Source organism: Streptomyces jeddahensis (assembly GCF_001642995.1).
In the GTDB taxonomy this organism is placed as follows: domain Bacteria; phylum Actinomycetota; class Actinomycetes; order Streptomycetales; family Streptomycetaceae; genus Streptomyces; species Streptomyces jeddahensis.
On the sequence record NZ_LOHS01000034.1, the window covers coordinates 1 to 55,902 of the forward strand.

54 protein-coding genes, 1 tRNA gene, 2 pseudogenes and 1 riboswitch (1 of these 58 only partly in view) are annotated in these 55,902 nt (G+C 71.1%); of the genes and pseudogenes, 34 read left to right on the forward strand and 23 right to left on the reverse strand.

What is annotated here, in order from left to right; genetic code table 11:
* Together mshA and STSP_RS04080 are read left to right on the forward strand one after the other, a co-directional pair.
* On the forward strand, window positions 1-1,114 hold a 1,114-nt coding region (gene mshA / locus STSP_RS04075; RefSeq protein ID WP_067272124.1), incomplete at its 5' end, for a D-inositol-3-phosphate glycosyltransferase.
* Entirely contained in the window at window positions 1,107-1,607 is a 501-nt protein-coding gene (locus tag STSP_RS04080; protein ID WP_067272126.1) for a type III secretion system chaperone family protein, read from the forward strand. The genes mshA and STSP_RS04080, both read left to right, overlap by 8 nt.
* Before the next feature lie 41 nt (window positions 1,608-1,648).
* Here the strand turns inward: STSP_RS04080 and STSP_RS04085 are convergent, their stop codons facing one another.
* Window positions 1,649-2,449, reverse strand: a complete 801-nt coding sequence (locus STSP_RS04085; RefSeq protein WP_067272128.1) for a helix-turn-helix transcriptional regulator — start codon at window positions 2,447-2,449, stop codon at window positions 1,649-1,651.
* Between the two features lie 49 nt (window positions 2,450-2,498).
* On the opposite strand from STSP_RS04085, the gene STSP_RS04090 reads away from it, so the two are divergent.
* The gene (locus STSP_RS04090) at window positions 2,499-2,966 is read left to right on the forward strand and encodes a DUF2000 domain-containing protein (RefSeq protein ID WP_067272131.1); all 468 of its coding nucleotides are present in this window, start codon (window positions 2,499-2,501) and stop codon (window positions 2,964-2,966) included.
* Here the strand turns inward: STSP_RS04090 and STSP_RS04095 are convergent.
* On the reverse strand, window positions 2,941-4,332 hold the full coding sequence (locus STSP_RS04095) for an MDR family MFS transporter (protein WP_078066873.1): 1,392 nt from the start codon (window positions 4,330-4,332) through the stop codon (window positions 2,941-2,943). The two genes, STSP_RS04090 and STSP_RS04095, sit on opposite strands and share 26 nt — an antisense overlap.
* 143 nt (window positions 4,333-4,475) lie before the next feature.
* Here STSP_RS04095 and STSP_RS04100 point away from each other — a divergent pair, with 143 nt between their 5' ends.
* Window positions 4,476-5,237 (forward strand): phosphoglyceromutase, encoded by a 762-nt coding sequence (locus STSP_RS04100; RefSeq protein ID WP_067272133.1) that lies wholly within the window; start codon window positions 4,476-4,478, stop codon window positions 5,235-5,237.
* A gap of 246 nt (window positions 5,238-5,483) precedes the next feature.
* On the forward strand, window positions 5,484-5,642 hold the full coding sequence (locus STSP_RS39500; RefSeq protein WP_198547258.1) for a hypothetical protein: 159 nt from the start codon (window positions 5,484-5,486) through the stop codon (window positions 5,640-5,642).
* A 96-nt stretch (window positions 5,643-5,738) separates the two neighbouring features.
* Here STSP_RS39500 and phoU read toward each other — a convergent pair whose 3' ends face one another.
* Window positions 5,739-6,434, reverse strand: coding sequence for a phosphate signaling complex protein PhoU (phoU, locus tag STSP_RS04110; RefSeq protein ID WP_067272137.1), 696 nt, complete (start codon window positions 6,432-6,434; stop codon window positions 5,739-5,741).
* 214 nt (window positions 6,435-6,648) lie between these two features.
* On the opposite strand from phoU, the gene STSP_RS04115 reads away from it, so the two are divergent.
* The 4 genes and pseudogenes from STSP_RS04115 to STSP_RS36610 all read left to right on the forward strand — a co-directional run.
* A complete protein-coding gene (locus STSP_RS04115; RefSeq protein ID WP_067272140.1) occupies window positions 6,649-7,923 on the forward strand; it encodes a sensor histidine kinase in 1,275 nt (424 codons plus the stop codon).
* On the forward strand, window positions 7,920-8,600 hold the full coding sequence (locus STSP_RS04120) for a response regulator transcription factor (protein ID WP_009340348.1): 681 nt from the start codon (window positions 7,920-7,922) through the stop codon (window positions 8,598-8,600). The genes STSP_RS04115 and STSP_RS04120 overlap by 4 nt, the downstream gene beginning before the upstream one ends.
* 89 nt (window positions 8,601-8,689) lie before the next feature.
* Window positions 8,690-8,797 (forward strand): annotated as a pseudogene (locus STSP_RS36605) (winged helix-turn-helix domain-containing protein); the annotation flags it as partial.
* Between the two features lie 89 nt (window positions 8,798-8,886).
* Window positions 8,887-8,993 (forward strand): annotated as a pseudogene (locus STSP_RS36610) (winged helix-turn-helix domain-containing protein); the annotation flags it as partial.
* A gap of 65 nt (window positions 8,994-9,058) precedes the next feature.
* On the opposite strand, the gene STSP_RS04125 reads toward STSP_RS36610, so the two are convergent.
* The gene (locus tag STSP_RS04125; protein WP_067272143.1) at window positions 9,059-9,745 is read right to left on the reverse strand and encodes a copper chaperone PCu(A)C; all 687 of its coding nucleotides are present in this window, start codon (window positions 9,743-9,745) and stop codon (window positions 9,059-9,061) included.
* A 655-nt stretch (window positions 9,746-10,400) separates the two neighbouring features.
* On the opposite strand from STSP_RS04125, the gene STSP_RS04130 reads away from it, so the two are divergent.
* From STSP_RS04130 to STSP_RS04160, 7 genes are all read left to right on the forward strand, one after another.
* Window positions 10,401-10,883: a CarD family transcriptional regulator gene (locus tag STSP_RS04130; protein ID WP_003953493.1), complete on the forward strand. Its 483-nt coding sequence runs from the start codon at window positions 10,401-10,403 to the stop codon at window positions 10,881-10,883.
* A 372-nt stretch (window positions 10,884-11,255) separates the two neighbouring features.
* A complete protein-coding gene (gene ispD, locus STSP_RS04135; RefSeq protein WP_067272145.1) occupies window positions 11,256-12,053 on the forward strand; it encodes a 2-C-methyl-D-erythritol 4-phosphate cytidylyltransferase in 798 nt (265 codons plus the stop codon).
* A complete protein-coding gene (gene ispF, locus STSP_RS04140; RefSeq protein ID WP_067272148.1) occupies window positions 12,043-12,594 on the forward strand; it encodes a 2-C-methyl-D-erythritol 2,4-cyclodiphosphate synthase in 552 nt (183 codons plus the stop codon). Before ispD ends, ispF begins: the two co-directional genes overlap by 11 nt.
* 150 nt (window positions 12,595-12,744) lie before the next feature.
* Window positions 12,745-13,149 (forward strand): PPOX class F420-dependent oxidoreductase, encoded by a 405-nt coding sequence (locus tag STSP_RS04145; protein WP_067272151.1) that lies wholly within the window; start codon window positions 12,745-12,747, stop codon window positions 13,147-13,149.
* 102 nt (window positions 13,150-13,251) lie between these two features.
* Window positions 13,252-14,652, forward strand: a complete 1,401-nt coding sequence (gene cysS / locus STSP_RS04150; RefSeq protein ID WP_067272154.1) for a cysteine--tRNA ligase — start codon at window positions 13,252-13,254, stop codon at window positions 14,650-14,652.
* A gap of 122 nt (window positions 14,653-14,774) precedes the next feature.
* Window positions 14,775-15,716, forward strand: a complete 942-nt coding sequence (gene rlmB, locus STSP_RS04155; RefSeq protein WP_067272157.1) for a 23S rRNA (guanosine(2251)-2'-O)-methyltransferase RlmB — start codon at window positions 14,775-14,777, stop codon at window positions 15,714-15,716.
* A 99-nt stretch (window positions 15,717-15,815) separates the two neighbouring features.
* The gene (locus tag STSP_RS04160; RefSeq protein WP_067272230.1) at window positions 15,816-17,585 is read left to right on the forward strand and encodes a DoxX family membrane protein; all 1,770 of its coding nucleotides are present in this window, start codon (window positions 15,816-15,818) and stop codon (window positions 17,583-17,585) included.
* 337 nt (window positions 17,586-17,922) lie between these two features.
* Here the strand turns inward: STSP_RS04160 and STSP_RS04165 are convergent, their stop codons facing one another.
* The 3 genes from STSP_RS04165 to STSP_RS04175 form a co-directional block, all read right to left on the reverse strand.
* Window positions 17,923-18,657, reverse strand: a complete 735-nt coding sequence (locus STSP_RS04165; protein WP_067272233.1) for a nucleotidyltransferase family protein — start codon at window positions 18,655-18,657, stop codon at window positions 17,923-17,925.
* Between the two features lie 74 nt (window positions 18,658-18,731).
* Window positions 18,732-19,175, reverse strand: a complete 444-nt coding sequence (locus tag STSP_RS04170) for a hypothetical protein (protein ID WP_067272160.1) — start codon at window positions 19,173-19,175, stop codon at window positions 18,732-18,734.
* Between the two features lie 257 nt (window positions 19,176-19,432).
* The gene (locus tag STSP_RS04175; RefSeq protein ID WP_067272162.1) at window positions 19,433-20,569 is read right to left on the reverse strand and encodes an ABC transporter ATP-binding protein; all 1,137 of its coding nucleotides are present in this window, start codon (window positions 20,567-20,569) and stop codon (window positions 19,433-19,435) included.
* A gap of 220 nt (window positions 20,570-20,789) precedes the next feature.
* Between STSP_RS04175 and STSP_RS04180 the strand changes: the two genes are divergently transcribed.
* Window positions 20,790-20,866 (forward strand) — tRNA-Thr (locus STSP_RS04180).
* Window positions 20,867-20,933: 67 nt separating this feature from the next.
* Here the strand turns inward: STSP_RS04180 and STSP_RS04185 are convergent.
* Window positions 20,934-22,325 carry an NAD(P)/FAD-dependent oxidoreductase gene (locus STSP_RS04185; RefSeq protein WP_067272165.1) on the reverse strand — a complete coding sequence of 464 codons (1,392 nt, stop codon included), beginning with the start codon at window positions 22,323-22,325 and terminating at the stop codon, window positions 20,934-20,936.
* 94 nt (window positions 22,326-22,419) lie between these two features.
* Here STSP_RS04185 and STSP_RS04190 point away from each other — a divergent pair, with 94 nt between their 5' ends.
* On the forward strand, window positions 22,420-23,310 hold the full coding sequence (locus tag STSP_RS04190; protein ID WP_067272173.1) for an aminoglycoside phosphotransferase family protein: 891 nt from the start codon (window positions 22,420-22,422) through the stop codon (window positions 23,308-23,310).
* Between the two features lie 9 nt (window positions 23,311-23,319).
* Entirely contained in the window at window positions 23,320-23,805 is a 486-nt protein-coding gene (locus tag STSP_RS04195) for a GNAT family N-acetyltransferase (RefSeq protein WP_067272175.1), read from the forward strand.
* 25 nt (window positions 23,806-23,830) lie between these two features.
* Here STSP_RS04195 and STSP_RS04200 read toward each other — a convergent pair whose 3' ends face one another.
* The 3 genes from STSP_RS04200 to STSP_RS04210 all read right to left on the reverse strand — a co-directional run bounded on the left by STSP_RS04200 (window position 23,831) and on the right by STSP_RS04210 (window position 27,793).
* A complete protein-coding gene (locus tag STSP_RS04200) occupies window positions 23,831-25,330 on the reverse strand; it encodes an MFS transporter (RefSeq protein ID WP_067272177.1) in 1,500 nt (499 codons plus the stop codon).
* A gap of 162 nt (window positions 25,331-25,492) precedes the next feature.
* Window positions 25,493-26,497, reverse strand: a complete 1,005-nt coding sequence (locus STSP_RS04205) for a zinc-binding dehydrogenase (RefSeq protein ID WP_067272178.1) — start codon at window positions 26,495-26,497, stop codon at window positions 25,493-25,495.
* A gap of 93 nt (window positions 26,498-26,590) precedes the next feature.
* A complete protein-coding gene (locus STSP_RS04210) occupies window positions 26,591-27,793 on the reverse strand; it encodes an NAD(P)-binding protein (RefSeq protein WP_067272180.1) in 1,203 nt (400 codons plus the stop codon).
* 151 nt (window positions 27,794-27,944) lie between these two features.
* Between STSP_RS04210 and STSP_RS04215 the strand changes: the two genes are divergently transcribed.
* Entirely contained in the window at window positions 27,945-28,667 is a 723-nt protein-coding gene (locus STSP_RS04215) for a pentapeptide repeat-containing protein (protein WP_078066875.1), read from the forward strand.
* Between the two features lie 203 nt (window positions 28,668-28,870).
* Here STSP_RS04215 and STSP_RS04220 read toward each other — a convergent pair whose 3' ends face one another.
* Window positions 28,871-29,368: a hypothetical protein gene (locus tag STSP_RS04220; protein WP_067272181.1), complete on the reverse strand. Its 498-nt coding sequence runs from the start codon at window positions 29,366-29,368 to the stop codon at window positions 28,871-28,873.
* 244 nt (window positions 29,369-29,612) lie between these two features.
* On the opposite strand from STSP_RS04220, the gene STSP_RS04225 reads away from it, so the two are divergent.
* Window positions 29,613-31,115 (forward strand): M1 family metallopeptidase, encoded by a 1,503-nt coding sequence (locus STSP_RS04225; RefSeq protein ID WP_067272183.1) that lies wholly within the window; start codon window positions 29,613-29,615, stop codon window positions 31,113-31,115.
* 30 nt (window positions 31,116-31,145) lie between these two features.
* Here STSP_RS04225 and STSP_RS04230 read toward each other — a convergent pair whose 3' ends face one another.
* Window positions 31,146-31,664: a GNAT family N-acetyltransferase gene (locus tag STSP_RS04230; protein WP_067272185.1), complete on the reverse strand. Its 519-nt coding sequence runs from the start codon at window positions 31,662-31,664 to the stop codon at window positions 31,146-31,148.
* Between the two features lie 130 nt (window positions 31,665-31,794).
* Complete coding sequence (locus STSP_RS04235) at window positions 31,795-32,370, reverse strand: TerD family protein (RefSeq protein ID WP_067272187.1); 576 nt, start codon at window positions 32,368-32,370, stop codon at window positions 31,795-31,797.
* Between the two features lie 195 nt (window positions 32,371-32,565).
* Here STSP_RS04235 and arfB point away from each other — a divergent pair, with 195 nt between their 5' ends.
* The gene (gene arfB / locus STSP_RS04240; RefSeq protein ID WP_078066876.1) at window positions 32,566-33,003 is read left to right on the forward strand and encodes an alternative ribosome rescue aminoacyl-tRNA hydrolase ArfB; all 438 of its coding nucleotides are present in this window, start codon (window positions 32,566-32,568) and stop codon (window positions 33,001-33,003) included.
* Window positions 33,004-33,052: 49 nt separating this feature from the next.
* Here arfB and STSP_RS04245 read toward each other — a convergent pair whose 3' ends face one another.
* Window positions 33,053-33,562, reverse strand: coding sequence for a flavin reductase family protein (locus tag STSP_RS04245; RefSeq protein WP_067272192.1), 510 nt, complete (start codon window positions 33,560-33,562; stop codon window positions 33,053-33,055).
* A gap of 545 nt (window positions 33,563-34,107) precedes the next feature.
* Here STSP_RS04245 and cdgB point away from each other — a divergent pair.
* Both cdgB and STSP_RS04255 read left to right on the forward strand, forming a co-directional pair.
* Window positions 34,108-35,808: a diguanylate cyclase CdgB gene (cdgB, locus tag STSP_RS04250; protein WP_067272201.1), complete on the forward strand. Its 1,701-nt coding sequence runs from the start codon at window positions 34,108-34,110 to the stop codon at window positions 35,806-35,808.
* Between the two features lie 106 nt (window positions 35,809-35,914).
* Window positions 35,915-36,874 (forward strand): carbohydrate-binding protein, encoded by a 960-nt coding sequence (locus tag STSP_RS04255; RefSeq protein ID WP_067272203.1) that lies wholly within the window; start codon window positions 35,915-35,917, stop codon window positions 36,872-36,874.
* Window positions 36,875-36,932: 58 nt separating this feature from the next.
* Here STSP_RS04255 and STSP_RS04260 read toward each other — a convergent pair whose 3' ends face one another.
* From STSP_RS04260 to STSP_RS04270, 3 genes are all read right to left on the reverse strand, one after another.
* Window positions 36,933-37,862 (reverse strand): 1-phosphofructokinase, encoded by a 930-nt coding sequence (locus STSP_RS04260; RefSeq protein WP_067272205.1) that lies wholly within the window; start codon window positions 37,860-37,862, stop codon window positions 36,933-36,935.
* A gap of 271 nt (window positions 37,863-38,133) precedes the next feature.
* Complete coding sequence (nagA, locus tag STSP_RS04265) at window positions 38,134-39,393, reverse strand: N-acetylglucosamine-6-phosphate deacetylase (protein WP_078066878.1); 1,260 nt, start codon at window positions 39,391-39,393, stop codon at window positions 38,134-38,136.
* Window positions 39,393-40,409, reverse strand: a complete 1,017-nt coding sequence (locus tag STSP_RS04270) for an ROK family protein (RefSeq protein ID WP_078066879.1) — start codon at window positions 40,407-40,409, stop codon at window positions 39,393-39,395. The genes nagA and STSP_RS04270 overlap by 1 nt, the downstream gene beginning before the upstream one ends.
* Window positions 40,410-40,661: 252 nt before the next feature.
* On the opposite strand from STSP_RS04270, the gene STSP_RS04275 reads away from it, so the two are divergent.
* The 3 genes from STSP_RS04275 to otsB all read left to right on the forward strand — a co-directional run bounded on the left by STSP_RS04275 (window position 40,662) and on the right by otsB (window position 43,229).
* Window positions 40,662-41,927, forward strand: coding sequence for an ABC transporter substrate-binding protein (locus STSP_RS04275; protein ID WP_456300502.1), 1,266 nt, complete (start codon window positions 40,662-40,664; stop codon window positions 41,925-41,927).
* A 148-nt stretch (window positions 41,928-42,075) separates the two neighbouring features.
* The gene (locus STSP_RS04280; protein ID WP_067272243.1) at window positions 42,076-42,336 is read left to right on the forward strand and encodes a DUF3263 domain-containing protein; all 261 of its coding nucleotides are present in this window, start codon (window positions 42,076-42,078) and stop codon (window positions 42,334-42,336) included.
* A gap of 41 nt (window positions 42,337-42,377) precedes the next feature.
* Window positions 42,378-43,229: a trehalose-phosphatase gene (gene otsB / locus STSP_RS04285; protein ID WP_067272210.1), complete on the forward strand. Its 852-nt coding sequence runs from the start codon at window positions 42,378-42,380 to the stop codon at window positions 43,227-43,229.
* A 131-nt stretch (window positions 43,230-43,360) separates the two neighbouring features.
* Here otsB and STSP_RS04290 read toward each other — a convergent pair whose 3' ends face one another.
* Both STSP_RS04290 and STSP_RS04295 read right to left on the reverse strand, forming a co-directional pair.
* Window positions 43,361-44,776 (reverse strand): alpha,alpha-trehalose-phosphate synthase (UDP-forming), encoded by a 1,416-nt coding sequence (locus tag STSP_RS04290; protein ID WP_198547259.1) that lies wholly within the window; start codon window positions 44,774-44,776, stop codon window positions 43,361-43,363.
* Window positions 44,777-44,994: 218 nt separating this feature from the next.
* A complete protein-coding gene (locus STSP_RS04295) occupies window positions 44,995-45,960 on the reverse strand; it encodes a glucosyl-3-phosphoglycerate synthase (RefSeq protein WP_067272251.1) in 966 nt (321 codons plus the stop codon).
* A 196-nt stretch (window positions 45,961-46,156) separates the two neighbouring features.
* Window positions 46,157-46,314, forward strand: a riboswitch (SAM riboswitch).
* An 18-nt stretch (window positions 46,315-46,332) separates the two neighbouring features.
* Here STSP_RS04295 and thrC point away from each other — a divergent pair.
* From thrC to STSP_RS04320, 5 genes are all read left to right on the forward strand, one after another.
* The gene (gene thrC / locus STSP_RS04300; protein WP_067272213.1) at window positions 46,333-47,646 is read left to right on the forward strand and encodes a threonine synthase; all 1,314 of its coding nucleotides are present in this window, start codon (window positions 46,333-46,335) and stop codon (window positions 47,644-47,646) included.
* A gap of 128 nt (window positions 47,647-47,774) precedes the next feature.
* Window positions 47,775-48,050 (forward strand): MoaD/ThiS family protein, encoded by a 276-nt coding sequence (locus STSP_RS04305; RefSeq protein WP_067272215.1) that lies wholly within the window; start codon window positions 47,775-47,777, stop codon window positions 48,048-48,050.
* Between the two features lie 445 nt (window positions 48,051-48,495).
* A complete protein-coding gene (locus STSP_RS04310; protein WP_003986833.1) occupies window positions 48,496-48,699 on the forward strand; it encodes a cold-shock protein in 204 nt (67 codons plus the stop codon).
* A 392-nt stretch (window positions 48,700-49,091) separates the two neighbouring features.
* Window positions 49,092-50,714 (forward strand): chaperonin GroEL, encoded by a 1,623-nt coding sequence (gene groL, locus STSP_RS04315; protein ID WP_067272218.1) that lies wholly within the window; start codon window positions 49,092-49,094, stop codon window positions 50,712-50,714.
* Window positions 50,715-50,957: 243 nt separating this feature from the next.
* Window positions 50,958-52,100, forward strand: a complete 1,143-nt coding sequence (locus STSP_RS04320; protein ID WP_067272220.1) for an NADH:flavin oxidoreductase — start codon at window positions 50,958-50,960, stop codon at window positions 52,098-52,100.
* Window positions 52,101-52,520: 420 nt separating this feature from the next.
* Here the strand turns inward: STSP_RS04320 and murQ are convergent, their stop codons facing one another.
* Both murQ and STSP_RS04330 read right to left on the reverse strand, forming a co-directional pair.
* A complete protein-coding gene (murQ, locus tag STSP_RS04325; RefSeq protein WP_078066880.1) occupies window positions 52,521-53,522 on the reverse strand; it encodes an N-acetylmuramic acid 6-phosphate etherase in 1,002 nt (333 codons plus the stop codon).
* A gap of 90 nt (window positions 53,523-53,612) precedes the next feature.
* Window positions 53,613-54,542: a MurR/RpiR family transcriptional regulator gene (locus tag STSP_RS04330; RefSeq protein ID WP_067272223.1), complete on the reverse strand. Its 930-nt coding sequence runs from the start codon at window positions 54,540-54,542 to the stop codon at window positions 53,613-53,615.
* Window positions 54,543-54,711: 169 nt separating this feature from the next.
* Between STSP_RS04330 and STSP_RS04335 the strand changes: the two genes are divergently transcribed.
* Entirely contained in the window at window positions 54,712-55,110 is a 399-nt protein-coding gene (locus tag STSP_RS04335; protein WP_067272224.1) for a hypothetical protein, read from the forward strand.
* Window positions 55,107-55,385 (forward strand): DUF4031 domain-containing protein, encoded by a 279-nt coding sequence (locus STSP_RS04340; protein WP_067272227.1) that lies wholly within the window; start codon window positions 55,107-55,109, stop codon window positions 55,383-55,385. The genes STSP_RS04335 and STSP_RS04340 overlap by 4 nt, the downstream gene beginning before the upstream one ends.
* Before the next feature lie 9 nt (window positions 55,386-55,394).
* On the opposite strand, the gene STSP_RS04345 is transcribed toward STSP_RS04340, so the two are convergent.
* Window positions 55,395-55,902, reverse strand: the 3' portion of a protein-coding gene (locus STSP_RS04345; RefSeq protein WP_067272256.1) for an HD domain-containing protein. The gene runs 158 nt beyond the window's last position; the window shows 508 of its 666 coding nt (coding positions 159-666); its start codon lies off the right edge, out of view — the gene reads right to left on this strand; its stop codon occupies window positions 55,395-55,397.

Genomic DNA, 55,902 nt, shown 5'->3' on the forward strand with positions numbered 1-55,902 from the left:
GGGCGGGCCCCCGCCCGCCGTCGAGCTCGCGCCCGGCGTCCTCGTGCGGCACGTGGACGCAGGCCCGTACGAGGGACTCGCCAAGGAGGACCTGCCGGCCCAGCTGTGCGCCTTCACGCACGGCGTGATGCAGGCCTGGGCCGGGCACCGCCCGGGCTACTACGACCTCGTGCACTCGCACTACTGGCTGAGCGGCCACGTGGGCTGGCTCGCCGCAGAGCGCTGGGGCGTCCCGCTGGTGCACGCCATGCACACCATGGCGAAGGTCAAGAACGCCTCGCTCGCCGAGGGCGACACCCCGGAACCGGCCGCCCGTGTGATCGGCGAGACCCAGGTCGTACGCGCGGCGGACCGCCTGATCGCCAACACGGCGGGGGAGGCCGAGGAGCTCGTACGCCACTACGAAGCGGACCTCGGCAAGGTCGCCGTCGTCCACCCGGGCGTGAACCTCGACCTGTTCCGGCCGGCCGACGGACGTGCCGCGGCCCGCGCCCGCCTCGGCCTCCCCCAGGACGCCCTGATCCCGCTCTTCGCAGGCCGCATACAGCCCCTCAAGGCGCCCGACGTGCTGCTGCGCGCCGTCGCCGTGCTGCTCGACGAGCGGCCGGAGCTGCGCTCGCGCATCGTCGTGCCCGTCGTCGGCGGGCCGTCCGGCAGCGGGCTCGCCAAACCCGAGCGGCTGCAGAAGCTCGCCGCGCGGCTCGGCATCGCGGACGTCGTGCGCTTCCGGCCGCCGGTCGCCCAGGACCAGCTCGCGGACTGGTTCCGGGCCGCCTCGCTGCTCGTCATGCCCTCCTACAGCGAATCGTTTGGCCTCGTCGCGATCGAGGCCGAGGCGACCGGCACGCCCGTGCTCGCGGCCGCGGTCGGCGGACTGCCCGTGGCCGTACGCGACGGCGTGACCGGATTCCTCGTGGACGGCCACGAACCGGCCGACTACGCGCGCGTGCTGCGCGATTTCGCCGACGACCCGGGTCTCTCGGCCCGGATGGGCGCGGCCGCGGCCCGGCACGCCGAGTCCTTCGGCTGGGACGCGGCGGCGTCGGCCACGGCGGACGTCTACACCGCTGCGATGTACGACCACCGCCGTCGCGTACGCTCGCTCCATGGCTGACGTACGGCAGGCGACGCAGGTCATCGAGTCCGCGCTCAAGGACGCAGAGCTGGAGTGGGAGAGCCCCGAGCCAGGCTCGTACGTGGTCAAACTCCCCGGAACGCGCAAGCTCTCGACGACCGTCTCGCTGCTCGTCGGCAGGCACTCGCTCTCACTGAACGCGTTCGTGATCCGGCATCCGGACGAGAACGAAGCCGGGGTGCACCGCTGGCTGCTCGAGCGCAACCTCAAGCTCTACGGCGTGAGTTACGCCGTCGACCCCCTCGGCGACATCTACCTGGTCGGCAAGCTGCCGCTGGCCGCCGTCACGCCCGAGGAGGTGGACCGCCTCCTCGGCTCGGTCCTCGAGGCCGCCGACGGCAGCTTCAACACGCTCCTCGAACTCGGCTTCGCCTCGGCGATCCGCAAGGAGTACGCGTGGCGGGTGTCGCGCGGCGAGTCGACACGGAACCTGGACGCGTTCGCGCATCTGACGCAGCGTCCGGAGAGCTGAGCTGTACACAGGCAGGAGGCTGCCGAGGCTCAGGCTCAGGCTCAGCGGGCGCTGGTGCGGTAGTGACCGGGCGGGACGCCCACCAACCGCTTGAAGTGGCGGGTCAGATGGGCCTGGTCGTAGAAGCCGGTCGCCGCGGCCACCTCGCCGGGCGTCCGGCCGTCGAGGAGGAGGCGGCGCGCCCGGTCGACGCGGCGTGACATGAGGTACTGGTGCGGCGCGATGCCGAAGGCGGCACTGAACGCTCGTACGAGATGAGTCGGATGGGCATGCACCAGCCGTGCCGCCTCCTCGAGGGGCACGCCCTCCACGAGACGTGCGTCGAGGAGTTCCCGCAGGCTGTGGGCTACGCCCGCGTCGCGCCGCGGCGGGCGGGCGGTGGCCAGACGGGGCCGCAGATGGCCGCGAAGCCGCTCGCCGATCAGCGCAAGACGGCTCTCCGCCTCCAGCTCGTCGCCCCGCTGGGCCAGGGCCGTGTGCAACTGCCCGACGCGGCGGCGCAGGACCGGGTCGGCCAGGTCGGGACCGTCCACCGCGGGCCCGATGAAGCTCTCGTCGAGCTGGGTCAGGTCCAGGTAGATGACCCGTTTGCGGAAGCCGTGCGGGGTCGCGGGCGAGCCGTTGTGCGGCACGTGCGGCGGGAGCAGGGAGACCGTGTCGTGCGGGGTGCCGTGCTCGTGGCGTTCAAGGTCGTACCGGACCGCGCCGTCGTCGACGATCAGCAGGGTCCACGCGTCGTGTACGTGCATCGGGTACGCGTACTCGGTGAAGTGGGCGTGGAAGACCTCGACGACGCCCGGGACCTGTGGGCGCCACGCGGAGATCTCTTGCCGGGCCGCCATGCAAAGAACGTACAAGACCGGGCGACGGGGCGGTCGGCAGTCTCGGAGTATGACCACTGAGAACGCCGGCGCCGCCACCGCGAGGTCCGGGAACGACCTGCCGCCCGTACGCTTCGACACCAAGATCGCCGTGCTGCTGCGCGAGGACCTGGAGCCCTGGCAGCGCCTGAACGTCACCGCCTTCCTGGTCAGCGGTATCGGCTCAGAGCTCCCCGAGGTGATCGGCGAGCCGTACGCCGATGCCGACGGCACTCCGTATCTGCCGATGTTCCGCCAGCCGGTCCTCGTCTTCGAGGGAACGAAGGAGACGCTGAAGGCCGCGCACACCCGCGCCCTGTCCCGTGCGCTCCCGCGGTCCGCCTTCACGTCCGACCTGTTCTCCACCGGCAACGACCGGGACAACCGCGCGGCGGTACGCGCGGTCCCCACGGATCAGTTGGACCTGGTGGGGCTGGCGGTGTACGGGCCGCGCAATGCGGTGGACAAGGTGCTCAAGGGGTCACGGATGCATCCTTGAGTGCTGCGGAGCGGGGGGAGCCGGACTCGGAGCCCTGCGTGCCGGAGTCGTTCGGGGCGGCCTCGGCCCCGTTGGCGGTGGCCTCGGCCTGGTTGGCGGTGGCCCCGGCCCCGTTGGCGGTGGCCTCGGCCTTGGACTCGTTCGCTGACTCGTCCTCCGCCGGCAGCCCCCGCATCAGCACCCAGTACCCGGCGGCCGCCACCGTGCCGATCACCGCGCAGCCGCCCCACAGCCACTCCGCACCGAGCCGGTCGATCATGAAGCCGGACATCAGCGGGGCCACCAGGCCTGCCACCGACCAGGACAGCGTGTACATGCCCTGGTAGCGGCCGCGGCCGTGCACCGGGGACAGCCGGACCACGAGCCCCGTCTGGGTGGGTGCGTTGACGATCTCGGCGAGCGTCCACACGCACACCGTCAGCGCGAAGACGCCGACCGACCCGGCGAACGCGGTGAGCCCGAAGCCGTATCCCGCGACGAGCGACGAGACGATCAACAGCTGCTGCGGGTCGCGGTGTTCGATGAAGCGGGTGACCGGGATCTGCAGGGCGACGATCAGTACGCCGTTGACCGCGATCGCCATGCCGTAGTCGGCCGGGGTGAAGCCCGCCTCGCCCATCGCCACCGGCAGCCCCACCGAACCCTGCTGGAAGATCAGCGCGATGAGGAAGGACAGCCCCACGACGCCCATGAAGCGGCCGTCGCGCAGCACCGTGCCGAGCCCGGTCTCCGGCTCGGCGGCCTTCTGCGCGGCCGTCCGCTCTGGCCGCGACTCCGGCAGCTTGACGAAGACGACCACCGCGCACACCAGCGTCATCGCGGCCTCGACCAGGAAGCCCGCGAGATAACTGACCTCCGCGACGAAGCCCGCGCCCATCGAGGAGACCGCGAACCCCAGGTTGATCGCCCAGTAGTTGAGCGAGAAGGCGCGCACCCGGTCCTCGGGGCGCACGATGTCCGCCATCATCGCCTGCACGGCGGGCCGTGAGGCGTTCGACGCCATGCCGACGAGGAAGGCGACGGCCGCGATCGCCACGGGATCGCGCATGAAGCCGAGCAGCGCGACGCTGAGGGCCGTCGACGTCTGGGCGATGAGCAGGGTGGGCCGCCGTCCCAGCCGGTCCGTCATCACGCCCGCACCCAGCGAGGAGATCACACCGCCGAGCCCGTGCAGCGCGGCGACGAGTCCGGCGTACGAGGCGGAGTATCCGCGGTCGAGCGTGAGGTACAGCGCCATGAAGGTCGCGACGAACGCCCCGAGCCGGTTGACGAGCGTGCTGGTCCACAGCCACCAGAAGGCGCGGGGAAGCCCCGCCACGCTGTCCCTCGCGGCCCGTCTGAGTGCGGCGAGTCCGGTGGCAGGCATGGGCGGTCCCCCTGATGATGTAAGTAGCAGCGGCTCGTCATGCAACTTACAAAGAGGGGGCTCGCGGTCGCCATCGAATTGACGGCGACCGTCAATCGAGACACCGATCGAACCGGACAGCACCGTCGATTACGCTCAGGGGCATGGCCGACGCACCGTACAAGCTGATCCTCCTCCGCCACGGCGAGAGCGAATGGAACGCGAAGAACCTGTTCACCGGCTGGGTGGACGTCAACCTCAACGAGAAGGGCGAGAAGGAGGCAGTCCGCGGCGGTGAGCTGCTGAAGGACGCCGGTCTGCTGCCCGACGTGGTCCACACCTCGCTCCAGAAGCGCGCGATCCGCACCGCGCAGCTGGCGCTTGAGGCCGCCGACCGCCACTGGATCCCCGTCCACCGCAGCTGGCGCCTGAACGAGCGCCACTACGGCGCCCTGCAGGGCAAGGACAAGGCGCAGACCCTCGCCGAGTTCGGCGAGGAGCAGTTCATGCTCTGGCGCCGCTCCTACGACACCCCGCCGCCGCCGCTCGAGGACGGCAGCGAGTTCTCGCAGAGCGACGACCCGCGCTACGCCACCATCCCGCCGGAGCTGCGCCCGCGCACCGAGTGCCTCAAGGACGTCGTCATCCGCATGCTGCCGTACTGGTACGACGGCATCGTCCCCGACCTCCTGGCCGGCCGCACGGTCCTGGTCGCCGCCCACGGCAACAGCCTGCGCGCCCTGGTCAAGCACCTCGACGGGATCTCGGATGCGGACATCGCGGGCCTGAACATCCCGACGGGCATCCCGCTCTCCTACGAGCTCGACGCCGACTTCAAGCCGGTCAACCCGGGCGGCACGTACCTCGACCCGGAGGCGGCGGCGGCCGCGATCGAGGCGGTCAAGAACCAGGGCAAGAAGAAGTAACCCTGACTGATCAAGCCCCCTACCTGCGAGTTCTCCGCGGGTAGGGGGCTTGTCGTTGCGCTGGGCAGCTCCAGCCATCCAGCCCAAAGCGTGAGCCCGTCGGGCGCGCCGTTGTGTGCACGGTTGTGGGCGGGCGCGCGTGTGCGCCGTTGATGCGCCTGCCCCGGTGGGCTTGCAATGGGCGAGGAGGCGACGTCCCGAGGCCGTACGCCCGTACGCACGTGCGCCTTCGAGGAGGGAGCCCTCATGGCCGAGTCCCCCGAGACCGACTACACCCCCGAGCCGCCCGCCGAGATGCCCTCGGTGCCCGATCTGCCGAAGCTCGTGCTCATCGGCGCCTGCGGCTGCGGCGCGGGCTGCGGTTGCGGCTGCCAGGCCGGCGCGCCGTGCCGGTGCGGCGGCTGATACGGCGGGTGCAGACACCGGCGCCCCACGGGACGTACTGATCGTGATCACGATCGTGTACGTGTCCCGTGGGGCGCCACCCGTTGTCCGAGGTGGTCAGGCGCCCTCCACCGCGCCGGTCTCCACCGGGCCCGTCGGGGGCTGGAGCTCGTCCGCGTACTCGCCCGTCACCAGGTACACGACCCGCTTCGCGACCGACACGGCGTGGTCCGCGAAGCGCTCGTAGTAGCGGCCGAGCAGCGTCACGTCGACTGCCGTCTCGATGCCATGCTTCCAGCGCTCGTCCATCAGGTGCTGGAAGAGCGTACGGTGCAGCAGGTCCATCTCGTCGTCGTCGGACTCCAGCTGCAGCGCCAGGTCGACGTCCTTGGTGATGACGACCTCGGCGGCCTTCGCCATCAGACGCTGCGCGAGCTGGCCCATCTCCAGGATGGTGGCGTGCAGGTCGTTCGGGACCGCGCGCTCCGGGAAGCGCAGCCGGGCCAGCTTGGCCACGTGCTGGGCCAGGTCGCCCGAGCGCTCCAGGTCGGCGCTCATACGGAGCGAGGTGACGACTATCCGCAGGTCCGTCGCCACCGGCTGCTGCCGGGCGAGCAGGGCGATGGCCCGGGCCTCCAGGTCGTGCTGCAGATCGTCGACCTTCTGGTCGGCCGCGATCACACTCTCCGCCAGCTTCAGGTCGGCGTCGAGAATGGCCGTGGTGGCGCGCCCGATCGCCGACCCGACCAGGCGGGCCATCTCGACCAGGTCCTCGCCGATCGAGTCAAGTTCCTCGTGGTACGCGTCCCGCATGTGGGTGTCCCTCTCTCCGTCTTCGTCGGGGGCTCCGGGGCTCCGGTGTCGGGGGCTGACGAACCCCACGCTGCCACGTTCCGGGCCGTACGCGTCCGTTTCCGGCAGACCAAATGAACCATCCCTGTCTCCTCGGTGAACTCTGGGCGACGAGTGTTCGAGCGGGCGCTCCGATGGCTGTGGGCAGCGGTCCTGGCACGCATAACCTGGACACATGGACGTGAACGCGGCGGTTGCCGCAGCGGCAGCGATCGCCGGTGTGTGCACCGGCGTGATCGCGATGCTGGCGTTCCGCTGGAGCGAGCGCGAGCAGAGGCGTCCCACCCGTACCTCTCTCCACACAGATCCCGTACTGCCCCCGGGCGTCGACACGGTGCTGTCCGTGCTGCGCTCATCCGCCGTCGTCCTCGACGAGGCGGACAGCGTGGTCAAGGCCAGCTCCGCCGCGTACGCGCTCGGTCTGGTACGCGGCGGGAAGCTGGCCGTCGAGCCGATGCTCCAGATGGCCCGCGACACCCGACGCGACGGCGAGATACGGCAGGTCGAGCTGGACCTGCCCCGGCGCGGCACCGGCCGCGGCGAGGCCCTCGCCGTCTCCGCCCGCGTGGCCCCGCTGGGCTCGCGCCTGGTGCTGCTGCTGGTCGAGGACCTCACCGAGGCCCGGCGCATCGAGGCGGTACGCCGCGATTTCGTCGCCAACGTCAGCCACGAGCTCAAGACCCCCACCGGCGCCCTCTCCCTCCTCTCCGAGGCCGTCATGGACGCGTCCGACGACCCGGAGGCGGTGGAACGGTTCGCCGGGCGCATGCAGGTGGAGGCCACCCGCCTGACCAACCTCGTCCAGGAACTCATCGACCTCTCCCGGGTGCAGAACGACGACCCGCTGGAGGACGCCGAGCCCGTACGCGTCGACGAGCTGGTCGCCGAGGCCATGGACCGCTGCCGCCACCAGGCGGGCACCAAGCAGATCACCATGGCCTCGGGAGGCACCGCCGACCTGCACGTCTGGGGCAACCGGGGCCAGCTCGCCGCCGCCCTCGGCAACCTCGTCGAGAACGCCGTGAACTACAGCCCGGCCCGTACCCGCGTGGGCATCGCCGCGCGCCGGGTGGCCGCGCCCGGCGGGGACCTCATCGAGCTCTCCGTCACCGACCAGGGAATCGGCATATCCGACAAGGACAAGGAGCGCATCTTCGAGCGCTTCTACCGCGTCGACCCGGCCCGCTCCCGTGCCACGGGCGGCACGGGCCTGGGTCTGGCCATCGTCAAGCACGTGGCCGCCTCGCACGGCGGGGAGGTCACGGTGTGGAGCTCCGAGGGACAGGGCTCCACGTTCACCCTGCGGCTTCCGGAGGCGGGCTCTGCCCGCGACCGCTCGAGCCACCGGCCCGGCCTCGACGACGAGGACGAGAACGGGCAGCCCGCCGAGACCGCCATCTCATCCCCGTACGCACACGAACCACTTTCTGCCCCGGAGGTCCTTCCGTGACCCGAGTGCTCGTCGTCGAGGACGAGGAGTCCTTCTCCGACGCTTTGTCCTACATGCTTCGTAAGGAGGGCTTCGAGGTCGCCATCGCGACCACCGGGCCCGACGGACTCGACGAGTTCGAGCGCAACGGCGCCGACCTCGTCCTGCTCGACCTCATGCTGCCGGGCCTGCCCGGCACGGAGGTCTGCCGCCAGCTGCGCGGTCGCTCCAACGTCCCGGTGATCATGGTGACCGCCAAGGACAGCGAGATCGACAAGGTGGTCGGCCTTGAGATAGGAGCCGACGACTACGTCACCAAGCCCTTCTCCTCGCGCGAACTGGTCGCCCGCATTCGCGCCGTCCTGCGCCGCCGCGGCGAGCCGGAGGAGGTCACCCCGGCCGCCCTGGAGGCGGGCCCGGTCCGCATGGACGTCGACCGCCACGTGGTCACCGTCTCCGGCTCCAAGGTCGACCTCCCCCTGAAGGAGTTCGACCTCCTGGAGATGCTCCTGCGCAACGCGGGCCGCGTCCTTACGCGCATGCAGCTCATCGACCGCGTCTGGGGCGCCGACTACGTCGGCGACACCAAGACCCTCGACGTCCACGTCAAGCGCCTGCGTGCCAAGATCGAGCCGGACCCGGGGGCGCCGCGGTATCTGGTGACGGTGCGGGGTCTGGGGTACAAGTTCGAGCCGTAGACCGCACGCGTGGCCCCGGGTCGGCGGACGGAGTCCGGCGCAGCGCTCCGATGCCCGCGGAGCGGTGTGAGGGGTGCATCAAGAAGGGGTCGCTCGACGTCCACGTCAAGCGCCTGCGTGCCAAGATCGAGCCGGACCCGGGGGCGCCGCGGTATCTGGTGACGGTGCGGGGTCTGGGGTACAAGTTCGAGCCGTAGACCGCACGCGTGGCCCCGGGTCGGCGGACGGAGTCCGGCGCAGCGCTCCGATGCCCGCGGAGCGGTGTGAGGGGTGCATCAAGAAGGGGTCGCTCGACGTCCACGTCAAGCGCCTGCGTGCCAAGATCGAGCCGGACCCGGGGGCGCCGCGGTACCTGGTGACGGTGCGGGTCTGGGGTACAAGTTCGAGCCCTGATCGGTCACGTGGGAACAGCGAGGGGGCGCCCCGGGAAAGCCCGGGGCGCCCCCTCGCGTCGTACGTCAGTGGCCGCTGGAGTGCGAGGCGCTCGACGACGCCTCGGCCGTGGCGCCCGCTTCCGCCTCCGCGCCCGAGCCGGACTCCGCCGCCTCCGAGGCGCTCGCACCGGCCGCGGGCGATGCCGTCTTCGTCGGAGAGGGCGTCGGCGCGTTGCTCGGGCCCCACTCGGTGAAGAAGCTCTCGGCGGGGACGACGAACGTCCGCAGCTTGATATCGCCGGTCTCGCTGAAGGTGAAGGTCACCTGCTGCGCGTTGCCGTCCTGGACGGCCTCACGGCTGCTCGGCAGTACGGCGGTCGCGTTGCCCTTGCCGCCGAGGATGACGGAGCCGCCGGCCGGGATGGTGAGCGGACCCGAGCCCTTGGCGGGCTTGATCTCGGCCTTCTTGTTGGTCCCGACGACCGTGATCGACTCGAGAGTCTGGGCTGTCGTGCCGTTGTTGAAGAGGGTGCCGGTGACCACGGCGGGGCCCGTCGACTTCAGATCCGGCTGCGTGATGATCGTGGCGTTCTGGATCTTGATGTCGCCGACGGCGGTCGCGGCGTTGTCCGGCTTGATCTCCAGCGTCTGGGCGTTGTGGCCGGCGCCGCATGCGGTCAGCGCACCGATCGAGATCGCGATGGCGGTGGCGGCGAGCGCACCGCGTCGAAGGCTGGGGGTACCCCCGGACGGAGTGAGGGGGAGGCTCACGGCGCGGCAACTCCTTGGACGTGGTTTGTACGACGGTGCGGGCGGCCGTAAAGCCGCCCTAAGGGTTGGTCAGCGGGCTCAGATTACCGAGCCGCTTCCGCGCCGCCGCACCCGACCCGCCCCTACGCCCCGGCAGGCTTGCCGTCCCCCAGAAGCTGCCTCTGGCCACGGCGCGCACAACTCCCTCCGGAGTCCCTCCTGACTCGCGACGCTGTTCTCGGTCTCCGAGGTCGCAGGCGTTCAGCACATTCACATTGATCGAGTGAGTGCCATCTGTACCGCGCCACCGCTTGCGGATTTCCCGTAAGGAATGCATGGCGGTCAGGAGAATTGATCACCTTGGCGTGTGATCAATTCCGGATTCATGTCGCACGTGGCCGCAGTCACCGAACGGAGTAGCGGAAGTCGGACGTCGAGAATCCGGCAAAACGGGACGTTCGGCCACTTGGGGAGGGCTCCGGATGCGTGTAACGTGCGCGTTTCACTTCGGCCGGAGAGCACCTCCGACCTGCGAATACCCGCTTCCGGTAGGCCTCCGCAGCACGTTCATGTTGTTGTTGTCAAGCCCCGAGATATGCCCTGACCTGCGAAAACGCCATTCAGAACCGGCGGTTCTCGTGTTACCCTGGATAGCCACGGAAGGGGTACCTGTCACATGACGTTCAAGGTTGGCGACACCGTGGTCTATCCCCATCACGGGGCCGCGCTGATCGAGGCCATCGAAACTCGCCAGATCAAAGGCGTGGACAAGACCTACTTGGTGCTGAAGGTCGCCCAGGGCGACCTGACGGTGCGTGTGCCAGCGGACAATGCGGAGTTCGTCGGCGTGCGTGATGTGGTCGGTCAGGACGGGCTGGACCGGGTCTTCGAGGTGCTGCGCGCGCCGTATGCCGAGGAGCCCACGAACTGGTCCCGTCGTTACAAGGCAAATCTCGAGAAGCTCGCCTCGGGCGATGTCATCAAGGTCGCCGAAGTGGTGCGTGACCTGTGGCGTCGCGAGCGCGAGCGTGGACTCTCCGCCGGTGAGAAGCGCATGCTCGCCAAGGCCCGGCAGATCCTGGTGAGTGAGCTCGCCCTCGCGGAGAACACGAACGAGGACAAGGCCGAGGCTCTGCTCGACGAGGTTCTCGCGTCCTGAGCGTCCTGGTGCACGGTGCTCCGACGCCCTGCCCGGCGCAGTGAAATGCCGCGGTGCCCGCTGACCCTAATGGTCGCCGGGCGCTGCGGCATGTCTTCTTCGCTTTTCCGGATCCCGATGCACAGCCGATCAGACCGACGCCGATCAGATCGACTTGATCGCCCTATCGATTCGGTCGCTTCCGTGGTCGAAGCGATGCCGGCTCGTACGGCTCGGGATGCGAAGCGCGTCTGGCCCGGGCGAGCGGCTCGACCAGAAGTCACGGAAGGGTCCGGTCGAGGCGTCGTACCCGGCACTTCCCCAGCCCTTCGGCCGGGGTACCCGCAGGGGCCATACCCAAGTCGGCCGAGCACACAAACCTGAACGGAACCGATGTCTGACGTTTCGCGCCCGCCCTCGGGCGGTGAGTCCCGCACCGCAGGCCAGTCCGGCAGCGCAGGCCAGTCCCGCACCGCCGCCGTGATCCCCGCCGCCGGCCGCGGAGTGCGCCTCGGGCCCGGCGCCCCCAAGGCGCTGCGCCCTCTCAACGGCACGCCCATGCTCATCCACGCCGTGCGCGCCATGGCCGCGTCGCGCGCCGTGTCGCTCGTCGTGGTCGTGGCCCCGCCCGACGGCGCCGCCGAGGTCAAGAGCCTGCTCGCCTCACATGCGCTGCCGGAGCGGACGGACTTCCTCGTCATCACCGGCGGCGACACCCGCCAGGAGTCCGTGAAGCTCGGCCTCGACGCGCTGCCGCCCGGCATCGACATCGTGCTCGTGCACGACGCGGCGCGCCCGCTCGTGCCCGTTGACACGGTCGACGCGGTCATCGAAGCCGTACGTGCCGGCGATCCCGCCGTCGTACCGGCGCTTCCGCTCGCCGACACCGTCAAGCAGGTCGAGCCGCGCGAGAAGGGCGAGCCCGAACCCGTCGTCGCCACGCCTGAGCGGGCCCGGCTGCGTGCCGTGCAGACCCCGCAGGGCTTCGACCGCGCCACCCTCGTACGCGCCCACGAGACCGTCGCGCTCAGCGGCGAGGGCGCGACAGACGACGCCGGCATGGTGGAGCAGCTCGGTGTGCCCGTGGTGGTCGTGCCCGGGCATGAGGAGGCCTTCAAGGTCACCCGTCCACTGGACCTCGTCCTCGCCGAGGCGGTCCTGGCGCGCAGGAGGGCCAACGATGGTTTCTGAGACCTCTGCTTCCGCAGCTTCGGGTGTTTCCGGCGCTTCCGGTGTTTCCGGGATTCCGCTGCCGCGGGTCGGTATCGGTACCGACGTGCACGCCTTCGAGCAGGGGCGTGAGCTGTGGTGCGCGGGGCTGCTCTGGGAGGGGCCGGACAGCGACGGGTACGGGCTCGCCGGGCACTCCGACGGCGACGTCGCCGCGCACGCCGCGTGCGACGCCTTGTTCTCCGCGGCGGGCATCGGCGACCTCGGCGCCCACTTCGGCACGTCGCGGCCCGAGTGGGCCGGGGCGTCCGGTGTCACTCTGCTCGCCGAGGCCGCGCGGATCGTACGGACCGAAGGGTTCGAGATCGGCAACATCGCCGTCCAGGTCATCGGCGTACGGCCGAAGATCGGCAAGCGGCGGGACGAGGCGCAGAAGGCGCTGAGCGAGGCGGCTGGGGCGCCCGTCGCCGTTTCCGGTACGACGACGGACGGGCTCGGGCTGACGGGGCGGGGGGAGGGGCTGGCGGCGATCGCTACGGCGGTGGTCTTTTCGCGGGGCTGAGGCACGCGGGCGGGCGCGCCGCTGACCGTTGTGGGCCCGCAGGGGCGACGCGTACGCCGGAGGGAGCAATGCCGGAGCGGAGCGGTGCCGTGGCGGAGTATCGGGTACCCGTACGAACCCGTACAGCCGTCAACCAATAGAGAGGCCCCCATGTCCGCCCAACTGCCCGACAAGCTCAAGGCGCTCCTCGACAGCCCCGTCTTCGTCGTCGTGGCCACTGCCCAGCCCGACGGCAGCCCGCACGCGTCGCCGGTCTGGATCAAGCGGGACGGCGACGACGTGCTGTTCTCCACGACCGTCGACCGCCGCAAGCCCAAGAACATCCAGCACGACCCGCGCGTCAGCGTCGTCGTCGTGCCCCCGGACTCCCCGTACACCTATGCGGAGATCCGCGGCACAGCGGAGATGACCACCGAGGGCGGACAGGAACTCATCGACGAGCTCTCGATGAAGTACACGGGCAAGAAGTACAGGGAATTCAACCCAGCCGCCGCGCAGGACGCCGAGCGTCTCGTCGTACGGATCACCCCTCGCAAGATCGTCGGAACCCTCTGACAGCCCAGGTGACGAACGCCTTCGGCGCGAGAGGTCACGAATCAGTGTCCCGTGTGCCCCGTGTGTCGCGGGGCACTGGCCCGGGCCCACTACTCTGGAGCGGTGACTATTCGCCTGTACGACACCAGCGCCCGGCAGATCCGTGACTTCACCCCGCTCGTGCCGGGTTGCGTCTCGATCTACCTGTGTGGCGCGACCGTGCAGGCCGCCCCGCACATCGGGCACATCCGGTCGGGCCTCAACTTCGACATCCTGCGCCGCTGGTTCGCCTACCGCGGCTACGAAGTGACGTTCATCCGGAATGTCACCGACATCGACGACAAGATCATCCAGAAGTCCGCCGAGCAGAACCGGCCCTGGTGGTCCATCGGATACGAGAACGAGCGCGCGTTCAACGACGGCTACACCGCGCTCGGCTGCCTGCCGCCCACGTACGAGCCCCGCGCCACCGGCCATGTCACGGAGATGGTCGAGATGATGCGCGGCCTCATCGAGCGCGGCCACGCCTACGATTCCGAGGGCAACGTCTACTTCGACGTGAAGTCCTTCCCGGGCTACCTGGAGCTGTCCAACCAGGAGCTCGAGAACCTCCAGCAGCCGGAGAGCGCGGGCGAGACCGGGAAGCGGGACGCGCGCGACTTCGCCCTGTGGAAGTCCGCCAAGCCCGGCGAGCCCTCCTGGGAGACCCCGTGGGGCCGCGGCCGCCCCGGCTGGCACCTCGAGTGCTCCGCCATGGCCCACAAGTACCTGGGCACCGCCTTCGACATCCACGGCGGCGGCATCGACCTGATCTTCCCGCACCACGAGAACGAGATCGCCCAGGCCAAGGCGTACGGCGACGAGTTCGCGAAGTACTGGGTGCACAACGCCTGGGTGACGATGAGCGGCGAGAAGATGTCGAAGTCGCTCGGCAACTCGGTGCTCGTCAGCGAGATGGTCAAGCGGTGGCGGCCGATCGTGCTCCGGTACTACCTGGGCACTCCGCACTACCGGTCCATGATCGAGTACAGCGAGGAGGCCCTGCGCGAGGCCGAGTCCGCCTTTGCGCGGATCGAGGGCTTCATGCAGCGCGTGGTGGAGAAGGCCGGAGGCGCGGTCGAGCCCGCCCCCGAGGTGCCGCCCGCCTTCGCCCAGGCCATGGACGACGACCTCGGCGTGCCGCAGGCACTCGCCGTCGTCCACACCACCGTCCGGCAGGGCAACAGCGCGCTGGCCGCCGACGACAAGGAAGGCGCCGTGGCCCGGCTCGCCGAGGTGCGCGCCATGCTCGGCGTCCTCGGCCTCGACCCGCTCGACCCGCACTGGGCCGGGGAGAACGACCGCGGCGAGGACCTCCACGGCGTCGTCGACACCCTCGTAAGCCTCGTGCTCCAGCAGCGCGAGGCCGCCCGGGCCCGCAAGGACTGGCCCACCGCGGACGCCATCCGCGACCAGCTCAACCAGTCGGGCCTCGTCATCGAGGACAGCCCGCAGGGGCCGCGCTGGTCGCTCGGCCCGCGCTGAGACCATGGAGTGTGCCGTCCGGCCGAACGGGCGGCACACTTCGTAGACGTACAGGGACGTACGCACTCACGGGCGTACGCACGCACGACATCCACCCGAATCACGAAGCAGACAGGTAGATCATGGCCGCTCACAACCGTCGCATGTCCGGCAAGAAGGGCGCGCAGGTCGGCAGCGGCGGCCAGCGACGCCGCGGGCTCGAGGGCAAGGGCCCCACGCCGCCCGCCGAGATGCGCAAGGGACACGCCAAGCAGCGCGCCGCGCAGGCCAAGGCCCGGCGCGCGGCCGGCCGCCAGGCGCCGCGCGGCCGGGGCGGCAAGTCCCCGTCCGAACTCGTCGTCGGCCGGAACCCCGTCGTCGAGGCGCTGCGCGGGGGCGTGCCCGCATCGACGCTCTACGTCCAGCAGTTCATCGACAACGACGAGCGGGTGCGCGAGGCGCTCCAGCTCGCGGCCGAGCGCGGCGGCATCAACCTCATGGAGGCCCCGCGCCCGGAGCTCGACCGCATGACGAACGGGCTCAACCACCAGGGCCTCGTCCTGCAGGTCCCGCCGTACGAGTACGCACACCCCGAGGACCTCGCCAACGCCGCCTACGACGAGGGCGAGGACCCGCTGATCGTCGCCCTCGACGGCGTGACCGACCCGCGCAACCTCGGGGCCGTCGTGCGGTCCGTCTCCGCGTTCGGCGGCCACGGCGTCGTCGTACCCGAGCGGCGGGCCGCCGGCATGACCGCCGGCGCCTGGAAGACGTCCGCGGGCACCGCGGCCCGTACGCCGGTCGCGCGCGCCACGAACCTGACGCGCGCCCTGGAGGCGTACAAGAAGGCGGGCATCGTGGTCGTGGGTCTGGCCGCGGACGGCGAGGTCGAGGTCGGCGAGCTCGAGGCCCTCGAGGGTCCGGTCGTCATCGTCGTGGGCAGCGAGGGCAAGGGTCTTTCCCGGCTCGTCGGGGAGACCTGCGACTTCCGGGTGCGGATCCCCATGCCGGGCGGCGCCGAGTCGCTCAACGCCGGTGTCGCGGCGGGCGTCGTGCTGTACGAGGCGGCGCGGCGGCGCGGCTGAGCGACGGCCCTCCGGGGGTGCACACGATCTTGACGCGGTCCGGACAGATCGGGGCAGTCAAGGCAGTGTCCTAAGGACACGTCACTCGGTTAGATGAGTGTGGACACCAGAACACCCCGCACTCCCACGGGGGGCCGCTCGTCAGGGTTCGACGACGCTCCCGCGCTGAGCATGGTGAAAGTGCCGTGCGACCCCGCGCAGGTCATCGTCAACCACGCGAGCTTCCGCGTGCATTTCCCCACCACGCGGCCAGCCCAGTCCCCACGCATCGGACGCCACCCGGGCGCACCCGCCGTCCCGGGCCGTGTCCCCGGCGCGCGCCGCGCCCCGCTCGTCTGGACCGGAAGGTCCGAGCCCGGCGACGCGGCCGCCACCGGACTCCGCCAGGCCGTACGCGACACCGGCGCGGCCACCCTGCCCGACACCGGCTACGGCACGGACGACGCCCGCTCCACGCAGGTCATCCCCCGCATCGACCTCGGTGAGGAAAGCCACCGTTACAGCCGCGGCGGCTACAACGACCAGGACGCCTACGGCGGTTACGCCGGATACGGCAGCTCCACGGGCTTCAGCGACGACACGCGCTACGACGACACCGTCGAGACCCCCCTGCCCACCGGGACCTCCCACCCCGGAACCGGCGCCGACCAGATCCCCCTGCTCGCGCAGCTCCGCGGCGCGGGCAGCGCCTACGAGGAACCCCTCTACACCGGTGCGGAGTTCGGTGCCGGGGGCGCTTACGGCGCCGGCGCATACAGCGCGTACGACTCCGAGGTGTACGGCCCCTACGGCTCCGGTGTCTACGGCGACGCGTACGACGAGGAGAGCGCGGGCGAGGGCGAGGGGCGCGCCGCACGGCGGCACGGCGCCGAGCCTGTGCGGCACGCGTACTACCCCGGCCGCCGGATGAACCTGGGCGTCGTCCTGCTCCCGCTGCGGATTCTCCTCGGATTCGTCTCCGTCTACGCGGGCATGGGCAAGCTCTGCGACCCCGTCTACTTCGACCGCAGCGGTCCCGGCTCCATGGCCGGGTGGCTCCACTCGCTGCACCCCTGGGGACTCGCCGAGCCGCTGCACGGCTTCGCGCTCCAGCATCCGGTGGGCGTCGGCCTCTGTGTGGCCTTTCTGCAGGTGATCGTGGGCGCGCTCACCGTCCTCGGCCTCTGGCAGCGGCTCGCCGCCGCCACGGGGGCCCTGCTGGCCGCCGGACTCCTCATGGCCGTCAGCTGGAAGACATCGCCGGTCTACGAGGCCGCCGACATCATCTACCTCGCCGCCTGGTCCCCGCTGGTCATCGCGGGCGCCCCCGTCTACTCGGTCGACGGGCGCCTCGCCTCGGAGGCCTGGCGCACGCTCGGACCGCGCGCCGAGCTCTGGGAGCTGCGACGCCGCGTACTGCGGCGCGGCGCCCTCATGGCGACCGTCGCGGCCGGACTCACGCTGCTCGTCGGCGCGCTGCTCGGCAGCGCGGTGCGGGACGCCGCGCGCGTCACCGTGCCTGGCCCCGGCGAACCCCCGCGCAACGAACTGCCCGGTTCGCCGCTCCCGCAGAGCCCGGACGCGCAGCGCGGCGACGACAGCAGGAGCCCGGCCGCCTCTGGGTCGCCGACACAGGGCCAGGAGACCGCGGCCGGCCCGTCGCAGTCCGCAGGCTCCGGGGCGCCCCGAGAGACGGCGGGCACCGGTGCCGGACAGCCCAGCCAGACCCAGGGCGCCGGACAGGCCCCGCCCGCGACGTCACCCCAGGCGCCCCCTGCCACCAGCGCCGGGCCCTCCTCGGGCGGCACCGGCTCCGGCGGCAGCGACAGCGGCGGCGGTGGAGCCGACGACGGAGGGTCGGACGGGTTCGTGGGCGGAATCCTCGGCTGACGCACCCACTCCGCGTCAGCCAACAGAACCGGGGCTCGGCACAGGTGATGTGCCGAGCCCCGGTGCGTCGTACAAGGCCGTTGCGTGACCGGCCGGGCGGCCTGCCGACTGGCCGGGCGACCCGCTGCGGAATGGGCGTACCGCTCACGGCAGACGGACACGCGACAGCTCCTGCGGCCACGCCCGCGGTGGTTCGCCGCTGACGGGGGCACGGCGACTGACCCGGCGCACGGCCGCGGCTGACCCGGCGCGTGGTCGGCGCGTGGGCCGACCCGAGGGGCCGAGGGGGCCGAGCGGCTTCGCCGACCCGAGAGGGCCGCCGATCGGCCTCGTCGGCTCAACGGCCCAGTGCCGCCAGCTCCTTCGCCGCTTCCGTCAGGTCCTTCGCCGTGTCGATGGCCCGCCAGTACGCGCCTTGGGGAATTGGGAAACCGGCCAGGCGCTTCTCGCGCGCAAGCTTCGGGAACGTGGTGCGCTCGTGGTCGCCGCGCGACGGCAGCAGCTCCGTGAACTCCGCCGAGAACACGTACACACCCGCGTTGATGAGAAACGGCGACGGAGGGGCCTCGACGAAGTCCGTGATGTGCCCGAAGGTGTCCGTCTCGACGGCACCCCAGGGGATGCGGGGGCGCGCCAGCGCGAGCGTCGCCGTGGCGTCGCGCTCGGCGTGGAAGGCCGCCATGTCCCGCAGCGAGAAACGAGTCCAGATGTCGCCGTTTGTGGCGTACCACGGCTGGTCGGCGTGGGGCAGATGGGCGGCGGCGTACTTGAGGCCGCCGCCACGGCCCAGCGGCTCCGTCTCCACCACCGTGGTGACCCGGAGCGGAAGATCCGCGGACTCCAGCCATTTCTGGAGCACTTCGGCCAGATGGCCACACGAGACGACGGCGTCGGTGACGCCTTCGTCGGCGAGCCAGGCCAGTTGGTGGCCGATGATGGGCGTCCCCGTGCCGGGGATCTCGACCATGGGCTTGGGCCGGTCGTCGGTGTAGGGACGCAGCCGAGAGCCCTGGCCACCGGCCAGAACGACGGCTTGAGTGGGGCGGATCAGCCCGTTCGAATCACCTGTCATGTCCGAACTGTACGTGCTGTCCGCCCACACCTCCGACGGGCCCCGCCATCACTCCGGGCGACGGGCGTCGCCGCTCAACCCTGCTGGGAGGCGACGCCCGATGCGAAGGACGTGTCGCAGACCGGGCGTGCGAACGACTGGGCGCGGGAGGCTCCGTAGTGCTGCACGGCGGCCCGGCCGAGGGCGCGGGCGATGGACACGCAGTGCCGCGCCAGGGACGGCCGGTCGTTGACCTCCTGCTGGAGGTGCGTGAGGGCAACGCCCGGGTCCTTCTCCTGGAGTTCAAGCAGGAGCCGGTCGCGCAGTACGTCCTGAGGGGCGCGGGACCTGGCCGGCGTGGAGACGTCCTCGGCGGAGGCGGTGAGCACGGAGTCCGAGGAGCCGCCGCCCGACCAGTTGACGCGGGTGACCGCGAGGGTTCCGGAGAGCACCAGGACGACGGGCAGAACGAGAGCGAGGGAACGGCCGATGCGGCGGGCTGCGCCGCGCCGTGCCGACGGCTTAGAGGAGTGCGTCACGCGAGTGAGAGTAGCGGCCTGTAGTGATTTGGCGACATTTGGTCACTCTGTCGAGCGATGGTGAACCGGGAATTGTGTGGCGGGTGTTGACGTACAGGCTCGAAATGCCCGTTGTGTGACCGACTTGTGTGACCGGTGAACGACGGCCGATGAAGGACGGCCGGTGGACGACGGCCGACGAAGGACGGCCGATGAACGACGGGAGTCCCGCACCGGACGGTGCGGGACTCCCGAAGGCGTGATGGCGCGGCTGCGCGTCAGTCGCTGAGGCGCTCGCCCGTCGAGGTCGAGAACACGTGGGTCTCGCCCGGACGCGGCACGACGTGCAGCTGGGAGCCCTTCTCCGGCACCTGGCGGCTGTTGACGCGGATCACCAGGTCCTTCGCCTCGCCGCTGACCTCGGCCGTGCCGTAGACGTAGGCGTCGGCGCCGGTCTCCTCGACGACGTTGACGGACACGGCCAGACCGGCCGGGGCGTCCGCGCTGTCCTTCGCCAGCGACTGGGCGGCGCCGCCGTTCAGCTCGACCACGTCGAAGTGCTCGGGGCGGACACCGACCGTCACGGTGCGGTCGCCCTTGTCGGACGCGGCGGACAGCGCCTCGCGGTTGACCGGCACGACCGAGTTGCCGAACTTCACACCACCGTCGGTGATCGGCACCTCGACGAGGTTCATGGCCGGGGAGCCGATGAAGCCCGCGACGAAGAGGTTGGCCGGCTTGTCGTACATGTGGCGCGGCGACGCGATCTGCTGCAGGACGCCGTCCTTCAGCACGGCCACGCGGTCGCCCATCGTCATGGCCTCGACCTGGTCGTGGGTGACGTAGACGGTGGTGATGCCGAGGCGGCGCTGCAGCGACGCGATCTGCGTACGGGTGGAGACGCGGAGCTTGGCGTCGAGGTTCGACAGCGGCTCGTCCATGAGGAACACCTGCGGCTCACGCACGATCGCGCGGCCCATCGCGACACGCTGCCGCTGACCACCGGAGAGGGCCTTCGGCTTGCGGCCGAGGTACTCGGTGAGGTCGAGGATCTTCGCGGCCTCCTCGACCTTCTGGCGGATCTCCGCCTTCGGCACACCGGCGATCTTGAGCGCGAAGCCCATGTTGTCGGCGACCGTCATGTGCGGGTAGAGCGCGTAGTTCTGGAACACCATGGCGATGTCCCGGTCCTTCGGCGGCAGGTGCGTGACGTCGCGGTCACCGATGCGGATGGCGCCGGCGTTGACGTCCTCGAGACCCGCGAGCATGCGCAGGGAGGTGGACTTGCCGCAACCGGACGGGCCGACGAGGACGAGGAACTCGCCGTCCTCGATCGAGATGTCGAGCGCGTCGACGGCGGGCTTCTCGGAACCCGGGTAGATCCGGGTCGCCTTGTCGAACGTGACAGTGGCCATGGTGATGGGCCCCCTTCTACCGGCAGGAACGTGCCGGACGATCCGTTGTAGGAAGGTGGTGTGCCACGACGGGTGGTCCCGTTGTGGTGTAGTCCACGCGGGTGAACTGGACCGAGACGGTACCTGGGGTTCACCTGGTCTGTCAGTAGTCCGGGGCATGTGAACTTCGACGAAATTTTCGACGAGGCCGGTCCGTGACCTGGGTACACTGCACGGGCACGCCTCCTTAGCTCAGCTGGCCAGAGCAACGCACTTGTAATGCGTAGGTCGTCGGTTCGAATCCGACAGGGGGCTCCACTGAGGCCCAGGTTACACAGCGTGTGACCTGGGCCTTTGTCGTCCGGCCGCGGGGGCGGCGCGGTGCTCAGTGGCGGCCCGAGAGGCGGTCTGCGAGGCGGGCCAGGCGGGCGGTTTCGGCGGAAGGTGCGGTGCGTTCGGTGCGGTCTGCTGCCCGGTATGTCGCGTACATCCCGTGGACGCCGAGCCACCGCAGGGGTTCCGGCTCCCATTTGCGGACCTTGTGGTTGACCCAGGGGAGGGTCGTCAGGTCGGTGGGGCCTGACTGGCCGGAGTCCTGCTGGACCAGGTCGCGGAGGGTGCGGGCGGCGAGGTTGGCGGTGGCGACGCCGGAGCCGACGTAGCCGCCTGCCCAGCCGAGTCCGGTCGTGCGGTCCAGGGTGACGGTCGCGCACCAGTCCCGGGGGACGCCGAGGACACCGGACCAGGCGTGGTCGATGCCCACCCCTGCCAGCTGCGGGAAGAAGCGGACGAGGATCTCGCGCAGGGCGTCGATCGTGGCGGGCTGCGTGCGGCCGTCGTTGTCCGTGCGGGAGCCGTAGCGGTACGGGACGCCGCGGCCGCCGAGCGCGATGCGGTCGTCGGCGGTGCGCTGGGCGTACATGTAGGCGTGGGCCATGTCGCCGAGGGTCTCGCGGCCCTCCCAGCCGAGCGACGACCAGACGTCGTCGGTCAGGGGCTCGGTCACGATCATGGAGGAGTTCATGGGGAGCCAGGTGCGGCGGTGGCCCTTGAGGGAGGCCGTGAAGCCCTCGGTGCAGCGCAGGACGTAGGGGGCGCGGACGGTGCCGTAGGGCGTGACCGCATGCTTGGGCTTGATCTCCGTGACGGGCGTGGATTCGTGGATCGTCACGCCCAGGGATTCCACGGCGGTGGCGAGGCCCTTGACGAGTTTGGCGGGGTGCAGGCGGGCGCCGTGCGGGGTCCAGGTGGAGGCGACGGCTCCGCTGACGCGGATGCGTTCGGCGGTGTCGCGGGCGCCGTAGAGCTCGCGGTCCTTCTCGCCGTACTCGAGTTCAGTGGCGTGGAAGGCCTTGAGGCGGGCCAGCTGGGCGGGGGTGTAGGCGACCTCGAGTACGCCGCCCTGGTGGATGTCGGCGTCGATGTTCTCCTCGGCCGCGACGCGGACGACCTCGGCGACCGTGTCGTTCATGGCCTGCTGGAGGCGTACGGCGGCGTCGTGGCCGTGGAGTTTCGCGTACCGGTCGCGGCCGGCGATGCCGTTGTAGAGCCAGCCGCCGTTGCGGCCGGAGGCGCCGTAGCCGCAGAACTTCTGTTCAAGGACGGTGATGCGTAGGAAGGGGGCCGCTTTTTTCAGGTAGTAGGCGGTCCACAGTCCGGTGTAGCCGCCGCCCACGATGACGACGTCGGCGGATGCGTCGCCGGGCAGGGGTTCGCGTGGGGTGGGGAGGCCTTCACTGGCGTACCAGAACGATATGCCGCCGTTGACGGTGTTCATGCGAGCGGACGGTAGCGCCTGCGGGGGCGCGCCGGGCAAGTGGGTGCGGGGATAAGCCGTGGCAGCGGATTGGGCGCGTCCCTAGGATCGCTGTGTGATCGAGGTACCGGACGAGCTCGTGGCCACGCAAACCAAGTTCAACGGTGTGGAGGGGCGGGCCTTCGTCGCGGCGCTGCCGACGCGGGCGGCGGAGTTCCTGGAGCGGTGGGCCCTGCGGATCGACGGCCCCGTGATGAACGGGATGTGCGCGCTGGTGCTGCCGGTGGTGCGCGAGGCGGACGGTTGCCAGGCGGTCCTCAAGCTGCAGTACCTGGACGAGGAGACCGTGGGGGAGCCGGTCGCGCTGCGGGTGTGGGGCGGCGACGGGGCCGTACGGCTGCTGGAGTGCGACGACGTCACGGGGACCCTGCTGCTCGAACGGCTCGACTCGGCGCGGATGTTGATGGCGGAGCCGGACTCCCGCAAGGCGGTGCTGGTCATCGCGGGGCTGCTGGCGCGGTTGACGGCGGTGCCTGCGCCCGAGGGGTTGCGGCGGCTCGGGGGCATCGCGGAACGGATGCTCGATCGGGTGTCGGGTGCGCTGCCGCGGGTGGCGGATCCGGCCGATCGGCGGCTGCTTGAGGACTGTGCGGCGGCGGTGCGCGAGGTGGCCGGTGAGCCTGGTGACCGGCTGCTGCACTGGGATCTGCACTACGAGAACGTGCTGGCCGCCGACCGGGAGCCCTGGCTCGCCATCGACCCGAAACCGCTCGCGGGCGATCCGGGGTTCGAGCTGTTCCCCGCGCTGGACAACCGTTTCGACGCCGACGAGGTGTGCTGGCGGTTCGACGCGATCACGGACGTGCTGGGGCTCGACCGGGAGCGGGCGCGGGCCTGGACGCTGGGACGGGTGCTGCAGAACTCGCTGTGGGAGATCGAGGAGGGACGCCCGCTCGTGCCGCATCACCTGGAAATCGGGCGGCGGCTGCGCGGCGGTCGCGGTTAGCCTGCGGCCATGATTCGTATCGCCGTACCCGCCGACGTTCCCGTCATCCACGCCATGATCCGCGAGCTCGCCGCCTACGAGAAGGCGTTGGACGAGGCCCGGGCCACCGAGGAGCAGCTGCACGAGGCGCTGTTCGGGGAGCGCCCGGCGGCTTTCGCGCACATCGCCGAGGACGACGCGACCGGGGAGCCGGTCGGTTTCGCGCTGTGGTTCCTGAACTTCTCGACGTGGCGCGGGGTGCACGGGATTTACCTGGAGGACCTGTACGTACGTCCGGACCGGCGCGGCGGCGGGCACGGCAAGGCGCTGCTGACGGAGCTGGCGCGGATCTGCGTGGAGCGCGGGTACGAGCGGCTGGAGTGGTCGGTGCTGGACTGGAACAAGCCGTCGATCGACTTCTACCGGGCGATGGGGGCGCTGCCGCAGGACGAGTGGACGGTGTACCGGCTGACGGACGAGGCGCTGGCGCGGTTGGGGGCGGCGGAGAAGCTTTGAGCAGCGGATGAGCCTGGCTCGCGGCTCAGGCGACTGACTCGGGCACGGGTGAGTCCGTGGGCGCCCGCCGTCCGGGTGCCTTCGCCGTGACCATCAGGGCCGCGGTCAGGCCCGCGAGCAGCATGAGACCCGCGGACCACCAGAGGGCGACCGTGTAGCCGTGAACGATGCCCTCACGGGCGATGTGCGCCTGCTGGGCGGGGTCGCGCAGGTGGTGGGCGGCGAGGTAGGCGGCGCTGCTCGTGGTGGCGATCGTGTTGAGCAGCGCGGTGCCGAGGGAGCCGCCGACCTGCTGCGCGGTGTTGACGGTCGCCGACGTGATCCCGGCGTCCTGCGGGGCGACCCCGGCCGTGGCGGTGGCGAACACCGGCGTGAAGGTGAGGCCCATACCGAGGCCCATCAGCACCATGGCGGGCAGGACGCGGGTGGCGTACTGCGCCTCGACGGTGAGCGTGGTGAGCAGGAGCGTGCCCGAGGCGGCGAGCAGCATGCCCGGGATCAGCAGCGCGCGTGGAGCCGTGCGCCGCAGCAGCCGGGCCGATATCTGGGTCGAGCCGGTGATGATCGCGGCGGTCAGGGGCAGGAAGGCCAGGCCTGTCCTGACGGGGGAGTACCCGAGGATGACCTGCAGGTAGTAAGACATGAAGAGGAAGATCCCGAAGAGGCCCGCGACGGCGAGGGCCATGGTGAGGAAGCAGCCGGCCCGGGTGCGGTCCTTGACGATGTGGGGCGGCAGAAGGGGGTGCGGTGCCCTGCTCTGCCACCACGCGAAGGCGGCGAGCAGCGCGGTTCCGCCGACGAGGAGGGCCAGGACGAGCGGGTCGGCCCAGCCGCGCGACTCGGCCTCGCCGACGCCGTAGACGAGGGAGACGAGGCCGCCGCAGCCCGTCACGACGCCGGGGACGTCGAGGCGTACGCCCCGGTGGCCCGGGCGGTCGCGGAGCAGCACGCAGGCGCCGACGACGGCGAGGGCCGCGATGGGGACGTTGACGTAGAGGCACCACCGCCAGTTCAGGTACTGGGTGAGCAGGCCGCCCGTGATCAGGCCGATCGCGGAGCCGCTGCCGGCGAGGGCGCCGTAGACCCCGAAGGCCTTGCCGCGCTCCTTCGGGGCGGTGAACGCCGTGGTGACCAGGGACAGCGCGGAGGGGGCGAGTACGGCGGCGAAGCAGCCCTGGAGGGCGCGGGCGCCGAAGAGCATGCCGGAGCTGACGGCGGCGCCGCCGAGCGCGGAGGCGCCCGCAAAGCCGATCAGGCCGATGACGAAGGTGCGTCTGCGACCGACCCGGTCGGCGATGCGGCCGCCGAGCAGCAGCAGTCCGCCGAAGGCGACGGTGTAGGCGGTGACGACCCACTGGCGGTTGCCGTCGGAGATGTGCAGGTCCCGCTGGGCGGAGGGGAGCGCGATGTTCACGATCGTCGCGTCGAGGACGACCATCAGCTGAGCGAGCGCGATGACGACCAGGCCCCACCAGCGGTGGGGGTCCGGTGGGGTGACAGGTTCACCTGTTCGGGCGCCGGTCACAGCAACAGAAGACCATGGATCGGGAGGGGGCGCATCCTTCGGGGGGCGGCGAGGCAGGGCTCCCGCGGCCGGGTGGCGGCAAGGCAGGGCTCCCCCGCGGCGCTGCCGCCTCACGGCTCCCCGGGACGCCGCCGCCTCACGGCGCCCCGCGGCGCCGCCGCTTCACGGCTCCAGGACGACCTTGCCGATCGTGGCGCGCGACTCCAGTGCCCGGTGTGCGGCCGCCGCTTCCGCGAGGGGGAAGCGGGTGACGGCCGGGGTGAGGCGGCCCGCCGCGGCCTCGGCGAGGGCGCGCAGCTCCAGAGTGCGTACGGGGTTGTCGCCGCCCGCCTTCTGCATCATCACCGGTCCCAGGACCTGCTCCGAGGTGATCCGGCGCTCGGCCAGCTCCTCATCGGTGAACGACAGGGCCGACCCGTCGCGCAGGCCCTGCCCCGACCAGCCGAAGACGACGTGCTTGCCGCCCGGGCCGAGCAGATCGACGGCCGCGCGGGCCGCGTCGCCGCCCACGCCGTCGAAGACGACCGTCGCGGTGCGGTCGCCGAGGTAGGCGCGGACATGCTCCGGCCACGCGGGATCCTTGTAGTCGACGGCGAGGTCGGCGCCGCCCGCGCGCACCCGGGCGACCTTCTCGGGGCCGCCCGCGAGTCCGATCACGGTGGCCCCGGCATGCCGCGCGTACTGCACGAGCAGCGTGCCGATGCCGCCCGCCGCGGCCGGGACGATGGCCACCGAGGCGGGGGTGAGCTCGGCGAACTGCAGGATCCCCATCGTCGTACGACCCGTGCCGATCATGGCGACGGCCTGGGCGAAATCGAGGTTCTCCGGGATCTCGTGCAGTCGGCCGGCGTCGGTGACGGCCAGCTCCGCGTAGCCTCCGGGGGCGAAGCCGAGGTGGGTGACGACGCGCTTGCCGAGCCAGGCATCGGACACGCCGTCGCCGAGCGCCTCGACCGTGCCTGCGACCTCGCGGCCGGGGATCGTGGGCAGCACCGGCAGCTCGGGCAGAGGGCCCTGGAGGCCCTCGCGGATCGCGGTGTCGAGCAGGTGTACGCCGGCCGCGGCGACGGCGATGCGCACCTGGCCCGGGCCCGGTTCGGGGTCGTCGGTCTTCTCGTACGTGAGGTTCTCGGCCGGGCCGAAGGCGTGCAGGCGGACGGCGTGCATGACGGGCTCCTCGATCGTTGCCGCGGGTGGTCCCTGGGGTGCCGGGTGCCGGCACGCGCCGACCGGGTGCCGGCACGCGTCCACTGTTCAACCTCAAGCATGGTTGAGGTCAATGGGTGTGGTTGAGGTCGATGGGCGTGCTGCGGGTGTGCTGCCGCGTCCTGCCGCGAGGGCCAGCGTGGCCGCCGTGATCGCGCTGTTGAAGGAGACCTCGGAGAGCACGCCGGGCGCGGCGACCTGGTCGCCGGCGAGGTAGACGCCGTCGCCTCGGTCCACTGCGGGCCGGTCGCGCCAGGTGGTGCCGGGCCGGTCGACCGCTCCCGTACGGCCGTGTGCGACGGACTCGCGGCGCCAGACGGCGCGTTCGCGCCAGCCGGGGAAGCCCAGATCGAGCAGGCGCTCGGCGCGTGCAACGCCGTCGGCCTTCGACTCGGCCGGCGAGATGGGGATCTGCCCCTGGATGAGCTGCTGTCCGTGCGGGGCGAGGGTGCGGTCCTGCGCGGTGAACCGTTCGATCCAGCCCGGCGCGTCGAGGTCGGAGACGGCGAAGGCGTCGCCGCGGCGGGTGCGTACGGCCAGGTCGATGAGGGTGGTGCGGCCGCTGTCCCAGGTGAGCGAGGGGTCGCCGATGAGCCTGCGGGCGGCGTCGAGGGACGTCGCGACGATGACGGGCGTGTCGGTGGGGAGCGTGTCGACGCGGGCCAGCGTCTCCATCCGTACGCCCAGGTTCCACGCGCGGGCGGCCATCCGGTCGATGACGTTCGCCCAGCCGCCGCGTGGGTAGTGCGCCTCGGGCGGCAGCTTGGCGGCGCGGCGCAGCCGCTCGTGCACGAAGGCGGCCGAGAGCGAGCCGGGGTCGTGGTGGAAGAGCGCGACGGCCGTGTAGTTGGCGGCCGCACGGGCGCCCGCCTCGCCGACGTGCGCTGTGGCCCAGGTGAGGAAGTCGGTGTCCACGGGCGTGTGTTCGGGCTTGCGGCGCCCGAGCTTGAGGAGCGCCAGAGGCGGTACGCGGCGGAGGGCGCCGTCGAGGTGCAGGCGCAGCCGGGAGCCTTCGAGGAGCGGGACCGGGGCGAGCGGGCCGATGAGGTCGCGCTGTGTGAGCCAGGTCCAGTGGGGGCCGCCGCTGTAGAGGGCGTGCGGGCCCTCGTTCGTCCGGTACGGTCCCTCGGCGGTGCGGGCGCGGCCGCCGAGGGTGTGGTGCGCCTCGTACAGGGTCACCTTGGCGCCTGCCTCGGCGGCGGTGATGGCCGCGGTGAGTCCGGCGAAGCCGCCGCCGACGACGGTGATGCGGTGCATGGCTGGGGTCCCCTCTGTTCCGGTGGGCGTTGCCGTCTCCTCTGAGGACTGGTCGAGGGGCCGCAGATGTGACATCCGGCCCGAAGCTGTCAGATCCGGTGTGCGGGCGCGGCGTCGGCCGTTGTCAGTGGCGGGGTGCAGCATGGGGGCCATGGCGCGGAAAGCGGTGACGAAGGCGGGGGTGGGCCCGGTGGCGAATGCGGTGAAGGCAGTGGTGAAGAGGGCGCGGAGGCCCGAGGTGCGGCTGCCGCCGCTCGTCCCGCACGCGGGCGGCGAGCTCGAGCCGGACGGGGACTACGACGGCGTGGAGTTCCGCGAGCTGGACCTCGCGGGCCAGGACGGTGGCGGTGCCCGGTTCCTGGACTGCGCGCTGACCGGCTGCGGACTGGACGAGACGCGGCTGCACCGCGCGCGTTTCATCGACGCCGTCCTGTCGGGCATACGGGGAGTGGGCACCGATCTCGCGGAGGCGACGCTGCGGGATGTGGAGGTCACGGACGCTCGGCTGGGCGGTGTGCAGCTGCACGGGAGCGTGCTGGAGAGGGTGCTCGTCCGCGGCGGGAAGATCGACTATCTGAATCTGCGGAAGGCGCGCCTGAAGGACGTCGTCTTCGAGGGATGCGTGCTGGTCGAGCCGGACTTCGGCGGGGCGCGGCTGGAGCGGGTCGAGTTCAGGGACTGCGCGCTGAAGGGAGCGGATTTCAACGCGGCGACGATGACCGACGTCGATCTGCGGTCGGCGGCGGAGCTGGACATCGCGCGGGGCGTCGACCGCCTGGCGGGGGCGGTCATCAGCCCGACCCAACTGCTCGACCTGGCACCGGCGTTCGCGGCGCAGATCGGGGTGAGGGTGGTGGCGCCCGGCGACGAGTAACTCCGCCGCTGCGGGCAATCGTGCCGCTGGGGCGATGGGGGTACCTCCCATGCCCTTAAGGCAATGGGGGAGGGTGGGCGCAGCGGCAACCCCGACGGCGGGTAACGCCTTGGTCTCGGGCGCGGGCGAGCCGACCAAGGTGCTGACCGGGTTCGGCGGCGGCGAGCCGCACGGTGCAGCCGCCGCGGATGCGTCCGCAGCCTTCAGACGCGGGGAAAGCGCGCCTGGAGCGTCCAGATCGCGGGGTTCTCCGCCAGGTCCTCGTGCATGTCCGTCAGATCGGCGATCAGGTCGTGCAGGAAGTCGCGGGCCTCCCGGCGCAGTTCGGAGTGCGAGAACGTCAGGGGCGGCTCGTCGCCCGGCATCCAGTCGGCCTCGATGTCGACCCAGCCGAAGCGGCGCTCGAAGAGCATGCGGTCGGTCGACTCGGTGAAGTCGAGCTCGGCGTACTGCGGCCTGGCGGCGCGGCTGCCGGCCGGATCGCGGTCGAGCTGCTCGGTGATGTCGCAGAGTGCCCAGGCGAAGTCGAGCACCGGCACCCATCCCCAGGCTGTGGACAGCTCCCGGTCCGTCTCCGTGTCGGCGAGGTAGACGTCGCCGCAGAAGAGGTCGTGGCGCAGGGAGTGGACGTCCGCGCGGCGGTAGTCCGTCTGCGGGGGGTCGGGGAAGCGGTTGGAGAGGGCGTAGCCGATGTCGAGCACGAGGCGATGGTGTCATGGGCGGTGCGGGCGGACGCCTTCGGAGGCCCTGACCTGCAGACCTTCGGAGTCCTGGCTGCAGAAATGTCACAGCAACCTGCAGAAATGTCACCGCACACGCGTGGGCGCCCGCCGCCTTCGCAGCACGCGGGCCGCCACTCGGACAAATGCCGCCTGCAGGCGCAAAGTCCCATACGATCACCAGGTGGAACGTCGTCGTCTGGCTCGTCTGGCTCGTCTGGCTCGTATGGCGAACGCGGCCGTGCCCGCGGTCGCCGCCGTCGCCCTCGCCCTGAGCGCCTGCAGCCTGAGCGCCTGCAGCCCTGGCGTCGAGCGCACCGCGGGCGCTGCAGGCCTGCACGACCCGTACTTCCCGAAGATGGGCAACGGCGGCTACGACGTCACCCACTACGACCTGAAGATCGACTACGATCCCGCATCCCGTCGGCTCACCGGCGAGACCGAGATCACGGCACGCGCCACACAGGCTCTCAGCGCGTTCAACCTCGACCTGAGAGGGCTGAGCGTCGAGGCCGTCACCGTCGACGGCACCGACGCCCGCGTCGACCGCGCCGGCCAGGAGCTGACCGTCCGGCCGCCCGGCACGCTCGCCGAAGGCGACACGTTCCGTACCGTCGTCCGCTACTCCGGCATCCCGGGGACCATCACCGACCCGGACGGATCCCGCGAGGGCTGGCTGCCCACCGCGGACGGCGCACTGGCGCTGGGCGAGCCGACGGGCTCCATGGCGTGGTTCCCCGGCAACCACCACCCCTCCGACAAGGCGGCGTACGACGTGCAGGTCACCGTCCCCGAGGGCCTACAGGCCGTGTCCAACGGCGAGTTGAGGCGCGAGCAGACGCAGAACGGCCGGACCACCTTCACCTGGCACACCCCCGAGCCGATGGCGAGCTATGTGGCGACGGTCGCCATCGGCACATTCGACATGAATCGGTACGAGACGAAGGCGGACGGCGACGGCGAGAACGGCGAGAACGGCAAGAGCGGCAAGGGGCTGCCCGTCCTCACCGCCGTCGACCCGGCCCAGGCCGACCAGAGCGAGAAGCCCCTCGACGAGATCCCCGACGTCCTCGCTTGGGCGGAGGAGAACTTCGGTCCCTACCCCTTCTCCACGTCGGGAGCGATCATCGAGCGGCCCGGTGACGCGGACTACGCCCTGGAGACCGCGACCCGTCCGGTCTTCCCCGGCGCGCCCGAGACGGACCTCCTCGTCCACGAGGTGGCGCACGAATGGTTCGGGAACTCGGTGACACCGAAGTCCTGGCAGGACATGTGGCTGAACGAGGGCTTCGCGACCTACGCCGAGTGGCTGTGGCAGGAGGACCACGGCGGCGACAGCGCTCAGCAGACCTTCGACGCGCTGTACCGGGGCGGCCACGGCGATGCCGCGCCCGAGAACGATGCGGAGGAGGGGACGGAGGACAAGACCGAGGACCAGGCAGAGACCGAGGCCATCTGGTCCTTCGCGCCTGCCGATCCGCCGAGCGCCGCAGAGATCTCCGACGTCACGGTCTATCTGCGCGGCGCCATGGTCCTCCACAAGATCCGTCAGACGGTGGGCGACGACACCTTCCACGACATCCTCAAGGGCTGGACGGTCGCACACCGCCACGGCAACGCGAACACCGCGGACTTCACGGCGTACGTGGAGAAGAAGGCGCCCGGCAAGGACTTCACCGGGATCTGGGACGACTGGCTGTACGGGAAGGGAAAGCCGGACCACGCGTGAGCCGGCTCGACGCGCGGCGTGGCCTCTGCGTCACAGCGTCTTGCGCAGCACCGCGCAGGGGCGGCCCAGTTGCAGGTCCTTACGGCGGCCGATGACGTCGTATCCGAGTGCCGTCCAGAAGCGGAGCCCGTTGGGATTGCTGTCGAGTACCGCGAGGCGCACAGCGGCGCGGCCGGCCTGCCGAAAGCGGTCTTCCACGAGTGCCGCGAGCCGGCGCCCGTAACCCCTGCGGTGCCGGCGGGCGTCCACCATCAGCAGACCGATCCAGGGATCTGGGTCGGCCGGGTCGGGGTGGTGCGCAAGCGTGATGGCGAGCCCGACGAGCCGGCCGTCGCTGCGGGCGAGCAGGACCTCGGCGTCGGGATGCGCCATCTCCTCGGCCAGCGCGGCTGCCACCTGTTCGGGCCGGATGTCGTCCGGATCGGGGAAGTCGCCGCTGAGCGCGAAGAACTCCCGGTTGGACGCGTAGAGCCCGGCGAGCTCGGTGAGGAGCTCGCCGGGCTCTACGGGCATGCCCTGGCCGGCCGGCGCGAGAGGTTCGAGGATCATGCGGCGCAGGCTAACCACCCACGCCCCTCGGACCTCTCACGGGATCGGGCACCTCCAACAGGAGGCCGGCCGGAAGGCCGGTCCCAGGCGTGAAGGCCGGCCTCACCGGTCCCAGGCGTGAAGGCCGATGTCAGACGTTGACACCGAAGTCCTGGGCGATGCCCACCAGGCCCGAGGCATAGCCCTGGCCGACCGCGCGGAACTTCCACTCGGCGCCGTTGCGGTACAGCTCGCCGAAGACCATCGCCGTCTCCGTGGCCGCGTCCTCGCTCAGGTCGTAGCGGGCGATCTCGGTGCCGCCGGCCTGGTTGATGATGCGGATGTAGGCGTTGCGGACCTGGCCGAAGTTCTGGCTGCGGGACTCGGCGTCGTAGATGGAGACCGGGAAGACGACCTTGTCGATGTCGGCCGGCAGGGCGGCCAGGTTGACGTTGATGGCCTCGTCGTCGCCCGCGCCCTCGCCCGTGCGGTTGTCGCCGGTGTGGACGATGGTCTGGTCCGGCGTCTGCTTGTTGTTGAAGAAGACGAAGTGGGCGTCCGAGTAGACCTTGCCCTGCTGGTTCACCGCGATCGCCGACGCGTCCAGGTCGAAGTCGGTGCCGGTGGTGCTCCGGACGTCCCAGCCGAGGCCCACCGTGACGGCGGTCAGGCCCGGTGCCTCCTTGGTCAGCGAGACGTTGCCGCCCTTGGACAGGCTTACAGCCATGGGAAGTCCCTTCCTGGTTCTGTTCGTTTCGTTCCGCATGCGGGCTTCGTACTGGGGACGAAGCTACCGTCACCCCTATGAACGTCGCGGGAGGACCAGGAGGTTCCAGCTCTCTTTACTTTCTTTACCGAAGCCCTCGGGTGGCCTAGCGGGCCTCGGAAAAACGGGTGACGGCAGGCGGATGCGCGCGGGACCATGGAACTCATGTCCGGTCCCTATCCCATCCGTGGTTCGGTCCTCCTGCCCGAGGCCGAGCTGATGTGGCGTTTCTCGCGGTCGTCCGGGCCGGGCGGGCAGCACGTCAACACCAGTGACTCCCAGGTGGAACTGCGCTTCGACCTGGCCGGGACGGAGTCCCTGCCGCCCGTGTGGAAGCAGCGGGCCCTGGAGCGGCTGGCCGGCCGCCTCGTCGACGGGGTCGTCTCCGTACGCGCCTCGGAGCACCGTTCGCAGTGGCGCAACCGGGAGGCCGCGGCCGTGCGCCTCGCCTCGCTGCTCGCGGAGGCGACGGCTCCGCCGCCCAAGCCGCGGCGGCCCACCCGTATCCCCCGCGGGATCAACGAGCGGCGGCTCAGGGAGAAGAAGCGCCGCGGCGAGACCAAGCAGGGACGCTCCGGACGCGGCTGGACTTAGCAGACGGCCGGGCCGCAGCGGCAAGCCGCAGAGACAAGCGGGCGCGCCGTCACCCCAACTGCCGGTACCGCCCGCGGAAATACGTCAACGGCCCCCCGTCCGCGCTCGGCACCGTCGCCGTCAGGACGCGGCCGATGACCAGCGTGTGATCGCCCGCGGAAACGCGCTGTTCCGTGCGGCACTCGAGGGTGGCGAGCGCCCCGCCCACCAGCAGGGCGCCGGACGCCTCACCGCGTACGTACGGAATGTCCTCGAACAGCAGGCGGTCGCTGACGCGGCCCTTCATGGCGAAGCGGCCCGCGATGTGGCGCTGGCTCTCGGAGAGGATCGAGACCGCCCACAGCGGCTGTTCGGCGAGCAGGTCGTCCATACGGGAGCCCTCGCGCAGGCTGATCAGGACCAGGGGCGGGTCCAGGGACACCGACATGAAGGCCGTCGCGGTCATGCCGACGTCGTCGCCGCGGGGCCCCTCCGGGTCGAGCGCCGGTTCGTGCGCGGTCACCAGCACCACACCCGAGGCCAGCCGGGACATGGCAGCGCGGAACTCGTCCTCACTCACCCCCTCAGCATGCCCGCCGCCGTGAGCCAGGTGCGGGACGGGCGGGACGGGCGGGGCGGAGGGCGTAGCGGGTGCCTCGGGGGCCGGGGGTACAGGCGCCGCGGAGGGGAGGGAGGGTGTGTTCAGCACAGTGCTGAACGCTAACCGCGGGCCACGCCGCCCACATCGGACCAGGGTCGCAACCGGGGACTAGGGCCGAAGGCCGACACCCGGCGGCTGATCGCGCCCGTTCGCAGCAGCCGCCCAGCCGCCCAGCCGCCCAGCCGTCCAGCCGTCCAGCCGCCCAGCCGCCCAGCCGCCGTGCCCGTCCAGCCGCCCCGCCCCTCGCGATTTGCGTTCAATAACACTACACCGCGCCTCACGTCGAGCGCGACGCGCTGTCGTCATTGGTCTCCACCTCCTGTGACTTGAGTCACAGGAGCCATATTTTGTTGACCCTGTGTACCGAGTGGACAGCTCGCTGTGATTCAGTGGCGGAGGGACGCTGCACAAAGTACGCCGATGACATTTCTGGAGTTGCTGTCGAGGTCTCGGGGAGAGCGAGCATGGAGACCGAGTCGGAGCCGTACGTCCGTCTTGCGACCCTGCGGCAGCTGCATCGGGTGATGGCGGACATGAACACGGCGCGCAGCCTGGCCGACACGCTGCAGACCGTCGCCGACGGTGTCGTGAACGGCCTCGGATACGAGCTCGCCGCCGTGAACCTCGTGCGTCCGGACGGCGACCTCGTCGTGGCCGCCTTCGCGGGCAACGCCGCCGCCGATGCGCTCATGACCGGCCGCGTCGGCTCCCGCACCTCCTGGGAGCGCCGCCTGACCATGGGCGAGGCCTGGGGCGACCTGCGCTTCATCCCGTACACCGAGGGCTGGGTCCTCGACGACGACGACGTGCCCCAGTGGCTCACCGACGGTCCCGAGCCGCGCTTCGACGACGAGTGGCACCCGCGCGACCGCCTCTTCGCGCCCATGTACGCGACGGGCGGCGCCGGTGGGGAACTGCTCGGCGTGCTCTCCGTGGACCGGCCGCGCAACGGCCGCCGGCCGGGCGCCTGGGGCCGCGAAGCGCTGCAGATGTACGCGTTCCACGCCGCCATTGCAATCAGCAACGCCCGGCTGCGCGCAAACATGCAGCGCGCCCTGGTCCGCCTCGAGCGCGAGCAGCAGGCCCTGCGCGCCAGTGAGGAATCATTTCGGCAGGCCTTCGAGTACGCACCGAGCGGCATGGCCATCGCCGAGATGGGCGGTGACCAGCACGGACGCATCCTGCGGACCAACGACGCGCTCTGCCGGCTGCTCGGGCGGCCCGCGTCCGCGCTGCGCCGCTACTCGTTCTCCGATCTGGTCCACCCTGAGGACATCGGCACGCTGCTGCGCACCTCCGCCGAGGGCGGCCGTGCCGAGCTGCGGTTCGCCCGGCGCGACGGCACGTACGTCTGGGTGTCCCTGCGCAACTCCGTCGTCGCGGACACCGCCGACGGGCCGCGCTTCCTGCTCACCCACGTCGAGGACATCGAGGAGCGCAAGCGCCGCGAGCTGCAGCTGGCTCACCGGGCCAGCCACGACTCGCTCACCGGGCTGCCCAACAGCGCCGAGCTGCGCACCCGGCTCAGCGCCCGGCTGTGCAGCCGCCCCCAGCACGTCGCTCCCGGCCCGGTGGCGGCGCTCGACGCGGCGTACGGCGGTTCCGCGACGCGCGTCGACATGGCGTACGAGGCCGGATACGACACGGGGTACGACGCGGACGGGCACGGCTTCGACTTCGGGCAGGGCGCCGACCCGGTCGGTGGGGCATTCGGCGCGTACGACCACCATGTGCACACCGTCGCGCCGAGCGGTATGGACGACGGGACGAAGGGGCTCGCCGTCCTCTTCTGCGACCTCGACGGCTTCAAGTCGATCAACGACCGCTTCGGGCACCACACGGGTGACGCGGTGCTCATCGAGGTCGCACGGCGGCTGACCAGCGGCGTCCGGGACGGGGACACGGTCGCGCGGCTCGGCGGCGACGAGTTCGTGGTGCTCGCCGACGGACTGGGCCTGGCCGATGCGCAGGACCTCGCCGTGCGGCTGCGGAACGCGATCATCCCGCCGATCCGCGTGGACGGCCGCGCGGTCCGGGTCGGTGCCAGTTTCGGCATCGGATGGGCACAGTGCGGCATGTCCACGGACGACGTCTTGAAATCAGCTGACGAGCGGATGTACGACGAGAAACGGTCTCGTCCCAAACAGCACCGTCGTGCCGGCTGAACCGCAGGTCAGCGTGGTGGTGAGGCGTAGACCACCCTTTCGCGCGCCCCGGAGCCGGTAGGCTCGCGGAGTCCGCTGACTGCACGTGGTGAGGAGTGACCAAGGGATGACGCCCGGCAACAACGGCGCGAGCACGCCCGAGGACGACGACCCGTTCGGCTACCTCTACGCCGACGGTCAGGCGTCCGGGGCCACTCCACCGACGGGTGGCGGGGGCTACGGATACCCGGGTTCCCGCTCCTCGTACAACCAGGTCCGCGCGGTCGGCGAACGGCAGTACGGGCAGCAGACGCAGCAGGGCGCCTACGGGCAGGTCCCGCAGCAGTCGCCGTACGGCCAGCAGAACGCCCACTACGCGGCGCCCGAGACGCTGCCGGGCGGCGCGCCCACGACGCAGTACCAGCCGGCGCCGGACCACTCCGGCCGCGGCGGCCGTGGGCGCGGCCCCAACACCAAGGGCCTGCTCATAGGCGCTGTCGCCGTGGTCGCCGCCGTCGTCATCGGCATCGGTGTCGCAGTGCTCACGGGCGACGACCCCAAGGACGGCGGGGACGCCAAGGCGGGGGCGGCGCCGACGGCGAGCCAGTCGGCCGAGCCGAGTCAGTCGGCGACCGAGAACGCCGCCGAGCCGGCCGAGCTGCCCGAGGCGGACGCCAAGGCGCTGAAGCTGGACGGCGGCGCCGTCACCGACTCCCAGATCAAGGGGGCCGAGGCCGGCAGCGGGGTGTACGTGACGGGGCTCAACACGGTCGGCGCCCAGGTCACCTGGACGGTCAACGGCATCCCCAAGAACGGCACGTACACGCTCTTCGTGGGCTACAGCGTCCCCGGCGAAGCCGCCAAGATGACGCTCACCGTCAACGGCAACGAGTTCGGCTCCAAGCTCAACATGGGCAACTTCGCGGGCGCCCCCAAGGGCGACTGGGAGAAGGGCTGGACGCAGACCTACGCGTATCCCAGCCTCACCAAGGGCACCAACACGATCACGATCTCCTGCCAGGCGGGCGACCAGTGCAACGCTCTGCTCGACCGGGTGTGGCTGAAGGCCGGGAAGGTCAAGAAGTAGTCCACGGGCCCGGGCAGGCGGGCGATGGCGCTCAGGCGGCCGTCGCCCGCTCCGGCGCTCAGGCCGCCGTCGCCCGCTCCGTGACCGCGACCCGCGGCAGCAGCTCCTCGTATGCCGCGCGGTCGAACTCGCCCGCCACCGGCGCCCGTACCGTCGCCGCGGACAGGGCCGCAGCCCGGGCCAGCCGGTCCGGCCAGGGAAGATGCTCGACGAGGCCCGACAGCAGACCCGCGACCGCCGAGTCCCCGGCGCCCGTCGGATTGCCCGTGACGCGCCCGGGCGGCGTAGCGCGCCAGTGGCCCTCCGGGGCGACCGCGAGCAGCCCCTCGGCGCCCAGCGAGGCGACGACGGCGCGCGCCCCGCGGCGCCGCACGTCCCGGGTCGCCTGCACCGGCTCGTGGGAGCCCGTCAGTTCGGCCAGCTCGTCGGCGTTGGGCTTGACGAAGTCCGGGCGGGCCGCGATACCGCGGCGCAGCGGCTCCCCGCTGGTGTCGAGGAGTACGGGCACGGAGGCGGCGCGAGCGGCCCGGACGAGGTGCGCATACGCGCCGACGGGCACCCCGGGCGGCAGGCTGCCGCACAGGGCCACGGCCGACGACGACCGCAGCAGGTCCTCGTACGCCTCCAGGAAGGCGCTCCACTCGGCGGGGGCTATGACCGGCCCCGGCTCGTTGAGCTGAGTCGTGTCACCGGTCGCGGTGTCGACGACGGCAACGGTGCGGCGGGGGGCGCCGGCGACCGGTATGAGCGCGTCGTTGATGCCCGGGACGGTGGTCAGCGTCTCCTGCAGGGCCCGGCCGGTGCCGCCGCCCGCGAAGCCGGTGACCGTCACGGAATGCCCCAGTGCCGCCAGCACGCGTGCCACGTTCAGGCCCTTGCCGCCCGGCCGTTCGGTCACCTCGGTGACCCGGTGCGAGGCGTGGGGGCGCAGGGACGGGACGCGGTAGGTGATGTCGAGGGCGGTGTTCAGCGTGACCGTGAGGATCACCTGGACCTCCCCCGAGAAGTGACGTGGGACAACATGCCTGAAGAGCCGTGGAACAACATGCCTGACGAACCGTGACGTGCCTGGATGAACGGGAGAACCGGCCTGCCGGCTTGCAGAATGCGCTTGCCGTCTGCCGGGCCTGATCATGCCAAAGCGGCGGCGGTCAGCCCAGGGTTCCGGGCCAACCGCCGTGAGTTCGTTATCCGTTGAACCAGCTGAAACGTAGAAAACAGGTCACCGTGCGAAGGGCCTTCCCACGTGAGGGGGAGGGTCAGCCCAGCCGGGGTTCCACGACCCATGAGCCCTTGCGCATCACGCCCTTGAGCTCGAAGTCCGCGTCCAGCACCACCAGGTCCGCGTCCTTGCCGGGCTCCAGCGAGCCGACCCGGTCGTAGACGCCCAGCAGCTTCGCCGGGTTGGCGGAGATGGCCTGCACGACCTCCTCGACCGGCAGCCGGTCGACGGTCGTCGCGCGCTTGAACGCCCGGTCCAGGGTCAGGGTCGAGCCCGCGATCGAGCCGCCCTCGACGAGCCGCGCGACACCGTCACGCACCTCGACCTCCAGCGGGCCGAGCAGGTACGTCCCGTCGCCGAACCCGGCCGCGTCCATCGCGTCCGTGATGAAGGCGACCCGTGAGGCGCCCGCCCGGTGGAAGGCCAGCTCCAGCGCGGCCGGATGCAGATGCGTGCCGTCGTTGATCAGCTCGACCGTGATCCGCTCGTCCTCCAGGAGCGCGGCGACCGGGCCCGGCGCGCGATGGCCGAGCCCGGGCATCGCGTTGAACAGGTGCGTGGCGACGGTGGCACCGGCGTCGATGGCCTCCACGGTCTGCTCGTACGTCGCGTCCGTGTGCCCGACGGCCGCGATCACGCCGAGCTCGGCGAGCAGCCGTACGGAGTCGATGCCGCCCGGCAGTTCGGGTGCGAGCGTGACCATGCGGGCCTGGCCGCGCGCCGCGTCGACCAGCTTGCGGACCTCCGCGGGCTCCGGATCGCGCAGCAGTGCCTCGGAGTGGGCGCCCTTGCGGCACGGCGAGATGAACGGGCCCTCGAAGTGGATGCCGGCGATGTCGCCCTGCTCGGCCAGCTCGGACAGCAGCCCGGCGCGCTGGGTCAGGAAGTCCGTCTCGCCGGTGACGGTGGAGGCGACGAGCGTGGTCGTGCCGTGCTCGCGGTGCGTCCGGACGCCCTGGAGGATCTCCTCGACCGTGCCGTTCGTGAAGGAGGCGCCCCCTCCGCCGTGGTTGTGGATGTCGACGAAGCCGGGGACCAGCCAGTGGCCTGTCAGGTCGAGAGCCGGGGCGTCGTGCGGCGCCCCTGCTCCGATGCGCGTGCCGTCGACGACCACGCGGCCGCCGTCCACGATCCCCGTGGGCAGCACCACCCGGGCACCGGCGAGGACGGTGGCAGGCGCTCCGCGTGAGGTCCGGTGCACACTCTGCGGGTCGTGAAGGGCTGATCGCGCAGTTCCCCGCGCCCCTGACGGCGCGCCATCGTCCACTCGATTCAGCGCCTCGCGCTCAGTGGCCATCAGGTCGTTACCTCCGAAGGGGGCGTAGGGATCGGTGACTGGGGCGTAGGTGTCGGTGAGGGGTCGTTCTCGGGGTCGGTCTCGGGGTCGGTCTCGGTGGTGCCGAGCAGGTCCCGGGCGAGCAGGCCGGCGCCCAGGCAGCCGGCGCTGTCTCCGAGGGCGGCCGGGACGATGGAGGGCAGCTTCTGGAACGTGACGCGCTGTTCGACGGCGGCCCGCAGGGGCGTGAACAGCGTTTCCCCGGCCCCGGCGAGACCGCCGCCGATGATCAGGGTGCGCGGGTCCAGCAGGGTGAGCGCGGTGACGAGCCCGTCGGCGAGTGCGTCGACGGCGCCCTGCCAGACGGCCGCGGCCCTCGGATCCCCGGATTCCACGGCCTTCGCGCAGTCCGCGGCGTCCGCATCCGGGTCCCCGCAGGCCCCCGCCCACGCCTCCCCTACGGCGGAAGCCGAGGCCAGCCGCTCCAGACAGCCGTGCTGCCCGCAGGGGCACGGCATGCCGCCGGGCCGTACGACGATGTGGCCGATCTCGCCCGCGAAGCCGTGCGCGCCCGCCTCGACCACGCCGTCGATACCGATGGCCCCGGCGATACCGGTGCCCAGCGCGACGAAGAGGAACCGGTCGGTGCCCCTGCCCGCGCCGATCCGTCCCTCGGCGAGTCCTCCCGTGCGCACATCGTGGCCGAGGGCGACGGGCACCCCGCCGAGCCGGCTGCTGAGCAGGTCGCGCAGGGGCACGTCGCGCCACCCGAGGTTCGCGGCGTACGCCGCGACGCCCCGCTGTGCGTCGACGATGCCCGGGACGGCGACGCCCGCGGCCGCGGCGGGCTCGCCGAAGTGCTCCTCGCCGTGGGCGCTCAGCTCGGCGGCGAAGCCGAGGATCGTCTCGACGACGGCGTCGGCGCCGCGCTCGCGGCCGGTCGCCCGGCGCGCACGGTGCAGGACCGCGCCGTCCACCCCTATGAGGGCGGCTTTCATCCCGGTGCCGCCCACGTCGAGGGCGATGACATGTCTCACGGGAACAGTCTCGCCCGTAGACCCATGAGAGGTCTAGTCCAGTTGCGTGGGTCTAGTCCACCTGACTGGTCATCGGATGCCCGTGGGGACGCTTCCGAAGGCGGACCTCATTGGTGTAGACCTCACCCGCGGCGCTACGGAACACTCGCTCATGAAAAGCTGACACAGGTGCCACGCCAGTCACACAGGCCAGTCACACAGGACACGAATGGCACTTACGGAACATATGAAACACAAGGGTGGGAAACGACGGTGCAGCGACGCTCTCGGGGTCTGATCGCGGCAGCGGCCGCACTGGGCATGACGGCGTCGCTCGCGGCCTGCGGCACGTCAGAAGGAAGCAGTGACGTCACGCTCACGCTCGTGGCCGCCGACTACGGCGACTCGGCGGCGAACAGCTCCCAGAAGTACTGGGACAAGCTCGTCAAGGCGTTCGAGGCCAAGAACCCCGGCATCAAGGTCAAGGTCAGCGTCTACTCCTGGAGCGACGTCGACCGCAAGGTCAAGGACATGGTCGCCAAGGGCCAGGCGCCCGACATGGCGCAGATCGGCGCCTACGCCGACTACGCCGCGGACGGCAAGCTCTACAGCGCTCCCGAGCTGCTCTCCATACCCGTCGAGGCCGACTTTCTGCCGCAGCTCAGCGAGGCCGGCGAGGTCGACCGCATCCAGTACGGCATGCCCTTCGCCGCCTCCACCCGGCTGCTCTTCTACAACAAGACGCTCTTCGAGGACGCGGGCCTCACCCCGCCGAAGACCTGGGCCGAACTGCAGGACGCCGCCCGCGTGCTCAAGTCCCGCGGCGTGAAGATCCCCTACGCCCTGCCCCTCGGCCCGGAGGAGGCCCAGGCCGAGACGATGATGTGGCTGCTGAGCGGCGGCGCCGGCTACACCGACAACGTCGGCACGTACGACATCGACTCGACCGAGAACATCAGGACCTTCGACTGGCTGCGGGACGAACTCGTCGGCGAGGGCCTCACGGGCTCGACCCCGCCCGGCGAGCTCAACCGCGCACATGCCTTCGCGGCCTTCACGCGCGGTGACGTCGGCATGCTCAACGGCCACCCCACGCTGATGCAGATGGCCGCCAAGAAGGGCGTGAAGTTCGGCATGGTGCCGATGCCCGGGATCAACGGCCAGGCCAAGGCCGCCATGGGTGTCGCCGACTGGATGATGGCCTTCAAGCAGAACGGCCACGCCAAGCAGATCGGCACGTTCCTCGACTACGTGTACTCCGAGAAGAACGTGCTCGCCTTCTCCCATGAGTACGACCTGCTGCCCGTCACCACGTCCGCGTCCGACGCGATGTCCGAGGACAAGGACGACCGGCAGCTCGCCGAATTCCTGGAGGAGCTGCCGAACTCGGAGCTCTACCCTGTTGGCAAGACATCCTGGGCCCAGGTCAGCGCCGACATCAAGCAGCAGATAGGCAAGGCCGTCACCGAGAACGGCAACCCGGCGTCGATCCTGGGGCAGCTTCAGCGGGAGGCGGCGGCCGAGGAGAACGCGGGGTAGCGCTCCGCTGGGGTGCCGCGGCGATGGGCCCTCGGTCGTCTGCGGCGCCGTCGTGGCTGGTCGCGCAGTTCCCCGCGCCCCTTTGGGGCGCAGCGTTCCCCGCGCCCCTTGGGGGCGCTTGTCGGTGGAGGGCGATACCGTGCCGGACATGGAGAGCCAGCAGAGGGACGGCGGCGCGCAGCAGGGCGGGCTGAGCGAGCGCCAGCGTGCCGTGCTCGCGCTGGAGCGCCGCTCCTGGCCTGCGCCCGGCGCGAAAGAGCGCGCGATAAGGGAGCAGCTCGGCATGGTCCCGGTCCGCTACTACCAGCTGCTCAACGCCCTCATCGACGACCCCCGCGCCCTCGCCCACGACCCGGTCACGGTGAACCGCCTCCGCCGCATACGCGAATCCCGCCGTACCGAACGGTGACGCCGGGGATGCCCGGGTCCCCTGCTGGATAGGGTCGAAGCATGGGCAGCCACAGCCAGCAGGACTCCTTGCCGACTCCCCGCAACGACGCCGGACGCCGTGGGCTCGAGGCGATCATCGCCCACCCCGGGCAGGCCGTGATCGGGCTCGACTTCGACGGGACCCTCGCCCCGATCGTGCCCGACCCCGAGCAGGCGCGCGCCCACCCGGACGCCGTCCCCGCCATGTCGGCCCTCGCGCCGCACGTGCGTTCCGTAGCGGTGATCACCGGACGCCCGGCCGATGTCGCCGTCCGCTACGGAGGGTTCGGCGACGCGCCGGGCCTCGAACACCTCGTCGTACTGGGCCACTACGGCGCCGAACGCTGGGACGCCGTCAGCCGCACCGTGCAGGCGCCCGCCCCGCCGCCGGGCGTGGCGGCCGTCCGCACCGAACTGCCCGGCCTCCTGGAGGCCCTCGGCGCCTCGCGCGGCACCTGGATCGAGGAGAAGGGCCGCGCGCTCGCCGTCCACACCCGGCGTGCCGAGGACCCCGAGGCCACGCTCGAGGTGCTGCGGGCGCCGCTCGCCGAGCTCGCCGCCCGGCACGGGCTGATCGTCGAGCCGGGCCGACTCGTCCTCGAACTGCGGCCGCCGGGCATGGACAAGGGCGTGGCGCTCACCGAGTACGTACGGGAGGTGGGTGCCGGGGCCGTGCTGTACTGCGGGGATGATCTCGGGGATCTTCCTGCGTTCGGTGCCGTGGAGAAGCTTCGGGGGGAGGGGGTGCCGGGGTTGCTCGTGTGCAGTGGCAGCTCCGAGGTTCCCGAGCTGGCCGGGCGGGCCGATGTCGTGGTGGACGGGCCGGCGGGGGTGGCGGGGTTCCTGACGGCGTTGGCCGCCCGCCTGGGGTGACCTCGTCGTCCGGGCACCCTGCGTCGTGGGTGCCCGGGGGTCGAACACAGTGCCCGCCGCCGCGGGGTTCCGCTGTGCCCACCCGTTCCGCCCCAGCGGAACGACTGCCCACAGCGGCGGCGCGGCGGCGCTCAGGTGTCCAGGGCGTGCAGCTGGTCCAGGAACCACTGGGTCGGCGGCAGCGCCGTCGCGGACGCCGACAGCCGCTTCGCCCGTTCGAAGCGGTCCCCGTCGGAAAGACTGAGCGCCTCGTGCAGCGCCCGCGCCGTGCCCGACACGTCGTACGGGTTCACGGTGATCGCGTCCTCGCCCATCTCCTCGTACGCCCCCGCCTCACGGGACAGGACCAGGGCGCACCCCTCGTCGGAGACGACCGGGACCTCCTTGGCGACCAGGTTCATGCCGTCGCGGATGGGGTTGACCAGCGCGACGTCGGCGATCCGGTAGGCGGCCAGCGAGCGGGCGAAGTCGTCCTTGAGGTGCAGCTGGACGGGGGTCCAGCCGGGCGTGCCGTACTGCTCATTGATCTCCTCGGCGAGCCGGCGCACCTCGGCCATGTAGTCCCGGTAGACCGCGAGGTCCTGCCGTGAGGGGTAGGCCATGGCGATGTGCACGACCTTTTCGCGCCACTCCGGGTGGTCCTCGAGGAGCTGCCGGAAGGCGAGCAGGCCGCGCACGATGTTCTTCGACAGCTCGGTGCGGTCGACGCGGACGATGGTCTTGCGGCCGGGACCGATCTGCTGCCGCAGGAGGGCCTTGCGCTCGTCGACGTCCCGCTGGTGCGAGCGCTCCCGCAGGAAGTCCGCGTCCGCGCCCAGCCCGTGCACCCCGATCCGGGTGTCGGCCAGGGCGTCCGGGCCCAGCAGCTCCATGCAGCAGGTGGTGAACGCGTTCGCCCAGCGCCAGGTCAGGAACGCGGCGCGATCGGCACCGAGGATGCCCCGCAGCACCTCCCGCGCGATGTCGTCGGGCAGCATCCGGAAGTAGTCGACGGGCGCCCACGGCGTGTGCGAGAAGTGCCCGATCCTTAGGTCGGGGCGGAGCTCGCGGAGCATGCCCGGGACCAGCACCAGGTGGTAGTCCTGCACCAGCACCGCCGCGCCCTGGCCCGCCTCGTCCGCCAGCGCCTCGGCGAAGGCCCGGTTGTACGCCTCGTAGGAGGCCCACTGGGCCCGGAACTCCGCGCCGAAGGCGGGCTCCAGCGGCGTCTGGTACAGCATGTGGTGCACGAACCACAGCACCGAGTTCGCGATGCCGTTGTACGCGTCCTCGTACACGTCGGGCTCGATGCCCAGCATGCGCACGTGCTGTCCGCCCGTGTCGGCCGGGTCGAGCGTGCCGCCCGTGCGGCGCACGGCCTCGCGGTCGCCGTCGCCCAGAGCGGCGCACACCCATACGGCCCCCGCGTCCGGGCCGATCGCCGACAAGCCTGAGACGAGACCGCCACCGCCGCGCTTGGCGGTGAGCGAACCATCCTCCTCCAGCGTGTAGGAGACCGGGCCGCGGTTGGACGCGACGAGGATCTGAGCACCCTGAGTGGAAGCCATACGCCCAAACTTAGCCCGGCCCGGAAACGCTCAAACGTACGGACGACCCGGCTGGGCCCATGGCCGTATACGGTCGCCGCGACGGGTTACACGCCGGTCACGCGCGGCGACCGTCCGGCGGGATCCGCAGCAGCAGACCAAGGGCTCCGCGATCAGGGCGCCGCACCCCTCAGGGCCGGGCCCCGAGAGGCGCGCACCACCCAGATGTCATGCCGCGGTTACGCGGCGCGCCGCTCCGCGTACTCCGCGATCTCCGCCATCGGAGGCCGCTCCTCGATGTCCACGGAATAGGTACGCGGTTCGAATCCGTCCTCGCCGCGCTCGAACTGGGTGAGGACCGGACGTACGAGATGGCCGCGGGCCAGGCGCAGCTGCGCCGTGCGGTAGATCGCGGCCGCCATCCGGCCCAGCGCCTGCCCGTCCTGGTGCCGGTGCTTGCGCACGCCGACGTCGACCTGGGCGAGCGCGTCCAGGCCCACGAGGTGCAGGGCGTCGACGAGCATGCCCAGCTCGACGCCGTATCCGACGGGGAACGGCAGCTGTTCGAGCAGGGACCTGCGGGCCGCGTACTCGCCGCCGAGCGGCTGGACGAATCCGGCGAGCTGCGGCCAGTGCATGTTCAGCAGCGGGCGCGCCATCAGCTCGGTGACCCGGCCGCCCTGGCCCGGGGCGCTTCCGGAGGAGAGCTCGGCGCCGAGCGGGCGGTCGTACATCGCCTTGACCAGGTCCACGCCGGGCTCGGTGAGCAGCGGGCCGACGATGCCGTAGACGAAGTCCGCGGAGAATTCCTTCAGGTCCGCGTCGACGAACGCGACGATGTCGCCGCTGGTCACGAGCAGCGAGCGCCACAGGACCTCGCCCTTGCCGGGCAGCGCCGGTATGCGCGGCAGGATCGCGTCGCGGTGGACGACGCGGGCGCCGGCCGCCGCCGCGACCTCGGCCGTGCGGTCCGTCGAACCGGAATCGATCACGACGAGCTCGTCGACGAGAGGCACGGCCCGGGTCATCAGCTCGCGGCGGATCACCGCGACGATCTCGCCGACCGTCTCCTCCTCGTTGAGCGCGGGCAGCACGACGCTCACCGTCTGCCCGGTGGCGCGCTTCGCCGCGATCAGCTGACGGAGCGGACGGTCGGTCACCGACCAGGAGCGCGTGCTCAGCCAGCGCTCGACTTCATCCAGCACGTTCTGGTGCCCCCTCACTGGGACCACTCGGTGGCCCGTCACTGGGACCACTCCCTGTGATCCATCTCGCGGTTCGGACGACTACCTCAACTGTCCTGGCCTTCGGTTACAGTCTTGAACAACGCGGATGACCATCGCATGTCGGGGGTCATGGCGCGAACAAACGCTCCGGGACCCGCACGGCCCGGCGCCATACCGCTCATCCAGAGGGGCAGAGGGACACGGCCCGTTGAAGCCCCGGCAACCCTCCAGCCGGTTCTCGTACCGATCATCGTCGATCGCTGCCGCGAGGCCCCGGCTAGGGAAGGTGCCAAATCCGTCTCACGGCGAGATGCGTCGTGAGGAAGATGAGGAGAAAGGGCCTCGCCTGACATGGCTGCGCAGACTGTCGCCACCAACGACACCGACACCGCCGGAACCGACACCGCGGGTGCCGTCGACCTCGGACCCGCCTCCGCCCTCTCCTGTCGCGAGTGCGGCGAGCGCTTCCCGCTCGGCCCCATCTTCGCCTGCGAGATCTGTTTCGGTCCGCTCGAAGTCGCATACGACCTGCCGACCGGTGACCCCGAGGGCCTGCGCAAGCAGATCGAGGCCGGCCCCGACAACATCTGGCGGTACGCACCGCTGCTGCCCGTCCCGGCGGACGTGGCCACCAAGCCGAACCTGAACCCCGGCTGGACCAAGCTCGTCAAGGCCGACAACCTCGCCCGCGAACTCGGCGTCACCGGCGGCCTGTTCATCAAGGACGACTCCGGCAACCCGACGCACTCCTTCAAGGACCGCGTCGTCGCCCAGGCCCTCGAGGCCGCCCGCGCCTTCGGCTTCACCACGCTCTCCTGCTCCTCCACGGGCAACCTGGCCGGTGCCGTCGGCGCCGCCGCCGCCCGCGCCGGCTTCCGTTCCTGCGTCTTCATCCCGCACGACCTCGAGCAGGGCAAGGTCGTCATGGCCGCCGTCTACGGCGGCGACCTCGTCGGCATCGAGGGCACCTACGACGACGTGAACCGTTTCTGCTCGGAGCTCATCGGCGACCCGCTGGGCGAGGGCTGGGGCTTCGTCAACGTCAACCTCCGGCCGTACTACGGCGAGGGCTCCAAGACCCTCGCGTACGAGATCTGCGAGCAGCTCGGCTGGCAGATCCCGGACCAGCTGGTGATCCCGATCGCCTCCGGCTCCCAGCTCACGAAGATCGACAAGGGTCTGCAGGAGCTGATCAAGCTCGGCCTGGTCGAGGACAAGCCGTACAAGATCTTCGGTGCCCAGGCGGAGGGCTGCTCCCCGGTGTCGGCGGCCTTCAAGGCCGGGCACGACGTGGTGCGGCCGCAGAAGCCGAACACCATCGCCAAGTCCCTCGCCATCGGCAACCCGGCCGACGGCCCCTACGTCCTGGACATCGCCCGCCGCACGGGCGGCGCCGTCGAGGACGTCAACGACGAGCAGGTCGTCGACGCAATCAAGCTGCTGGCCCGCACGGAGGGCATCTTCGCCGAGACGGCGGGCGGCGTGACCGTCGGCGTCACCCGCAAGCTGATCGAGAACGGCCTCCTGGACCCGTCGCTGACCACGGTCGTCCTCAACACGGGCGACGGGCTGAAGACGCTGGACGCGGTGGCCCCGACGAGCGGCCCGTCGGCCGTGATCAAGCCGTCGCTCGACGCGTTTCGCTCCGCGGGGCTTGCCGGTTAGGCGCCATCGTGGCTTGTGATCGTGGCCGACCGACGGCCGTGGTCCGTCCTCGCGCCCACGCGGCGGAGCCGCATATCGATACAGCCCGCGCCCCTTCGGGGCGCACCCCGTTTCCCCCGAGGTGAATCATGAGCGTTACCGTCCGCATCCCGACCATCCTGCGTACCTACACCGGCGGCCAGGCCGAGGTGCCCGCCGAAGGGGCCACGCTCTCCGAGGTCATCGCCGACCTGGAGAAGAACCACACGGGGATCGCCGCCCGCGTCCTCGACGACCAGGGCAAGCTCCGCCGCTTCGTGAACGTGTACGTGAATGACGACGACGTCCGCTTCGAGCAGGGTCTGGAGACCGCCACGCCGGACGGTGCGGGCGTCTCGATCATCCCGGCCGTCGCCGGCGGCTGACCGTCGAGCACGGTGCCGGCGGCCGCCGAGCCGTACCGCACACTGCGTCACCAGAATTGCCCCCTCCGCGAGAGAAGCGGAGGGGGCAATTCTGCATGATTGAGCGCGGTACAGTTGGGGAACTCGGTTCGCTGTTCTTGTCCGGCGCATATGACTTCGCGTCCGGCGGCCGATGAGAAGTAGCCAAAGTGCACCATCCTTTTGCGCCATACATTCCTTTTGCCGGGCCCGACTTGCCCTGAGTCCTGGTGGATTCTCCGTATATCTCCGATCAGGCGTGCCCGGATTTCTCGTCCGATTGACCTGTTGCAGACGGCAGTTGGGCAGATACATTCAGCCGCGGTCGACGCGTTCCGGCGCACACCCCCAACCGTTGGGGGGTGAGGTCTGACCCGGGTCCGCGAAGTGCGGTCCTGTGCAAGGGCCAGTAATAGGGGAGTTAGGCATGGCTCAGGGCACCGTCAAGTGGTTCAACGCGGAGAAGGGGTACGGCTTCATCGCGGTCGACGGTGGTGCGGATGTTTTCGTCCACTACAGCGCGATTCAGATGGACGGCTACCGCACCCTCGAAGAGGGCCAGCGGGTCGAATTCGAGATCTCGCAGGGTCAGAAGGGACCGCAGGCGGACATGGTCCGCGTGGCCGGCTAAGGCGCCGACTGACTGCAGCGACGTTCACGGAGGGCTCGTATCCCAGTAGGGGGGTACGGGCCCTTCGCTGTGCCCGGACGCCGGACGTTCCAGAGGGCGCGCGCCATCCCGCAGAGGGCGCGCACGCCCAAGGGCGCACCCCGCCAGGCGCTTGCGCCCTCCCGTCGCCCGACCGCCACCCCTCAACGACGCCCTTCGGGCGGCTTGCACTCATGGGGGGCGAGTGCTAATCATTGGCGTTAGCACTCTGAGAGTGAGAGTGACAACGAAGGACCGAGTCGGTGAGGTCCGCAGGCCGGGTGGGGCAAGGAACCACGAGGCAGGCAGGCCGTCCGTCGCGGGCGCCAGCGCGGTCCGGAGAAATCCACCCCAGTCCGGGAGGACCACTTCACATGGCCAAGATCATCGCGTTCGACGAGGAGGCACGGCGCGGTCTCGAGCGCGGGATGAACCAGCTCGCCGACGCCGTCAAGGTCACCCTTGGCCCCAAGGGCCGGAACGTCGTCCTCGAGAAGAAGTGGGGCGCCCCCACGATCACCAACGACGGTGTCTCCATCGCCAAGGAGATCGAGCTCGAGGACCCGTACGAGAAGATCGGCGCCGAGCTGGTCAAGGAGGTCGCGAAGAAGACGGACGACGTCGCCGGTGACGGCACGACGACCGCGACCGTCCTCGCCCAGGCGCTGGTCAAGGAGGGTCTGCGCAACGTCGCCGCGGGTGCCAACCCGATGGCTCTGAAGCGCGGCATCGAGAAGGCCGTCGAGTCGGTCTCCGCCTCCCTGCTCGAGCAGGCCAAGGACATCGAGACCAAGGAGCAGATCGCCTCCACGGCCTCCATCTCCGCCGCCGACACCCAGATCGGCGAGCTCATCGCCGAGGCCATGGACAAGGTCGGCAAGGAAGGCGTCATCACCGTCGAGGAGTCCCAGACCTTCGGTCTGGAGCTGGAGCTCACCGAGGGTATGCGCTTCGACAAGGGCTACATCTCGGCGTACTTCGCCACCGACATGGAGCGTATGGAGGCCGTCCTCGACGACCCGTACATCCTGATCGCCAACTCGAAGATCTCCTCGGTCAAGGACCTGCTGCCGCTCCTCGAGAAGGTCATGCAGTCCGGCAAGCCGCTGCTGATCATCGCCGAGGACGTCGAGGGCGAGGCCCTGTCGACCCTGGTCGTCAACAAGATCCGCGGCACCTTCAAGTCCGTCGCCGTCAAGGCCCCGGGCTTCGGTGACCGCCGCAAGGCCATGCTCGGCGACATCGCCATCCTCACGGGCGGCGAGGTCATCTCCGAGGAGGTCGGCCTCAAGCTGGAGAACGCGACCCTGGACCTCCTGGGCCGCGCCCGCAAGGTCGTCATCACCAAGGACGAGACCACGATCGTCGACGGCGCCGGCTCCGCCGACCAGGTCGCCGGCCGCGTCAACCAGATCCGCGCCGAGATCGAGAACTCCGACTCGGACTACGACCGCGAGAAGCTCCAGGAGCGCCTGGCGAAGCTGGCCGGCGGCGTGGCCGTCATCAAGGCCGGTGCCGCCACCGAGGTCGAGCTCAAGGAGCGCAAGCACCGCATCGAGGACGCCGTCCGCAACGCGAAGGCGGCCGTCGAGGAGGGCATCGTCGCCGGTGGTGGCGTGGCCCTGCTCCAGGCCTCCCAGGTGTTCGAGAAGCTGGAGCTCGAGGGCGACGAGGCCACCGGTGCGCAGGCCGTGAAGCTCGCGCTCGAGGCCCCGCTGAAGCAGATCGCCGTCAACGCCGGCCTCGAGGGCGGCGTCGTGGTGGAGAAGGTCCGCAACCTCACCCCGGGCCACGGTCTGAACGCCGCGACCGGTGAGTACGTCGACCTGATCGCCGAGGGCATCATCGACCCGGCCAAGGTGACGCGTTCCGCTCTGCAGAACGCGGCCTCCATCGCCGCGCTGTTCCTCACCACCGAGGCCGTCATCGCCGACAAGCCGGAGAAGGCCGCGGCCCCGGCCGGCGGCGGCATGCCGGGCGGTGACATGGACTTCTGATCGACCTGAAGGTTGATCAACCGTCCTGCAAGTCCCGAGGGCGGCACCCCTTCTCCCTGGGGGCGCCGCCCTCGGGCGTGTCCGGGATCACAGCGGGGTGCCGAGGGCGCGGTGGAATGCCGCGGCGGGCCGGGCAGTTGACGCGTACGAAGAGTGGATGCACGTGCACATATCTGCTCGCGTGTTCGTCCTCTTGTCCGATCTCTTGTCCGCCAGTTTCCCCGATTCCGAGGAGCCTCCCACGTGACCGTCACGGCCTCCGCTTCCGATTCCGCCCCCGCATCGCGCGCGGCCGGGATCCTCTCCCGGCCCGTCCAGCTGAACGGCCTGACCGTCCCGAACCGGATCGCGATGGCGCCGATGACCCGGCAGTTCTCACCGGGCGGCGTTCCCGGCGAGGACGTGGCGTGGTACTACGCGCGCCGGGCGGCCGCGGGCGTCGGACTGATCGTCACCGAGGGCACGTACGTCGGTCACGAGTCGGCGGGGCAGAGCGACCGCATCCCGCGCTTCCACGGCGAGGAGCAGCTGGCGGGCTGGGCGAAGGTCGCCGAGGCCGTCCACGCGGCGGGCGGGACGATCGTGCCGCAGCTGTGGCACATCGGCATGGTGCGCACCGCCGGCGAGCCGCCGTTCCCGGAGGCCCCGGCGGTCGGTCCCTCGGGCATCCGCCTGGACGGCACCGAGGGCGAGGGCAAGGCGATGACCCAGGAGGACCTGGACGACGTCATCGGGGCGTTCGCCGAGGCCGCGGCCGCCGCCGAGCGGATCGGCTTCGACGGCGTCGAACTGCACGGCGCCCACGGCTACCTCATCGACCAGTTCCTGTGGTCCGGCACGAACCGCCGCACGGACGCGTACGGCGGCGACCTGGTGGCCCGTACGACGTTCGGTGCCGAGATCGTGGCCGCGGTCCGCAAGGCCGTCTCGCCGGACTTCCCGGTGATCTTCCGCTTCTCGCAGTGGAAGTCGGGGAACTACGATGCCCGGCTCGCCGAGAACCCGGCCGAGCTGGAGGCGCTCCTCACGCCGCTCGCCGAGGCCGGAGTGGACGTCTTCCATGCCTCGACCCGCCGCTACTGGCTGCCCGAGTTCGACGGCTCCGACCTCAACCTGGCCGGCTGGACGAAGAAGCTCACCGGCAAGCCGGTCATCACGGTCGGCTCCGTCGGCCTGGACGGCGAGTTCCACCGCACCTTCCAGGGCGAGGGCGCCCCGGTGAAGAGCATCGACAACCTGCTGGACCGGCTGGAGCGCGAGGAGTTCGACCTGGTCGCGGTCGGCCGTGCGCTGCTGCAGGATCCGGAGTGGGCTGCGAAGGTGCTCGGCGACCGGTTCGACGAGCTGTCGGCGTACGACGCGGCGGCGCTGCGGACTCTGAGCTGATTGATTGCTGCACGCCGAGGGCGGCTCCTTTGCTTCAGAGGGCCCGCCCTCGGGCGCTTCCCACATGGGGCAGAAGGTCATCCCACTTTGAGAACTGCCCGCAACGGTCTGGGAACCCGCCATCACAGCGCGCCCGCCCGTTTCGCGGCGCAGCGCGGCTTCGTCGGCGCCTTCGACGCGGGAGACTTCGCCGCGGCTGTACGTCTCGTGGGCCGGGCCGGGCCGGGCCGTGCTCGCTCGCACACCTTACGAGCTGTCACTGCGCGGGCCACCTGAGCCGCTTCATGCATGCGGGTCTGACGGAAGACAGTGAGCAGGACGCTCGCAGTGGACGAGCGAAAGGCATGGGGGTTCGCGTGCCCAGGGTGTCCGGGCTACGCGTGGGGACGGAGGCGGCTTGGGTCGGGGTGGTCGGCGGAGTCAGGCGTCGGCTGCGTTGATCGCCATGCGTAGGTGGCCTCCTGCGTTGGTGAGGAGGTGGGTCGCGGTCGGGGCGTCGATGTCGGCGAGGAGGATCAGGATGGCTGTCTTGACCTCGCCGTCGGCCGCGGTCAGGGCCGCCTCGATCTGGTCGTCGGAGGCGCCCGTGGCGAGGGCGACGATGTGGCGGGAGCGGGCGCGGAGCTTGTCGTTCGATGCGCGGACGTCGACCATCAGGTTTCCGTAGGTCTTGCCGAGCCGGATCATCGTGATCGTCGAGAGCATGTTGAGGACCAGCTTCTGGGCTGTTCCCGCCTTCAGGCGCGTGGAGCCGGTGAGGAGTTCGGGCCCTACGACGATTTCGATGCCGTGGTCCGCCGCGGCCGCGAGTGCGCTGTCCGCGTTGCAGGACAGGCCGATCGTCAGGGCGCCACGCGCGCGTGCGTGCTCGACGGCGCCGATCGCGTAGGGGGTGCGGCCGGATGCGGAGATGCCGACCACCACGTCGTCCGCGGTGAGGCCGAGCCCGTCCAGGTCGGCCGCGGCCAGCTCGCTGGAGTCCTCGGCGCCCTCGATCGAGGTGACCATGGCGCGCGGGCCGCCCGCGATCAGGCCGACGACCTCCGACGGGTCGGTGTTGAAGGTGGGCGGGCACTCGGAGGCGTCGAGGATGCCCAGGCGGCCCGCCGTACCGGCGCCCGCGTACACGAGTCGGCCGCCGCGGGACATACGCGCGGCGATGTCGTCGATCGCTGCGGCGATCCGGGGCAGCTGCGCGGCGACGGCCGACGGGACGGTGGCGTCCTCGCCGTTCATGATCTTCGCGATTTCCAGCGTGGGCAGCCGGTCGATCTCGGAGAGTTCGGGCCGGAAGGCCTCCGTGGTGAGAGCCGCCAGCTCGGCGCGGAGATCGCGGTACGCGGCGGGGCCGCGGTGGGCGGTGGACGCGGCTCCGGAGGAGGTCTCGTCGGCGGCCGTGCCGTCGTCGGTTCGGGAGGTCATGGGGGGCGGCTCTTTTCGGTGCCTGTGTGTGGGGGGTGGGGTGGGTTCGCTGGTTGTGGGCGTGGGGCCCGACGAGGGTGCGAGGTGGGTTCAGCGGCCCGTGCTGCGCGGGGAATGGCGGTGCGCCAGGGCCTCGTACGAGGCGGACAGGGCCGGAGCCGCGGACTCGTACGTCCGCTGGGCCACGCCCACGAAGAGGCAGTCCACGACGAGCAGTTGGCTGGTCCGGGACGACATGGCCGCGGGGCGCAGCTCGCTCTCGCGAGCCGTCGACGTGGTCAGGATGTGGTCGGCGTACTGCGAGACGGGTCCGTCCGGGCGGCCGGTGATCGCGATCGTCGTGGCGCCGTGCTCGAAGGCCACCCGCAGCGGTTCGATGACGTCGCCCGTCGAGCCGGAGTGCGTGATCGCGATCGCCACGTCCTTGGCGCGCAGCTGGACGGCGTTGGTGATGGCCAGGTGCGGGTCGCCGTGGGCGTGCGCGATGAGGCCGATGCGCAGCAGCTTCTGCGCCAGGTCCTGGCCGACCAGGGACGACGCGCCGATGCCGTAGATGTCGATACGGCGGGCGGCGGCGAGCGCTGTGACGGCCGCGCCGAGCTGGGCTGTGTCGAGTCCGGCGGCGGTGTCGGCGAGGGTCTGCTGCTCGTCGTACGCCAACTTCGCCACCACGTCCGCGATCGGGTCGTCGACCGCGATGTCCGCCGTGACGGAGGGGGCGCGGCCCGACTGCTGCTGGGCGGCGAGGCCGGCCAGGGCCAGGCGCAGGTCGCGGTAGCCGGGGTAGCCGAGGAGGCGGGCGGTGCGGACCACCGTCGCCTCGCTGGTGCCGGTGAGCTCGGCGAGTCCGGTGACCGTGAGGGCCGCGCAGCCCGCCGGGTCCCCGGCGACGGCTTCGGCGACACGCTGCATCGAGCGGGTCATCGACGGTGCGAGGGTGCGCACCTTGGCCGCGAGGGCGGCCGGGGCCGGTGAGGCGCCGCCCGCACCTGCGAAAATTTCCTTCACATTACTGGTCACCTTTGAAAGATATTTTCGGGTCGGTGAGGCGGTCAAGGGTGCGGTCGAGGGCGGACAAGGGTGCGGTAGAGGGTGCGCAGGGATGGCGTCGGCACGGTTTCCAGCGGTCTCGACCTGTCGGGCACGTCGCAGCTTGGTGGTACGCGGGAGGGCTGCGCACAATGGCCTCATGGACTCCTCGCACGCACCGCACCCCGTCAGCCCGCTGGAGCAGGCACTGCACGCGGCGCGTGCGCTGGTGTTGGCGGATCTCGTCGCGGGTGAGGTGGCCGAGGCCGAAATCGTCTCCCTGGTGGAGGAGTCGGTGGCCCAGCGTCGCTGGTGGGCCGAGCAGTGGCCGGAGGGCCTGCACTACGTGGCGGGGCTGGTCGCCCAGGACGTGCAGGACGCCCTCCTGGAGCGGTACGGCCGGTGGCCGCTGTGCCCCGTCTGCGGCTCCGGAGATCCCCACGCCCTGGACGTCGAGCCCGAGCTGGGGCCCGATCCGCACTGGGTGTGCGGCAAGATCGGCGTGAAGGTCGCGGCGGTCGGCTCGCTCGGCACGTGCGGCGAGACGACCACGTCGTGACGGTCTACATCGACCCGCCCACCTGGCCCGGTCACGGCCGCATGTGGTCCCACCTGATCAGCGACGTCTCGTACGACGAACTGCACGCCTTCGCCGAACGGCTGGGCATCCCGGCCCGGGCCTTCGAACGCGACCACTACGACCTGCCGTCGCACCATTACGCCCACGCGGTGGCGGCGGGCGCGGTGGAGGTCAGCAGCCGCGAGGTGGTGCGGCTGCTGACGGAGTCGGGGTTGCGCAGGCGCAAGGGGGCGTATGTGGCCGGGGGCTCTTAGCCGCTCTTGTCAGTTCGTCAGGAGGTCCAGTTCCGTCGTCAGGTTCCGGCGGGCCCGTTCCTCCCAGTGCTCCCTGCCGTACGGAGTGCGGAACAGAGCGGGGAGGGCGAGAAGTTGACGGAGGACCGCCGCCCGGCCCTCGCGGAACGCGTCATCGGGTACGAAGCCGTACTCCTCGCGGACGGCGGCGGTGTAGGCGGCGTACGTCTCGGGGGGTGAGGCCAGGATCGCCAGGTCCGCGTCGCACAGAACCTCACCGTTGGCGTCGCCGGACGCCGGGTCGTGCGTGACCGTGAGGCGGACCAGGCGGGCGACCTCGGCCGTGCCGGACTCGCCCACGCCGAGCTCCCGCAGCGCGCGTTCGGCGAGGCGGGCGCTGCGCTCCTCGTTCGTCGAGCGCTCGGGGAGGTAGACCGCGTCGTGGAACCAGGCGGCCAGGCGGACCAGGGCGGGGTCGTCGGCGTGCTCCTCCAGTACGTCGACGTGGTCCAGGACCGCGCGCAGGTGCTCGGTGGTG

Coding starts and splice junctions, on each gene's coding strand:
- STSP_RS04210 (WP_067272180.1), bottom strand. CDS start 27,793: ATGCACCGCATCACCGTCGTCGGCGGCGGCTTCGCCGGACTCACCGCG.
- STSP_RS04310 (WP_003986833.1), top strand. CDS start 48,496: ATGGCTCAGGGCACCGTCAAGTGGTTCAACGCGGAGAAGGGGTACGGC.
- ispD (WP_067272145.1), top strand. CDS start 11,256: ATGTCTGACGTTTCGCGCCCGCCCTCGGGCGGTGAGTCCCGCACCGCA.
- STSP_RS04165 (WP_067272233.1), bottom strand. CDS start 18,657: ATGACAGGTGATTCGAACGGGCTGATCCGCCCCACTCAAGCCGTCGTT.
- STSP_RS04100 (WP_067272133.1), top strand. CDS start 4,476: ATGGCCGACGCACCGTACAAGCTGATCCTCCTCCGCCACGGCGAGAGC.
- STSP_RS04305 (WP_067272215.1), top strand. CDS start 47,775: ATGAGCGTTACCGTCCGCATCCCGACCATCCTGCGTACCTACACCGGC.
- STSP_RS04235 (WP_067272187.1), bottom strand. CDS start 32,370: ATGGCTGTAAGCCTGTCCAAGGGCGGCAACGTCTCGCTGACCAAGGAG.
- otsB (WP_067272210.1), top strand. CDS start 42,378: ATGGGCAGCCACAGCCAGCAGGACTCCTTGCCGACTCCCCGCAACGAC.
- STSP_RS04225 (WP_067272183.1), top strand. CDS start 29,613: ATGGCGAACGCGGCCGTGCCCGCGGTCGCCGCCGTCGCCCTCGCCCTG.
- STSP_RS04085 (WP_067272128.1), bottom strand. CDS start 2,449: ATGGCGGCCCGGCAAGAGATCTCCGCGTGGCGCCCACAGGTCCCGGGC.
- STSP_RS04175 (WP_067272162.1), bottom strand. CDS start 20,569: ATGGCCACTGTCACGTTCGACAAGGCGACCCGGATCTACCCGGGTTCC.
- STSP_RS04095 (WP_078066873.1), bottom strand. CDS start 4,332: ATGCCTGCCACCGGACTCGCCGCACTCAGACGGGCCGCGAGGGACAGC.
- rlmB (WP_067272157.1), top strand. CDS start 14,775: ATGGCCGCTCACAACCGTCGCATGTCCGGCAAGAAGGGCGCGCAGGTC.
- STSP_RS04335 (WP_067272224.1), top strand. CDS start 54,712: ATGGACTCCTCGCACGCACCGCACCCCGTCAGCCCGCTGGAGCAGGCA.
- nagA (WP_078066878.1), bottom strand. CDS start 39,393: ATGGCCACTGAGCGCGAGGCGCTGAATCGAGTGGACGATGGCGCGCCG.
- STSP_RS04090 (WP_067272131.1), top strand. CDS start 2,499: ATGACCACTGAGAACGCCGGCGCCGCCACCGCGAGGTCCGGGAACGAC.
- STSP_RS04290 (WP_198547259.1), bottom strand. CDS start 44,776: ATGGCTTCCACTCAGGGTGCTCAGATCCTCGTCGCGTCCAACCGCGGC.
- STSP_RS04230 (WP_067272185.1), bottom strand. CDS start 31,664: ATGATCCTCGAACCTCTCGCGCCGGCCGGCCAGGGCATGCCCGTAGAG.
- STSP_RS04215 (WP_078066875.1), top strand. CDS start 27,945: ATGGCGCGGAAAGCGGTGACGAAGGCGGGGGTGGGCCCGGTGGCGAAT.
- thrC (WP_067272213.1), top strand. CDS start 46,333: ATGGCTGCGCAGACTGTCGCCACCAACGACACCGACACCGCCGGAACC.
- phoU (WP_067272137.1), bottom strand. CDS start 6,434: ATGCGGGACGCGTACCACGAGGAACTTGACTCGATCGGCGAGGACCTG.
- STSP_RS04080 (WP_067272126.1), top strand. CDS start 1,107: ATGGCTGACGTACGGCAGGCGACGCAGGTCATCGAGTCCGCGCTCAAG.
- STSP_RS04195 (WP_067272175.1), top strand. CDS start 23,320: ATGATTCGTATCGCCGTACCCGCCGACGTTCCCGTCATCCACGCCATG.
- cdgB (WP_067272201.1), top strand. CDS start 34,108: ATGGAGACCGAGTCGGAGCCGTACGTCCGTCTTGCGACCCTGCGGCAG.
- STSP_RS04145 (WP_067272151.1), top strand. CDS start 12,745: ATGTCCGCCCAACTGCCCGACAAGCTCAAGGCGCTCCTCGACAGCCCC.
- STSP_RS04185 (WP_067272165.1), bottom strand. CDS start 22,325: ATGAACACCGTCAACGGCGGCATATCGTTCTGGTACGCCAGTGAAGGC.
- arfB (WP_078066876.1), top strand. CDS start 32,566: ATGGAACTCATGTCCGGTCCCTATCCCATCCGTGGTTCGGTCCTCCTG.
- STSP_RS04130 (WP_003953493.1), top strand. CDS start 10,401: ATGACGTTCAAGGTTGGCGACACCGTGGTCTATCCCCATCACGGGGCC.
- murQ (WP_078066880.1), bottom strand. CDS start 53,522: ATGACCTCCCGAACCGACGACGGCACGGCCGCCGACGAGACCTCCTCC.
- STSP_RS39500 (WP_198547258.1), top strand. CDS start 5,484: ATGGCCGAGTCCCCCGAGACCGACTACACCCCCGAGCCGCCCGCCGAG.
- groL (WP_067272218.1), top strand. CDS start 49,092: ATGGCCAAGATCATCGCGTTCGACGAGGAGGCACGGCGCGGTCTCGAG.
- ispF (WP_067272148.1), top strand. CDS start 12,043: ATGGTTTCTGAGACCTCTGCTTCCGCAGCTTCGGGTGTTTCCGGCGCT.
- STSP_RS04205 (WP_067272178.1), bottom strand. CDS start 26,497: ATGCACGCCGTCCGCCTGCACGCCTTCGGCCCGGCCGAGAACCTCACG.
- STSP_RS04255 (WP_067272203.1), top strand. CDS start 35,915: ATGACGCCCGGCAACAACGGCGCGAGCACGCCCGAGGACGACGACCCG.
- STSP_RS04280 (WP_067272243.1), top strand. CDS start 42,076: ATGGAGAGCCAGCAGAGGGACGGCGGCGCGCAGCAGGGCGGGCTGAGC.
- STSP_RS04115 (WP_067272140.1), top strand. CDS start 6,649: ATGGACGTGAACGCGGCGGTTGCCGCAGCGGCAGCGATCGCCGGTGTG.